Annotated in this window: 51 protein-coding genes (2 of these 51 cut by a window edge); 32 read left to right on the forward strand and 19 right to left on the reverse strand. The window is 64.6% G+C overall.

The window, feature by feature from the left end:
• On the reverse strand, positions 1–215 hold the start of the coding sequence (locus AWB78_RS22080) for an Hsp20/alpha crystallin family protein (protein WP_062608098.1). 217 nt of this gene lie to the left of the window's left edge; 215 of the gene's 432 nt are visible here — the first part of the coding sequence; its start codon is at positions 213–215; its stop codon lies off the left edge, out of view.
• A gap of 266 nt (positions 216–481) precedes the next feature.
• On the opposite strand from AWB78_RS22080, the gene AWB78_RS22085 reads away from it, so the two are divergent.
• From AWB78_RS22085 to AWB78_RS22095, 3 genes are all read left to right on the forward strand, one after another.
• Entirely contained in the window at positions 482–1,321 is an 840-nt protein-coding gene (locus AWB78_RS22085; protein ID WP_062608100.1) for a universal stress protein, read from the forward strand.
• Between the two features lie 71 nt (positions 1,322–1,392).
• On the forward strand, positions 1,393–2,751 hold the full coding sequence (locus AWB78_RS22090) for a PAS domain-containing sensor histidine kinase (RefSeq protein ID WP_082883391.1): 1,359 nt from the start codon (positions 1,393–1,395) through the stop codon (positions 2,749–2,751).
• Between the two features lie 251 nt (positions 2,752–3,002).
• Positions 3,003–3,293, forward strand: a complete 291-nt coding sequence (locus tag AWB78_RS22095) for a c-type cytochrome (RefSeq protein ID WP_062608174.1) — start codon at positions 3,003–3,005, stop codon at positions 3,291–3,293.
• Positions 3,294–3,319: 26 nt separating this feature from the next.
• Here AWB78_RS22095 and AWB78_RS22100 read toward each other — a convergent pair whose 3' ends face one another.
• Complete coding sequence (locus tag AWB78_RS22100) at positions 3,320–3,628, reverse strand: hypothetical protein (protein ID WP_062608107.1); 309 nt, start codon at positions 3,626–3,628, stop codon at positions 3,320–3,322.
• A 264-nt stretch (positions 3,629–3,892) separates the two neighbouring features.
• On the opposite strand from AWB78_RS22100, the gene AWB78_RS22105 reads away from it, so the two are divergent.
• From AWB78_RS22105 to phaZ, 3 genes are all read left to right on the forward strand, one after another.
• Positions 3,893–4,720, forward strand: a complete 828-nt coding sequence (locus AWB78_RS22105; RefSeq protein ID WP_062608109.1) for a universal stress protein — start codon at positions 3,893–3,895, stop codon at positions 4,718–4,720.
• Between the two features lie 452 nt (positions 4,721–5,172).
• Positions 5,173–5,703, forward strand: coding sequence for a hypothetical protein (locus tag AWB78_RS22110; RefSeq protein WP_157697593.1), 531 nt, complete (start codon positions 5,173–5,175; stop codon positions 5,701–5,703).
• Complete coding sequence (gene phaZ, locus AWB78_RS22115; RefSeq protein ID WP_062608112.1) at positions 5,652–6,875, forward strand: polyhydroxyalkanoate depolymerase; 1,224 nt, start codon at positions 5,652–5,654, stop codon at positions 6,873–6,875. Before AWB78_RS22110 ends, phaZ begins: the two co-directional genes overlap by 52 nt.
• 399 nt (positions 6,876–7,274) lie before the next feature.
• Here the strand turns inward: phaZ and AWB78_RS22120 are convergent, their stop codons facing one another.
• On the reverse strand, positions 7,275–8,324 hold the full coding sequence (locus AWB78_RS22120; RefSeq protein WP_062608114.1) for a YncE family protein: 1,050 nt from the start codon (positions 8,322–8,324) through the stop codon (positions 7,275–7,277).
• 78 nt (positions 8,325–8,402) lie between these two features.
• Here AWB78_RS22120 and AWB78_RS22125 point away from each other — a divergent pair, with 78 nt between their 5' ends.
• Complete coding sequence (locus AWB78_RS22125; protein WP_062608116.1) at positions 8,403–9,404, forward strand: Vgb family protein; 1,002 nt, start codon at positions 8,403–8,405, stop codon at positions 9,402–9,404.
• Between the two features lie 102 nt (positions 9,405–9,506).
• On the opposite strand, the gene AWB78_RS22130 is transcribed toward AWB78_RS22125, so the two are convergent.
• The 5 genes from AWB78_RS22130 to AWB78_RS22150 all read right to left on the reverse strand — a co-directional run bounded on the left by AWB78_RS22130 (position 9,507) and on the right by AWB78_RS22150 (position 13,190).
• A complete protein-coding gene (locus AWB78_RS22130) occupies positions 9,507–10,814 on the reverse strand; it encodes a chloride channel protein (protein WP_062608118.1) in 1,308 nt (435 codons plus the stop codon).
• An 85-nt stretch (positions 10,815–10,899) separates the two neighbouring features.
• A complete protein-coding gene (locus AWB78_RS22135) occupies positions 10,900–11,319 on the reverse strand; it encodes a MarR family winged helix-turn-helix transcriptional regulator (RefSeq protein WP_062608120.1) in 420 nt (139 codons plus the stop codon).
• Between the two features lie 136 nt (positions 11,320–11,455).
• On the reverse strand, positions 11,456–11,704 hold the full coding sequence (locus tag AWB78_RS22140) for a pentapeptide MXKDX repeat protein (protein ID WP_062608122.1): 249 nt from the start codon (positions 11,702–11,704) through the stop codon (positions 11,456–11,458).
• 66 nt (positions 11,705–11,770) lie between these two features.
• A complete protein-coding gene (locus AWB78_RS22145) occupies positions 11,771–12,547 on the reverse strand; it encodes a molybdopterin-dependent oxidoreductase (RefSeq protein WP_062608124.1) in 777 nt (258 codons plus the stop codon).
• 19 nt (positions 12,548–12,566) lie between these two features.
• The gene (locus AWB78_RS22150; RefSeq protein WP_062608125.1) at positions 12,567–13,190 is read right to left on the reverse strand and encodes a cytochrome b/b6 domain-containing protein; all 624 of its coding nucleotides are present in this window, start codon (positions 13,188–13,190) and stop codon (positions 12,567–12,569) included.
• 341 nt (positions 13,191–13,531) lie between these two features.
• Between AWB78_RS22150 and AWB78_RS22155 the strand changes: the two genes are divergently transcribed.
• Complete coding sequence (locus AWB78_RS22155) at positions 13,532–14,080, forward strand: sigma-70 family RNA polymerase sigma factor (protein WP_062608126.1); 549 nt, start codon at positions 13,532–13,534, stop codon at positions 14,078–14,080.
• The gene (locus AWB78_RS22160; protein WP_062608127.1) at positions 14,077–14,718 is read left to right on the forward strand and encodes a DUF1109 domain-containing protein; all 642 of its coding nucleotides are present in this window, start codon (positions 14,077–14,079) and stop codon (positions 14,716–14,718) included. The genes AWB78_RS22155 and AWB78_RS22160 overlap by 4 nt, the downstream gene beginning before the upstream one ends.
• A gap of 28 nt (positions 14,719–14,746) precedes the next feature.
• Here AWB78_RS22160 and AWB78_RS22165 read toward each other — a convergent pair whose 3' ends face one another.
• The 3 genes from AWB78_RS22165 to AWB78_RS22175 form a co-directional block, all read right to left on the reverse strand.
• Positions 14,747–15,148 (reverse strand): hypothetical protein, encoded by a 402-nt coding sequence (locus AWB78_RS22165; RefSeq protein ID WP_062608128.1) that lies wholly within the window; start codon positions 15,146–15,148, stop codon positions 14,747–14,749.
• Positions 15,149–15,168: 20 nt separating this feature from the next.
• Positions 15,169–18,471, reverse strand: a complete 3,303-nt coding sequence (locus AWB78_RS22170) for an adenylate/guanylate cyclase domain-containing protein (RefSeq protein WP_063959004.1) — start codon at positions 18,469–18,471, stop codon at positions 15,169–15,171.
• A 181-nt stretch (positions 18,472–18,652) separates the two neighbouring features.
• On the reverse strand, positions 18,653–18,907 hold the full coding sequence (locus tag AWB78_RS22175; RefSeq protein WP_062608129.1) for a hypothetical protein: 255 nt from the start codon (positions 18,905–18,907) through the stop codon (positions 18,653–18,655).
• A 117-nt stretch (positions 18,908–19,024) separates the two neighbouring features.
• Here AWB78_RS22175 and AWB78_RS22180 point away from each other — a divergent pair, with 117 nt between their 5' ends.
• The 12 genes from AWB78_RS22180 to AWB78_RS22235 all read left to right on the forward strand — a co-directional run bounded on the left by AWB78_RS22180 (position 19,025) and on the right by AWB78_RS22235 (position 36,444).
• Positions 19,025–19,264, forward strand: a complete 240-nt coding sequence (locus AWB78_RS22180) for a hypothetical protein (RefSeq protein ID WP_157697594.1) — start codon at positions 19,025–19,027, stop codon at positions 19,262–19,264.
• Positions 19,265–19,740: 476 nt separating this feature from the next.
• Positions 19,741–22,764: a CheR family methyltransferase gene (locus AWB78_RS22185; protein ID WP_062608131.1), complete on the forward strand. Its 3,024-nt coding sequence runs from the start codon at positions 19,741–19,743 to the stop codon at positions 22,762–22,764.
• 70 nt (positions 22,765–22,834) lie between these two features.
• A complete protein-coding gene (locus AWB78_RS22190; protein ID WP_082883392.1) occupies positions 22,835–26,194 on the forward strand; it encodes a response regulator in 3,360 nt (1,119 codons plus the stop codon).
• Positions 26,195–26,496: 302 nt separating this feature from the next.
• Complete coding sequence (locus AWB78_RS22195) at positions 26,497–28,881, forward strand: bifunctional salicylyl-CoA 5-hydroxylase/oxidoreductase (protein WP_062608133.1); 2,385 nt, start codon at positions 26,497–26,499, stop codon at positions 28,879–28,881.
• Positions 28,882–28,883: 2 nt separating this feature from the next.
• Entirely contained in the window at positions 28,884–29,645 is a 762-nt protein-coding gene (locus AWB78_RS22200; RefSeq protein WP_062608134.1) for an SDR family NAD(P)-dependent oxidoreductase, read from the forward strand.
• Positions 29,642–30,202, forward strand: coding sequence for a MarR family winged helix-turn-helix transcriptional regulator (locus AWB78_RS22205; protein WP_062608135.1), 561 nt, complete (start codon positions 29,642–29,644; stop codon positions 30,200–30,202). Before AWB78_RS22200 ends, AWB78_RS22205 begins: the two co-directional genes overlap by 4 nt.
• A gap of 11 nt (positions 30,203–30,213) precedes the next feature.
• Positions 30,214–31,065, forward strand: coding sequence for an enoyl-CoA hydratase family protein (locus AWB78_RS22210; protein WP_062608136.1), 852 nt, complete (start codon positions 30,214–30,216; stop codon positions 31,063–31,065).
• Complete coding sequence (locus AWB78_RS22215; RefSeq protein ID WP_062608137.1) at positions 31,066–32,247, forward strand: acyl-CoA dehydrogenase family protein; 1,182 nt, start codon at positions 31,066–31,068, stop codon at positions 32,245–32,247.
• Entirely contained in the window at positions 32,244–32,693 is a 450-nt protein-coding gene (locus AWB78_RS22220; RefSeq protein WP_062608138.1) for an acyl-CoA thioesterase, read from the forward strand. Before AWB78_RS22215 ends, AWB78_RS22220 begins: the two co-directional genes overlap by 4 nt.
• Positions 32,690–33,085, forward strand: coding sequence for a RidA family protein (locus AWB78_RS22225; RefSeq protein ID WP_062608139.1), 396 nt, complete (start codon positions 32,690–32,692; stop codon positions 33,083–33,085). The genes AWB78_RS22220 and AWB78_RS22225 overlap by 4 nt, the downstream gene beginning before the upstream one ends.
• A gap of 12 nt (positions 33,086–33,097) precedes the next feature.
• A complete protein-coding gene (locus tag AWB78_RS22230; protein ID WP_062608140.1) occupies positions 33,098–34,735 on the forward strand; it encodes an AMP-binding protein in 1,638 nt (545 codons plus the stop codon).
• 101 nt (positions 34,736–34,836) lie between these two features.
• A complete protein-coding gene (locus AWB78_RS22235) occupies positions 34,837–36,444 on the forward strand; it encodes an ABC transporter substrate-binding protein (RefSeq protein ID WP_062608141.1) in 1,608 nt (535 codons plus the stop codon).
• 12 nt (positions 36,445–36,456) lie between these two features.
• On the opposite strand, the gene AWB78_RS22240 is transcribed toward AWB78_RS22235, so the two are convergent.
• Entirely contained in the window at positions 36,457–36,726 is a 270-nt protein-coding gene (locus AWB78_RS22240; protein WP_074173513.1) for a hypothetical protein, read from the reverse strand.
• A gap of 10 nt (positions 36,727–36,736) precedes the next feature.
• Here AWB78_RS22240 and AWB78_RS46675 point away from each other — a divergent pair, with 10 nt between their 5' ends.
• Both AWB78_RS46675 and proP read left to right on the forward strand, forming a co-directional pair.
• Positions 36,737–37,033 (forward strand): hypothetical protein, encoded by a 297-nt coding sequence (locus AWB78_RS46675; RefSeq protein WP_198399319.1) that lies wholly within the window; start codon positions 36,737–36,739, stop codon positions 37,031–37,033.
• A gap of 135 nt (positions 37,034–37,168) precedes the next feature.
• Positions 37,169–38,647, forward strand: a complete 1,479-nt coding sequence (gene proP, locus AWB78_RS22245; RefSeq protein WP_062608143.1) for a glycine betaine/L-proline transporter ProP — start codon at positions 37,169–37,171, stop codon at positions 38,645–38,647.
• Between the two features lie 12 nt (positions 38,648–38,659).
• Here the strand turns inward: proP and AWB78_RS22250 are convergent, their stop codons facing one another.
• Positions 38,660–39,268, reverse strand: coding sequence for a DJ-1/PfpI family protein (locus AWB78_RS22250; protein ID WP_062608144.1), 609 nt, complete (start codon positions 39,266–39,268; stop codon positions 38,660–38,662).
• A gap of 108 nt (positions 39,269–39,376) precedes the next feature.
• Between AWB78_RS22250 and AWB78_RS22255 the strand changes: the two genes are divergently transcribed.
• Together AWB78_RS22255 and AWB78_RS22260 are read left to right on the forward strand one after the other, a co-directional pair.
• On the forward strand, positions 39,377–40,720 hold the full coding sequence (locus AWB78_RS22255) for an aminotransferase-like domain-containing protein (protein WP_062608145.1): 1,344 nt from the start codon (positions 39,377–39,379) through the stop codon (positions 40,718–40,720).
• A gap of 360 nt (positions 40,721–41,080) precedes the next feature.
• Positions 41,081–43,591: a hybrid sensor histidine kinase/response regulator gene (locus AWB78_RS22260; protein WP_062608146.1), complete on the forward strand. Its 2,511-nt coding sequence runs from the start codon at positions 41,081–41,083 to the stop codon at positions 43,589–43,591.
• Here the strand turns inward: AWB78_RS22260 and AWB78_RS22265 are convergent.
• Positions 43,533–45,467, reverse strand: a complete 1,935-nt coding sequence (locus tag AWB78_RS22265) for a CaiB/BaiF CoA-transferase family protein (RefSeq protein ID WP_062608147.1) — start codon at positions 45,465–45,467, stop codon at positions 43,533–43,535. The two genes, AWB78_RS22260 and AWB78_RS22265, sit on opposite strands and share 59 nt — an antisense overlap.
• A gap of 64 nt (positions 45,468–45,531) precedes the next feature.
• Between AWB78_RS22265 and AWB78_RS22270 the strand changes: the two genes are divergently transcribed.
• Positions 45,532–46,416, forward strand: coding sequence for a LysR substrate-binding domain-containing protein (locus tag AWB78_RS22270; RefSeq protein WP_062608148.1), 885 nt, complete (start codon positions 45,532–45,534; stop codon positions 46,414–46,416).
• 4 nt (positions 46,417–46,420) lie between these two features.
• On the opposite strand, the gene AWB78_RS22275 is transcribed toward AWB78_RS22270, so the two are convergent.
• Both AWB78_RS22275 and AWB78_RS22280 read right to left on the reverse strand, forming a co-directional pair.
• Positions 46,421–47,224, reverse strand: coding sequence for an enoyl-CoA hydratase/isomerase family protein (locus AWB78_RS22275; RefSeq protein WP_062608149.1), 804 nt, complete (start codon positions 47,222–47,224; stop codon positions 46,421–46,423).
• 15 nt (positions 47,225–47,239) lie between these two features.
• Entirely contained in the window at positions 47,240–47,995 is a 756-nt protein-coding gene (locus tag AWB78_RS22280) for an SDR family oxidoreductase (protein WP_062608150.1), read from the reverse strand.
• A gap of 193 nt (positions 47,996–48,188) precedes the next feature.
• Between AWB78_RS22280 and AWB78_RS22285 the strand changes: the two genes are divergently transcribed.
• Positions 48,189–49,490: an MFS transporter gene (locus AWB78_RS22285; RefSeq protein ID WP_062608151.1), complete on the forward strand. Its 1,302-nt coding sequence runs from the start codon at positions 48,189–48,191 to the stop codon at positions 49,488–49,490.
• A 33-nt stretch (positions 49,491–49,523) separates the two neighbouring features.
• Positions 49,524–50,696 (forward strand): thiolase family protein, encoded by a 1,173-nt coding sequence (locus AWB78_RS22290; protein ID WP_062608152.1) that lies wholly within the window; start codon positions 49,524–49,526, stop codon positions 50,694–50,696.
• Here AWB78_RS22290 and AWB78_RS22295 read toward each other — a convergent pair.
• A complete protein-coding gene (locus AWB78_RS22295) occupies positions 50,677–51,456 on the reverse strand; it encodes a DeoR/GlpR family DNA-binding transcription regulator (RefSeq protein ID WP_062608153.1) in 780 nt (259 codons plus the stop codon). The genes AWB78_RS22290 and AWB78_RS22295 overlap by 20 nt on opposite strands.
• A 261-nt stretch (positions 51,457–51,717) precedes the next feature.
• Between AWB78_RS22295 and AWB78_RS22300 the strand changes: the two genes are divergently transcribed.
• Genes AWB78_RS22300 through AWB78_RS22315 form a run of 4 tightly spaced genes read left to right on the forward strand, consistent with a single transcriptional unit; the run spans position 51,718 to position 56,432 of the window.
• Entirely contained in the window at positions 51,718–52,722 is a 1,005-nt protein-coding gene (locus AWB78_RS22300; protein WP_062608154.1) for a 2-keto-3-deoxygluconate permease, read from the forward strand.
• Positions 52,719–53,972 carry a four-carbon acid sugar kinase family protein gene (locus tag AWB78_RS22305; protein WP_062608155.1) on the forward strand — a complete coding sequence of 418 codons (1,254 nt, stop codon included), beginning with the start codon at positions 52,719–52,721 and terminating at the stop codon, positions 53,970–53,972. The genes AWB78_RS22300 and AWB78_RS22305 overlap by 4 nt, the downstream gene beginning before the upstream one ends.
• A 25-nt stretch (positions 53,973–53,997) precedes the next feature.
• Positions 53,998–54,999, forward strand: coding sequence for a 4-hydroxythreonine-4-phosphate dehydrogenase PdxA (gene pdxA, locus AWB78_RS22310; protein ID WP_062608156.1), 1,002 nt, complete (start codon positions 53,998–54,000; stop codon positions 54,997–54,999).
• 53 nt (positions 55,000–55,052) lie between these two features.
• A complete protein-coding gene (locus AWB78_RS22315) occupies positions 55,053–56,432 on the forward strand; it encodes a CoA transferase (protein WP_062608176.1) in 1,380 nt (459 codons plus the stop codon).
• A 38-nt stretch (positions 56,433–56,470) separates the two neighbouring features.
• On the opposite strand, the gene AWB78_RS22320 is transcribed toward AWB78_RS22315, so the two are convergent.
• On the reverse strand, positions 56,471–56,767 hold the full coding sequence (locus AWB78_RS22320; protein WP_062608177.1) for a hypothetical protein: 297 nt from the start codon (positions 56,765–56,767) through the stop codon (positions 56,471–56,473).
• A 208-nt stretch (positions 56,768–56,975) separates the two neighbouring features.
• On the reverse strand, positions 56,976–57,671 hold the final stretch of the coding sequence (locus AWB78_RS22325; RefSeq protein ID WP_062608157.1) for a cation acetate symporter. It continues 978 nt past the right edge of the window; only the last 696 of its 1,674 coding nucleotides appear in the window; the start codon falls outside the window, past its right edge — the gene reads right to left on this strand; the stop codon is at positions 56,976–56,978.

Consider the following 57,671-nt stretch of genomic DNA (forward strand, 5'->3'; position numbering starts at 1 on the left):
GTGTTGCGGTCGAGCTTGACGTCGATATCCTTCTTGTCGATGCCCGGCAACTCGGCCTTGACCTCATACGCAGCGTCGGTTTCGCTCACGTCGATCCTGACGTGCCCCAGAGGCGGCTCATCGGGCGACAGGCCGCGCAACGGGCGCAACAATCCCTGGAACATATCGGATACGGGGTCGATGGAAAAAGGATCGAAACGAGTCAGGTTGCTCATCGCGGTCTCCTTGAGAACACGGCTGAATAAATCACCGGTCGGCGTCTCTCGATCGGCTTGCATTTGGACTCCGCAGCGTTTTTCCGGAGTACGGGATCACTGTAAATTTCTCCCCCTGAAACGCGGTTGACATGAGTCAAGCCAATGCGCTTCGCGGGAGATGTATTCCCTTGATTTGGGTCAACGGCGACCCTGAAGGCGGCCTGCAGACTGGGTCCACGCAGTGATCCATCGTTTTTCGATGCAACCCGTCTCAGGAGTTCGCGATGAGCTACAAAAGCATCGTCGTCCATCTCGACGCAAGCGAGCGCGCCGTTTACCGGCTCGAAATCGCCCTCTTGCTCGCGAAACGCTTCAAAGCGCATCTCGACGCGGTGTACGCGGTGTTCACGCCCGAGCCGCGGGCTTTCGGCGTCATGGGCGGCGCAGCGGCGTGGTACGAAACGCATCAGGACCAGCGTCAGGAACGTAGCCGTTCGCTCGAAAGGCTCTTCCATGCAGGCGTGGCCCGCGCGGGACTCTCCGGCGACTGGATCGAAGCACCGGCACGCGCGCGTGAGAAAGTCGCGCGACGCGGACGGTGCGCGGATCTCATCATCGCGGGCCAGGACGATCCGAACGATCCTGAAACCTATATCGCCGATCATTTCGCGGAGTCGCTCGTCATGACGGCCGGACGCCCGCTGCTGCTGCTTCCGTATTCGGGCGTGTTCCCGAATGTGGGAAGCCATGTTCTCGTCGCCTGGGACGGCAGCCGGGAGGCGACGCGGGCGATGCACGATGCGTTGCCGTTCCTGAAGGAAGCGAGGCAGGTCACGCTCGTGACCATCGGTGTGATGAAAGGCGAGCAGCCCGGCGGCCGCATCCCCGGCGCGGATATCGCGTCGACGCTCGCAAGGCACGACGTCCGCGTGACCGTTCGAGAAACCGATAAGGCATCCGACTCATCGGTGGGCGACGCGTTGCTGTCCGAGGCGCGTAGCGTCGGCGCGAATCTCATCGTGATGGGAGGCTACGGCCATGCGCGCTGGCAGGAAGTGGTTCTCGGGGGCGCCACGCGAACCATGCTGCACGCGATGACGATGCCCGTCCTCATGTCGCATTGACAGCACCGCGTTCCGCTTCGACGAGTCCGCCATGTCCACCGACTGCCGATAGCCGTTCGTCCGAGGCCAACATGAGCAACGATGACGGCCGGCGTCCCGCGCTAGCGAACGGCTCGTCCGTTCCACGTGCACCGTCGCGCCATGCGATCGCGCAGGCGATCCTGGCGGGCGCCGCGCTGCTCGTCTTGTGGTGGATCGGCATTCGGTACCTGCTCTCGATCTGCCCGCCCGGCACCGCATCGACAGCCTGGTTGCTGGCGGGCGCCGCAACGTGCGCCCTGCTGCTCGCGATCCTTGTTTTTCTCGTGGCCTCACAACGCGCCAGACGGATGAGCGCCAGCCAGGCGACCATGAGCCGCGCGCGGCTCGATGGCATCATCCGGTCCACGACGGACGCCATCATCGCGATCGATTCGGCGCAGCGCATCCTCATGTTCAATCCGATGGCCGAGCAGGTTTTCCGATGCGCCGCGAGCGATGCCATCGGCGGTCCGCTGTCGCGCTTCATCCCCGAGCGTTACCGCGCGGCGCACGAAGATCAGATTCGGCACTTCGGTAAAACGGGGATATCGGATCGCCAGATGGGCCCGCAGCGCGTCTTGTATGGACTGCGCGCCGACGGCGAGGAGTTTCCCATCGAGGCATCGATATCGCAGGTCGACGATGACGGCGGCAAGCTGTTCACCGTGATCCTGCGCGACGTGACCGAGCGCGTGAAGGCCGACGCGGAGCTCAAGCAATCGCGCGAGGAATTGCGTGCGCTTTCCGTGAATCTGCAGCGCGTACGTGAGCAGGAGAAGAGCCGGGTCGCGCGCGAATTGCACGACGATGTCGGGCAGACGCTCAGCGCGCTCAAGATGAACGTATTCGCACTGCACGCCCAGCTCGGCACCCATACCTTGCTGCATGAAGACACCGTCACGCAGTTGCAGCGCATGGTTGGCCTGATCGATCGCAATATCGCCTCGCTCCGATCCATCGCGGCGCATCAGCGGCCCGTCATGCTCGACGATCTCGGATTGCCGGCGGCCATCGACTGGCTCGTCGAGGATTTCGTGCAACGCCATGGGATCGACGTGAGACATCGCCTCGATACCGGCGATCTCGGATTCAACCCGGAGGCGGCGACGGCGGTTTTCCGCATCGTCGAAGAAGCGCTGACGAATATCGTGCGCCATGCACATGCGAGCCGGGCCGATGTGTCGCTCAGCGCCGACGACGACAACTGCGTGCTGCGCGTCGGCGACAACGGCATAGGCGCCCCCGCCTTGCCGGCTGCCAGCAGCCAGTCCTTCGGTCTGCTCGGCGTGCGCGAACGGGCGAATGCGCTGGGCGGCCGCGTCTACATCGATTCGATGCCGGAGACCGGCTTCGTGCTGACAGTCGTCCTGCCGCGCGAGGCGGTGCGAGACAAGGCATCGCAAGCGTGAGCACGAAGGGCCGCAGGCAGGCCTCGAACGCGTTTGACGCTTCAGCCGCAATCGTGCGTACACCGCTTCGGTGTTGATTCAGATCAACGAGCAAGACGAACAGACTCGCATCATCACGATGTGCTAAATCCGGTCTATCCGTCATGTTCACTCGCCTTCCTCATGACTTGCGCCCGCGACGCGATGTCGTCCACGATGTGTTCCCTGTTCGCGCCCGGCATGCCGCACTGGCGGCGCTTCTCGCCTCGCTGATGCTTCCCGCCTCGCGATCGTTCGCCCAGTCCGAGCCGACCGCGCTCATCGATCAGCAGCATTGCATGTTCTGCCATACGAACGACGCGCCTTTCCTGGCTCCGTCGTTTCAGCAGATCGCCGACCGCTACCGCAGCGACCCCCAGGCGCAAGTCATGCTCGAACACAAGCTCCGCGCGGGCGGCCGGGCGCATTGGGGCGATATGGCCATGCCCATGCCCGCGGAGCGCGGCGGCCCGCTCTCGCCCGAAGACGCGCATACGCTCGTCGAATGGGTGCTGCGTCATTGAGGCCGCGCGGCGCATTGCGATGAAGCTCACGCCGGCCCGATGCGCCTTCGTCGAAGCAGACGCATGGCATTCTCGAATGCCTGATGAATGGCGATGGCCGGATCCGCGTCCGAGCCGCGTTCGATGGGAATGAGGTCGAACTCCCGCGTCACCAGATCGAGCCTGGCATCGTAGCGTCCATCCCCTGACGGGTCTCGATACGCTTCGATCGTCAGATGGCAGTTGACGATGTCTTGCGCGGCGCGTTCGAGCCGCACGAGCTCGACGCCGGCTTCGCGTTCGACATCGTTGGTGCCGACAAAGCCCAGATAGGCAATCTGCATTCCGAGGCCCATGACGTTTTATCTCCCGCCGATCTTTATCGTTGCCCGCTCGCCTTGTGGCCTGACGTCCGACGCGCACGTTGCGACGTCACATCATCCTCCGCTCTCGGCGCATTCCTGGATTGACTCACATCAAGCTGTGCACGATCGCGCTGCATCGCGTGGTGCCTGGTACGCAAAGCGCCGTGCCGTTGACCTGAGTCAAGCGGCTCGTCATGCCGCATCCGTAGACTCGGTGACTGCGGGGTTCGCATCGAGGCTGAAGGAGACGACTTCATGAACTGGAAAACCATTCTCGTCCATCTCGACAGCAGCCGGCGTTGCGAGACGCGCACGCAGTTCGCGCTGGATATCGCGCGTCGTTTCGATGCTCACGTCATCGGGCTTTATCTGGTTTGTCAGGACCTGGTCCATCACATGTTCGAGCCCGCCGAGACCTTGCAACGCAAGGCCTATGAAGCACAACGTCGAACCTCGCTCGACGAGGCACGCGCGGCCTTCGAGCACGCGACGCAGCTCGCGGGCGTCAACGCGGAATGGCGCGCGCCGACAGGCTCCGTGCTCGATGCGGCGACACTGCATGGACGTCATGCCGATGTGATCGTGCTCGGACAGGACGATCCCGACGATCCCGAGGCGTTCATTGCCCGGCACTTCGTCGAGGATGTCGTGATGGGTTCCGGGCGCCCTGTGCTGCTCGTGCCGCGCGCCGGCGACATCAAAAGCCTCGGCGAGAACGTGGTCATCGCGTGGGACGACAGTCGTGAAGCCGCGCGCGCGGTGGCCGATGCGCTGCCCGTCCTGCGTCGCGCGCGCTTCGTCGAGATCATGACCGTCGAGCGGCATCGGGACGAAGAAGCGCCCGCTGGAATCGAGATCTCCGCTTATCTGGAGCGGCAAGGCGTGCGCGCGAGCTTTTCATCGACGCCTCGCGTCCGTGGCGAAAACACGGGGCTCACGTTGATGGAAAGAGCGAACAGCATGCATGCCGATATGTTCATCGCGGGCGCTTATGCCCATTCGCGCGGGCTGGAGCGCGTGCTCGGCGGCGTCACGCGCACGCTCCTTGAAACATCCACGCTTCCGGTTCTGCTGTCGCATTGAATTCGACGAGTGCCCATAGTGCCGATGCCTGCCTAATCCGCGTTTTTCCAGATCGTGTATTGCACGAGCGCAATCGCGACGAGGATGACGACCAGCACCACGACACCCGCCAAACCGATAACCTTGGTCATCGCATCAGCTCACAAAGTATGGCTTCGAAGGCTCAGGTTACGACGTGCGATACCGTGGCTGATTGACCTGGATTAAAGCCGGCGCGGCTCGCACGAAAACACGAGCGGCGTCCCAAAGCACTGCATACATCGCGCCCTGTCGGCACGGCGCGCCCGTCCCTTTGCGGTGTCGAAATATTCGCTGGCGACCGCGCAAAAGAAGTGCGATGCTGACCGTCAGCCATGGCACTAGCGCGCTGAACCCGAGGCGCTGAAGGACGCAGCATGTTCGAATTTCGTGCAAAGCACGAACGGTCGCTCGAAGACGAGGTCGCGGAACTCGTGTCGACCGATCTCTTCATCGCGGCCGGCGACCGGCGGATCGCCCATTTGTCAGTGCTGGCAACTCGTCCAAACAGCGCGGATGGCCATGCCAGAACGCGGATACTGATCGAGACGATCAAGGAATCGGTGCATCGCCTGCGCGCTTTCCGTGCTGTCGTCGTCGGTGTCATTCTGACCTATGACACGAATCACAATCGCCCCGCGGGTTCGGCTATCGAGGATATCCACTCCATTTTTCGCGCGAATAGCGTCGAGGGCGAAATGGCCCGCGCCATCGACGCGGAAATGTGCATGCTCGTGAAGCAACACGGCGCGCCAGCCGGGCGCGACGGCCTCGAAGACAGAATGAATCGCTATCGGGAGATCGAAGCGCTTCAGGGCGCCTTGCGGTGGCTCGGCGTCGGTCGGCACGCGATGCTTCCCTACATCGAAGGCCCCGTCGGCGACTCACAGGGCTCTACCGAGGAGCCCGTTCCATGTCCTGCCGCTGGCCCGACGCATGGCAAGGCTTTGCGCCGCCCATCGTGAACTTCTATCCGTGGCTCGCCAGTGCCGCACGCGCACACACCGCGCCGCCGCCGTTCGCCATCGGTTGTATCGAGGATGGCAACGGGACATGTCCGGTCGAAGAGTGCGTCGTCGACCATGTGCCGTTCTGTTCGCTGCGGCGTTTCGCGCGCGCCTGGCCCGCGCGGAAGGACAAGGACGGCAGCGCGGCGCGCGAAGCGGTCTTCGTGTGCGCGCCCCTCGCCGGGCATCACGCGGTGATGATGCGGGAATCGGTCGAATCGCTGCTGCAGCACGCGGACGTCTATATCACCGACTGGATCGACGCACGCGACATCTCGCCCGAAGCGGGTCCGCTGAGCCTCGAAGACTATGTGCTCACGCTTGAGCGCTTCGTGCGACGCGCTCAGCGGGAAGCGGGGGCGTTGCACCTGCTCGCCGTGTGTCAGGCGGCGCCGCCGGCCCTCGCGGCCGCTGCGTTGCGCGCCGACGCGGGCGACGAGCCGCTTGCGAGTCTGACGCTGATCGGCGGACCCATCGACGCACGTCTGAATCCGACCGCACTCGAGCGATTCGCACAGAGCCACGAGCGAGCGTGGTTTCGCGCATGGGTCATCGATACGGTTCCCGCGCCCTATGTCGGCGCGACACGACCGGTCTATCCCGGCTACCTGCAACAGGCGGCGATATTGACGGGGCATCCCGAGCGGCAATTCGCGCTCGCCATGCGCTACTGGATGAGCGCCGTTCGAGCCTCTGGTGAGCCGCTCGCGCAGGCGCAGCGTGCGTTCGACGAGTACGCGGCGGTGCTCGACATGCCCGAGGCGTATTTTCTCGACACCATCGAGGTGGTCTTTCAGGAGGCCCTTCTTGCACGCGGACTTTGGCGCATCGGGGAGCGGCCGGTTCGACCCGCAGCGCTGTCCGGTATCCCGCTCTGCACGATCGAAGGCGGCCGTGACGACATCACCGGCGCTGGACAGACTCACGCCGCGCATGCGCTTTGCGCGAACACCGGCGCGCCGCGAAGCCGCCTGACCATCGACGACTGCAACCACTACGACCTCTTCACCGGGCCGCGCTGGCGTGACATCGTTCAGCCGGCTCTACGCGATTTCTGGCGCTCGCTCGACACGCGCTGTCATGCGCACCACCCGGAACGAATCAGTCAGTCTCGTCGGAGCCATCGCTGAAGCGGGAAAGCAGCCGCTCCAGCCGCTCCCGCTGCCGTGGAATCAATCCCGGCGTCGCTCGGACTTCGATGACTCGAGCGCGCCAATAGGTCCGCGCAAACATCGAATCGGCGCCCTCACCTGCGAGGACGCGCTCAAGATGGTCGATCTCGTTATCGACACTTCTGGGCGCGCAAATGCTTCCGCGTCCCAATTTCGGGGACGAAGTTCTCTTCATTTTCTCTCAGGTTCATTGTGTCGACGAAGCGGCCACGCCGGCCTTCGCCGTACCTTTAAAGGTATGTTCTAAATGTGTAGAAAGCCTACATCAAAAGGAACGCGCGGTTGGAGAGGGTAAATGCGGATTTTGCGGAGCCTCGCTTATCCGGCACAACTCGCCGATCATTTCCGCGCGCGCGTTCAATGTGGCCGCTGCGTCATCACGCGCAACATCGGATGTCCGTCGACGCTTGCCAGCGGAAAGTACGACCGGCGCGTCGCCGCATCGACGTACACGACGTGAGCGTTCGGACCCAGATGCCCCTCGCCCGACTTCGTGACGCGTGCCCCGTCGATCCGGAACATCGACACGACACCCGCTTCGCCGGCGACGTACACCGTGTTCGCGGACGCGTCGAACGCAAGCACGTCCGGATCCCGTCCCACGTCGAACGACTGGGTTACGCGCATCGTACGCATATCGAGTATCAGCAACCGGCTGTTTCCTTCACACGCAATGAAGGCGAGACGAGCTTGCGGCGCGATGAGCAAGCCGTGGTTGCCCTTCGCGCCGGGCAAGTCGGTCCGCGCGACGATCGCGTCTGACGCCGGATCGATTTCCACCAACTGCCGGCGCGTCTGCACGTTGACGAAGATATGCCGCGACACCGGATCGTATTGCGTGTTGCCCGCCTCGCCGCCGAGCGCGATCGTCCTGACGCGCCGATTCGTCGAAACATCGATGACGGTCTCGGTTCTTCCGGTCTCATCGGAGACGTACAGCTTGTGTGCTTCGGGCGCATAGGCCATGCCGTCCGGATAGACGCCGCCGGGCATGCGCGCGACGATCTTCAGCGTCTTCTCGTCGAACGCGACGATCTCGTTCGTCCCGGTCGCCGATGCGAACACGCGCGACAGTTCCGGGACCACCAGCACGCCATGCACGGCATCGACATGGGGTATCGTATCGACGACACGCGCGTGTTGCGTATCGAAGACGACGATCTCGCCATCGCCCAGATGCGCGATGAACAGCAGATGGCGTTCGGGATCGCCACTTTCATAGTCGAAACGCGATGCGCGCCCAGGCAATGGAACATCCGTCACGTGTCGAAGCGGAAGATGCGTCACATCGGGTTCGTCCGCCGCAGAGGAGATGCGCGGCGTCAGTTGAGCCATGAATGCAGCAGCGAGCAGCAGTGCGCCACCGAGCCGCGAGGCCGAGCGCCGGCCATGTCGTAACGTGTCCATGTGCTTCCTCCGTCGACACGGATCGGGCAACACGCAGCGAGCGGTATCGCCGGCACATGCTGTGCCATAGGGGCGAACATGATTTTCATCGCAAGGTGCTTCCGCTATTGTGCGCCGGTTCTTGTCGGGGCCGTGATCGCGATGAGTCCGGCGCAGGCGCAGCCTCCATCGTTCGATTCATTCGCCGTTCCTTCCGGCAGCGCACCGCACGACGTCGCGCCGTCGCCGGACGGCACGGTGTGGTACACCGCGCAGGCACAGGGCGCGGTCGGGCGGCTTGACCCGCGCAACGGCAAGATCGATCGCGTCGCGCTCGGCGACGGCTCGGCACCGCACGGCGTCATCGTCGGTCAGGATGGGGCGGCATGGATCACCGACGGCGGACTGAACGCGATCGTGCGCGTCGATTCGCAGACACTCGCGGTCAGGCGCTTTCCCTTGCCCAAGGACCGGCGCAACGCGAATCTGAACACGGCGGTCTTCGATAAGCGAGGCCATCTCTGGTTCACAGGGCAAAGCGGCATCTACGGCGAACTCGATCCGGCAAGCGGCCACATGCGCGTATTCGATGCGCCGCGTGGTCCCGGCGCGTACGGCATTTGTGTAACGCCCGACGGCAGCGTGTATTTCGCGTCCCTGGCGGGCAGCTATCTCGGCCGCATCGATCCGGTGAGCGGCGCGGCGGAGGTCATCGAGCCGCCGACGCCGGAGCAGGGCGCGCGGCGAGTGTGGTCCGATTCGAAAGGACGCGTCTGGATCAGCGAGTGGAATGCGGGAAAGGTCGGCATGTTCGACCCCGCAACGCATCGATGGCGGGAATGGCGGCTGCCCGGCCCGAATCCGCATGCGTACGCGATCTTCGTCGATGACAAGGACATCGTCTGGCTCAGTGAATGGAGCGCGAACGCGCTGGTGCGCTTCGACCCGCGAACCGAACGATTCGACACGCTTGCGCTGCCACGGCCGCACGCGAACGTGCGTCAGATGATGGGGCGCCCCGGCGAGGTCTGGCTGTCCGAGTCCGGCACCGATCATCTGTCGCGGTATCCATCGGACAAAGCGCGTTCCGGCAGCGAATGACCGCTCGATCCACGACAGCTTCCGTGTCGCTCCGGTTTGCCCGTCGATGATGAGGCTGGCCATCGATCCGAAAGCTCTCTCCCGCCGTTGGCAGGGACGGCGTCACTTGCTCATATATTTCTGTGCGAGCGCCTCATACAGCGGCGGCGCAAACAGCTTCGACACCTGACTTGAGATCAGTGCGGTAGCCATCAGTGACAGCACGAGCGCGTGTCCGTTGATCATCTCGATGACGATCACGAATGCCGTGATCGGACTTTGCGTGACGGCGGCGAGATAGCCGACCATGCCGAGCGCAATCAGCATCGGCAATTCCATGCCGCCGAAGACGAGATGAAGCGCGTTGCCGATGCCCGCGCCGATGGCGAGCGACGGAGCGAAGAGTCCGCCCGGCGCGCCGGGAAGATACGAGCCGACCATCGATGCCATTTTCAGCAGCGGGTAGCTCGCGCCGAGCTGGGAGTTGCCTTCGAGCATGCCGCGCGCTTCCGCATAGCCGCTGCCGAAGGTGTGACCGCCGGCGGCGACACCCACCACGGCGATGAACAGACCGCACGCCGCTCCGAATGCCACCGGATGAGACACACGCCAGTCGATCAGCCGCGCCGGCATCCAGCGCTGCGTGTTCAGCAGGAGCCAGCAGAAGATGCCGCCCGCGATACCCGTCAACGCACCGAGCAGGACGACGGCGAGCGCGAGCGAATCAGGGAAATGTCCGCTCAGATCGATCGTGCCGAAGTAGGTGTAATTGCCTTGCAGCGCGAGCGAGACGATACCGGCGAAGATGATCGCGGTGATCAGCACGCCGCTCGTGCGCTGCTCGAAGCTGCGCGTAAGTTCTTCGATGGCGAAGACCACGCCCGCGAGCGGCGCGTTGAACGCAGCCGATAGGCCGGCCGCCGCGCCCGCGAGCGCCAGATTGCGTTCGAGCGCGCCCGCGCGCATGCTGCGCAGCCGCGCGGGATAAAAGCGGCGCAGGCTGAACATGAGCGCCGCGCCCACGTGAATGGTCGGCCCTTCCCGGCCGATGGTGAAGCCCCCGAGAATCGACAGGAACGACAACGCGATCTTGCCGATGAGAATGCGGATGGTCAGCAGCCGCGGTCCCAGCTCGCGCCCGTCGTGCAACATGGCGATGACTTGCGGAATGCCGCTGCCTTCGGCGCCCGCGAAGAAGCGGCGCGTCGCCCAGACGCAGAACGCGGCGATGGCAGGCGTGATCAGCAACGGCAGCCACCAGTAGGTGGCCGTGATGCGCAGAAAGGTGTCGTATCCGAAGTCGATCAACCGCGCGTACATGACCGCGACGAGCCCGGTCGCGACCGCGCCGAGCCAGAACACGCCATAGTGCAGCCACAGGCGCCTGCCGCGCAGGATCGTGCGTCGGTCGATGAATCCAGGAATGCGCATCGGAAAAGGTCGAAAAAATTTAAGGCACATTGTGACATAAATTTTCAATCGCGCTCCGCCGTGCGCGGCAAGAAGAACCCGCTGCTCAGTCTTCTTTTGCGCCGAACACCCAGCCGAACGAGCCGTAATGAGCCTTGTGTTCGGCCGCGAGCTTGAGGAGACATCGCTCGCCTTTTGCCGTCAGATGAACCTGCACCTGCCTGCGATCGGTCTTGTCCGTTTTGCGTCTGACGAGCCCCGATGCCTCGCAACGCGACACCAGCGCGGCCGTGCCATTGGGCGCGGCCTGCAAGCGCTCCGCGAGTTCGCCGACCGTGGCCCACTCCCGCCCGGGGAAACCGCGCACGTGCAGAAGCAATTGATACTGGAGCGTCGTGATTCCGGCTGCATTGGAGATTTCCTCCGATACGCGCAGGAACTTGCGCAGCTCGTAGCGGAAGACGGACATGGTCTTCAAGTCCTGCTTGTCCGGGAGGCTGACTTTCTTTTCGCTGTTCGACGACATTGACGATTCCGACTCGACGTAGGTATGACGATCCGCGTCCGATCATACCTAGTTTAGTGCGCGAGGCCGGATGCGCATCGTCGGTCGAAAGGAAAGCCGGGCGCGTGCTTCGCCCTGCCCCGGCTCCCCGCCGACGTCACTGGGACATCGCGCCCGATGCCGGATGATCCATGCCCATCGCATCGTGCTTCTTCATCTTGTCGCTCTTGCCCGTCGAGTCGTGCGACATGGCGCCCTTGCTCATCGAATCGTGTGACATGCTGTTCTTCTTCATCGTGTCGTGCGACATCGCGTCGTTCGACATTGCGCCGCTCGCCTGCGCGAAGACGCTCGTCGCGCTCATCGCAAGCGCTGCTGCGAGTACTGCCGTCATCAATCGTTTCATGGCTAATCTCCTTGGTGAGTCAAACATGGCGTCCGGACGATCCGGAACCGGTGGATGGCGCGGCGCTCAGGAGCCGCCGAACCAGTTGTATCCCTGGTCGACCCAATAGCCGCCCGGATACGTATTGGTCACGAAAATCTCGACGATGTGCTTCGGGTTCTTGTAGCCGAGCTTGGTCGGCATGCGCAGCTTCATCGGATAACCGTATTTCGCGGGCAGGCGCTGGCCGTCGTACTCGAAGGTCAGCAGCGTCTGCGGATGCAGCGCCGTCGGCATGTCGATGCTTTCGTAGTAATCGTCGGCGCAGCGGAAACCGACGTACTTCGCCGTCGTATCCGCGCCCACGCGCCGCAGAAATTCGGCGAACGGCGTGCCGCCCCAGCGGCCGATCGCGCTCCAGCCTTCGACGCAGATATGCCGGGTGATCTGCTCCGCGTGCGGCAGCGCGTACAGTTGCGGCAACGTCCACACGCGCTGTCCCGTCACGAGCCCGCTCACTTTCAGGCGATAGTCGTCGCCGTTCACTTCGGGTACGTCGTCGATTCCATAGAACGCGTTGAACGGAAACGGCCGCGTGATCTGCGCCTCGGTGTAGGTGGGCGCGAGGCGCTGCGGATCGAACAGAAGCGCCTGGGCACGATCGTTCAGACGCGACACCGCGGCGAGGAATGTGCCGATCGAGTCTTCGCCGGTGATCGAGCAGCCGGCAAGGAGCGAAAGGCCACCCAGTGTCAGCATGCGTTTGCCGAACAGGCGGCGTGAGGGCATGTCCAGTTCGCGGCGCGCATCGGCCAGCACGGATGCACGATCGACCCTGATGATTCGCTTGTCTTCGGTTTTCATGATGTATTCCTTGACCGGATCAACGGCCGCGCAGCATCGTCAACAGCGAGCGCGGCACGAGCGCGACCATCGCCACATGCACGACAACGAACGCGGCCATCACCGCCATCGCGCAGAAATGCACGATGCGCGCGTTGTCGTAGCCGCCCATCAGTTCACGCAACAGCGGGAATTGCACCGACTTCCAGATCGCGAGCCCCGAGAGCACGAGCACGATCAGATCGACGACGATCACGAGATAGGCGAGCTTCTGCACCGCGTTGTACTGCCGCAGATCGGCGTGCGAGAGCTTGCCGCGCAATGCGGCGATGAGATCGCGCAACACCGCGCGCGGCGACAACGGAAAGAACTTCGAGATGAGACGGCCGCTCGCGATGTTCAGCGCGAGATAGACGATGCCGTTGAACACCAGCAGCCACATGGCCGCGAAGTGCCACTGCAACGCACCGCCGAGCCAGCCGCCGAGCGTGATCGACGGCGGAATGACGATCTGCCGGAACACTGGTGACGCGTCATAGATGCGCCAGCCGGAAAACATCATGATCAGCGCGGCGAATGCGTTGAGCCAGTGCGTGATGCGCAGCCAGAGCGGATGAACCGGTGCTTCGCGCGTCTGTGCAAGTGGTGCTTTCATCGTTTCCATGTCGGTCACCCTGATGCCGGGTCTCGGGTTCGTTGAGTGTTAATTCGCCGCGAACGCATCGCCGGTTACAGCGGTTTCGTCGAACGAGCGTCTTCGTGCGATGAGTTCGCCGGGCGCCCCGGAAAAGTTACAGACCGCGTTGTAACCAGAGACGGCGAAACAGCGAAATAACCAGGAACAGCAGATGGATCGCGACCATGGATCAGGAAGGCGCTATTGCAGCGCATCACGGCTTCGGCTACGCTGAATCGATCGACGTAACCAGCGGCGGTCCCTTCGCCTCTGTCTCCGCGGGCGCCCGCCCCGCTTCTTCGTCCCGCAGCATCGGACCTACAGGAACCATGTCGCAAGATGCGGAAAGCCGGCTGAAGACGTTGTTCATCGGCGGCCTCGATGGCGATCAGCACGCGTATCGCAGCTTTCTGCAGGCACTCACGCGGCATCTGCGCGGCTACCTGCGTAAGCGCATCGCGCATCGTCCGGAAGACGTCGAAGACCTGGTCCAGGAGATCCTGCTGGCGGTTCATAACGCGCGCCACACGTATCGGCCGGATGAGCCGTTGACGGCGTGGCTGCACGCGATCGCCCGCTACAAGCTGATGGATTTTTTCCGTGCTCATGCGCGCCGTGAGTCGCTGAACGTTCCGCTCGACGATCACGAGGATCTGCTCGCCGCCACCGATGACGAACCCGCTCAGGCGCGCCATGACGTCGGCAAGCTGCTCGAGCATTTGCCGGACAAACAACGCTTGCCCATCGTTCACATGAAACTCGAAGGTCTTTCGGTAACCGAAACCGCGCGAATCACGGGTCTTTCGGAATCGGCCGTGAAGGTGGGCGTGCATCGCGGTCTCAAGGCCCTTGCCGCCAAAATCCGGGGACTACGATGAAAACCGATGAACTGATCACGCTCCTTTCGAATCAGATCACGCGGGTCGACCGCGCGGCCGTGTCCCGCCGCTTCATTCAGGCACTGCTGCTCGGGGCGGCGGGCTCGCTCGTTCTGATGGGCATCGTGTTCGGCGTGCGCCACGATCTCGCCAGCGTCGCACGCACGGGCATCTTCTGGGCGAAGCTGGCGTTTCCGCTGGCGATCGCCGTCGGCGCGATGCTCACCATCAGTCGCATCGGCCGGCCCGGCGCGCGCATCGGATATTCGTGGATGATCGTGGCGCTGCCCTTCGCGGCAGTCTGGATCGCCGGCTGGATGCTTCTCGACGGAGTCGATTCCACTGCACGCTGGGCGCTCGTGCTGGGGCAGACGTGGCGCACGTGCCCGTTCAACATCCTGCTTCTCTCGGTGCCCACGTTCCCTGCGGCGATCTGGGCCATGCGCTCGCTCGCGCCGACACGGCTGCGGCTCGCGGGCGCGGTCGCCGGACTATTGGCGAGTTCGACGGCGACGATCGTCTATTGCCTGCATTGCCCCGAAATGAGCCCCGCGTTCTGGGGCGTGTGGTACGCCATCGGCATGTCGATGCCGGCGCTCATCGGTGCATGGCTCGGCCCGCGGCTTTTGCGCTGGTAACCGCATTTGCCGTATCGGTGGCGGCGGGCTATCCGAACACCCGTGTCCATGCCGCGCGTATGCGACGCGCGCGGTCTTCCAGAAGAAAGGACGCCGCGAGCGCCAGAAGCCCTGAAACCGCGCCTGTCAGGATGTGTTCGACGTAAGGCAAACGGTAGTGGCTCGAATGCGCATAGGTATCGCCGATGGCCGTGAGCACGGCTACGAGCGCGGCATTGCCGTAACGGTTGCCATAGAGCTTTGCTGCGGGCGTGAAGGTCAGCAGCACCGCGAGCAGTCCGGTGAGAAGCCCCGTCCTGAACGCTACCGCCCAGTGAGCAAGGCTCGCGATATTGCTCCAGCTCCCCGGCATGCACGTCATGCACGCGCCGGTCGGTTGCCAGAAACGTTGAATGAACAGTCTGAACCGGCGCATCCACTCGCTTGACATGATCGACGTCCTCACCGGTTTCAATGATGATTCGACTGGCTCGAAAGCGCGCCTTCGATCGCTTCGAGTGCGTGAAGGAAACCCGCACGCGTCCCCTCTTGCTGAAGCCGCCGGAGCTCGCTCGTCGATGCCGCATCCCGATTGCCGCTGCCATATGCGACCAGAGCGTGTGCGCGCGCCACATGAAACGCGGAAAAGGGCGATGGCTCACGGCGTGCATACGCTTCGAGCGCCGCGGCATGATGCGCGGCTGCATCCCAGCGTTTCCTGTCGATGCATGCGTCTATCGCGTCACGCCGGAAGAGAAAGTGGTTGTGACTGACCGCGCCGGCGGCGAGCACGGCTTCTCCCTCCGCGAGCGCGCTCTCGAAGACTGAGATGTCGTCCGTCGCACGCGCAAGGACGCCGAGATACGCCGCGCCGAGGTAGGTCATGCCCGTGTCCCGGCTGACGGACAACGCCTCTCCGATATCGTCGAGCGCCTCGCGCCGACGCCCGGCGACGCGATTCGATTCCGCCCGCAACGCGAGCGCTTCGCCTTCGAACCGCTTCGACTTCAGCTCACGCGCACACTGCAGCGCCGGCGCGACGTGCTCCCAGGCACGATCCCATTGCGCGAGACCGTGCAGGCAGTGCCAGGCCGCGTGATGCGCAACCGCGAGCGCCCGCAGATTCCCGGCCTTTTCCGCTGCGGCCACGCTGGCGAGCGCGATATTGAGCCCGGTCCTCGCGTCGCCCGCAAACCACGCCGTGACGGCGCGCATCGGAAGATTGGCGACCTCGATCCGTCCGAAACCGTTGCGCCGGCAGAGTTCGATGCAGCGGCTGAAGGCGTCGTGCGCGCTGATCATCCGGCCGCGCATGTACTCCGCATCTCCGAGGCCGCCGAGCGCCGCCGCCTCCTGTTCCGAATCGCCCGACGCCTGTGCGAGCGCGAGGCTTAGTCCGTGCTCGCGCGCGCAGCCGTCGATCTCGCCGCGCGGAAAGCACAGATTGCCGCGCAGGAAATGAATACGCGCCTCTTCGCGCTGCAGGCCTTCGGCGGCGGCGGCCGTGGCGGCTCGGTCGAGATCGGCCCATGCGCCGTCGAGATCATCCAGGACTCGCTTCACGGTGGCGCGCCCGATCCATGCGCGGCAACGCTCCGCGTCGGTCGTGGCGAACCGCAGGGCCGATTCGAACGCCGCGAGCGCCGACGTCATGTCGCCGGTGTCGTGCAGGATAGTGCCGCGCAGGCATTCGAGCGCGACGCGCTCGCCATGCGCCTGCGCGAGTTCGAGCCCTCGTCCGATGAGCTGGAGCGCGGATTCATAGCGATATGCGGATGCCTGCGATCGCGCCGCGTCGCAATAGGCGAGCGCGGCTTCGCGGTCCGCCGCCCGATCCAGATGCTCGGCCCGCAGGACGGGATCACGATCACGCTCGCCGTACCACTGCGCGGCGCGACGATGCAACGCACGGCACCGGCTCTTGAGCAGCCCGTCATAGATGGCATCACGAATGAGTGCGTGGTGGAAGATGAATCCCGCGCCTTGCCGTCGCAGCAGGTGGCCCGCGACAAGGGGTTCCAGCGCAGCGCCCGCGCCGGTTCCATCGACGAGATAATCGACCGCCTCTTCTTCGAAAATCTGGCCGAGCACCGAGGCGGCCTGCAGCATGGCTTTTTCGGCGGAGTCGAGCCGGTCCAGCCGCGCCTGCACCAGACTTCGCACGGAGCCCGGCACGCCGGTCTCCGCGCCGGTCCCGGCACTATCGAGCAGTTGCTCGAGAAAGAGTGGGTTGCCGGCCGCACGCGCCACGCAGCGTTCCGCCAGATCTGCCTGTGCATTGGGAAACGATTCGGCCATGACGCGTGCCTCGCCGGCGCTCAGCGGACCCAGATCGACGAGCGAATAAGGTGCACCGTCCGCCGCGTGCCACGAATCATCGAGCGCTTCGCCGGAAGGTCGCGCCGTCATGACCAGCACGGCGGGACACGCCCCCGCCGTTGTCGAAAGCACCTCGAGATCCCGTAACGTCGAGCCATCCGACCAGTGAATATCCTCGACGGACAGGAGTCGCGGCTGCCGGCGACTCGCGCGCTGCACGAGCCGTGTCACGACGTTCTGGCGGCCGCGAATGCGCATCGTGTTGTCCATTGCCTCGTAGACCGCCCGGTCCTCGAACGTCATCGGAAGATCGATGAGGTCGTCCAGAAAGAGTGCATCGCCGGCGTCGATCAGGCCATCGTTGAACGCGCGGTCGACGTCAGCCACACGGGTGTCGCCGTCATTCGAATCGCCGGGTGCCAACAGGCCGCGCACGAGAGACTGGATCGCGCCCCGTCCGGTCGCCGCGCCGAAGTCGAGCACGAAGCCGCCATGGCAAGCGAACCCCGAGTCCCGTGCTTCGCGTTCGAATTCCTCGAGCAGGCGCGTCTTGCCGATCCCGGCCTCACCGCGTATCAAAACCGTGCGACCGCCGCCCGTCGCGCGGCACGCTCGAAGCACGGTTCGAAACGCCCGCAACTGGTCGCTCCGGCCAACGATCGGCCGGGCGAAAGTCGAGCGTCGAAGCCCGGCAACACGCCATGCCGAAACCGGATCTGCGAAGCCCTTGACGGATACCGTACCGCGTTCGACGCAGTCGAGCCGGTTCGCCAGAGCGCGCCGTACCGCATCCGATACCAGAATCTCTCCGCGCCCGGCCGCGTCGGTGAGACGCGAGGCCAGGTTGACGGTCTCGCCCGTTACGGTGTATTCCCGGTGCATCGCACTACCCGTGCCGCTTGCGACGACCTCGCCGCTGGCAATGCCGATATGCACGAAGACCGGGCGTGCGAGGACGCGTGACAGGCCGGGCATGGCGTCGCTGATGGCACGCGCTGCCCGCACGGCACGCTCGACGTCGTTTCCATGTGCGACGGGCGCGCCGAACAGCGCCATGACGGAGTCACCGACATGCTTGTCGACGTGGCCGCCGTGTTGCCCGATGATTCGATCGACCTGCTCGAAATATCGTTCGAGCACAGCGAGCACTTCTTCCGCGTCGATGTTCCGGCTCATATCTGTGAAGTCACACAGATCGGCGAAGAGTACGGCGACCTGCCGTCGTTCTCCTTGCGCGTCGCTCAGATTCACTGCCGAAGGCGTGGGAACGATGCCCCGCCGGAGTGCCGCCAGCGCATCGAGCAACTTGCGCCGATGGCCGACCGAAGTGACACCGAGTTCCTTCAGATCATCTGCGCAAAGCTTGCACAGCACGTCACCATCGATGGCGTTCTCGCGAAACGCTTGTTCATACCGTTCCATTCCGAGGCTGCGCAACCAGGCGGCGACGTCCACGATCTCTCCCGGGCGGAAGATATCCAAACCACTCAAAAGATAGCATGCGGCCGGAATCGTGCAGCGTTTAACGCAGATCGTCTGGGCCCTCGACCCGGTTGATTTCGACATCGGCGCGGCAGTGTCGACTCACGCCCGACCCACTGCGTCCCGGTCTGGGGACAAAGCGACCCTTGCCCGATCATTGCCTGCTCGTTTCGTCCCGCTTCTTTATCAACTCTATGTCCCAGAGTGCGTCATCCCGAAGCGCGTACAGCGCATTTAAGGACTCTTGATAGTCGTTGATCGATTTCAAGGCATTCGCGTGCGCGGGTCCGTCCTTGTCCGCCGGAAGCCGCTCCATCAAGAAACGAAGGCGTGTCAGCGCCTGTTCAATGGCGGCTATCGAGGTTTCGAGGCTCCCTAAACGCTCCTGTGCTTCCTTCAAAGTTCGCATAAGCGCCTCTTTAATCGAAAAGGGATTTCGGAGAGGGATACGTCTTATGTAGTCTCTTACTGTCGGGTTGTGGTTCCTCGATTGCTTCCTTGATTCATGAGGCTACTCAAGGGAGAAATGATGGACCTCGAAACCGAAGAAACACAACTGCGTCAGGCTGACGAGCATCTCGCGCTTGCGGAGCGCCAGATACAGCACCAGGAACTTATCGTTCAGGATCTGGAGAAAGACGGTCACGATACTTCCCTGGCCCTCAAGCTGCTGCGCACCATGCGCGATACTCGAAACGTGATGCAGAGCAATAAGGCCTGCATAGTTGCAAGCATCGGCCGCATCAATGGCATCAGGGCGCGCTGATGGGGTACTAGTCGTATGCATGTACGAGATAAAGGAGTGTTATGGAGTTCGACCATCGGATAGAAGATTTACGCAACGGACACGACTGGTGGCATTCGCTTTCCAAGGATGATCAGATGGCATGGCTTGCCCGGGTACACAGCGTCCGCCCAAAGCACGCATGGGATGCTTTCAAGCGATCCCTGATGATCGTCGGGTCAGATCGATTTTAAATCCGGGCGGGCGCATTGTTCGCGCGGTACTTTCAAGCTTTGTATGCCTGAGATCGATCGAACTGCGCGCAGGTTATCGGTGCGTCGATCAATCAACGCGACCTGAATCCGGACCGAAGAAGGTGTAGTCTTTCAGCATGAGCGTTCGGCGCTCTGCTTCGTACAGGGCGCAAAAGTAAGGCATCGAAGCTGACACCCGCGGCATCGCACTGCGAGGGTTATCAGGGCCATCAAACCAGGCTCAGGTCTTCGAAAGGGCTGCTTATGACGAAGCATCCGGTGCAGCATGCGGCGGGCTCTGAGTTCTGTGTGGTAGGCGTTGGCGCATCGGCTGGCGGCATCTCGGAACTGCAGGCGCTTTTTGGTTCCGTACCGGCTGAATCCGGACTGACGCTGGTGCTCGTGCAGCATCTGGCGCCCGGACAACATGACCGGCTGCTGGACCTTCTCTCGCAGTGGTCCGCGCTGCCGGCGAGTCGCGCCTGCGACGGGGAATGTCTTCGCCCGGGCCATCTCTATGTGGCCAGCGCCGATGAAGTGCTCACGGTGGAAGGCGGCGTCTTCCGCTCGGCGAACGCCCAGGGCGGGCATCGCGGTCCCGGAATCGACAACATCGACGCGTTTCTCGAAAGCCTTGCCCGGGACTACGGGCCGAGTGCGATTGCCGTCATCCTGTCGGGCATGGGACACGACGGTGCCGCGGGCGCATCGAGCGTTCTGCAGCAAGGCGGAATGGTGATCGTTCAGGATCCGCTTACCGCGATGCATGACAGCATGCCGCGCGCCGTTCTCGAGCGCAGCGCCGCTCACTATGTCCTTCCGGTCGGCGAAATCGGGCCGCAACTGCTGCAGTGCGCTTCGCCGGGATACGAGCGGCCCATCAAAACGGTCGATCCGACAGACGCGACATTCGACACCCTCGACGGAATCGTCGGGCTGATCCGCTGCCACGAAGGGATCGATCTGGGCGGCTACAAGTCCTCGCCGCTGCTCTGGCGTATCCGCAAACGCATGAACGAGCGGCGCGTGACCGTGCTGCGCGACTACGAATCCCTGTTGCGCGACGATCCTGCGGAACTGCACACCCTGATGCGCCGTTTGCCGATCCATGCCACCGGGTTCTTTCGCGATCCTGACGCCTGGGAGGCGCTGAAACACGACGTCATCCTGCCGCTCATGGATAGCGGCAAGCGCAAGCCTTTGCGCGCATGGACCACGGCGTGCGCGACAGGCGAGGAGGCTTACTCCCTCGCGATGCTGCTGACGGAAGCCATGGCAATCGGAGAAGAAAGTCCGGGCTTTCAGGTCTTCGCGACCGATGCATCGCCGGAAATCGTCGCGCGCGCAAGCCAGGGGATTTTTTCCCACCACGCCATGCAGCACATCTCCGAAGCGCGCAGGTCAGCGTTCTTTTACGGAGCGGATGGCCTCTTTCGCGTCAAGCGCGGCCTGCGCGAGCGAATGGTGTTCGCACCGCACGATCTCCTCGCCGATCCGCCCCTGCCCGATATCGATCTCGTCACGTGCCGCAACCTGCTCATCTATCTGAAGAGCGAAGCGATCGACCGCGTTCTTGCCTTGCTGCATGCCGCGCTGCGCATCGGCGGCTATCTTTTTCTTGGCGTCAGCGAAGTCCTGCCCGCCCATCAGCAGGGCTTCGAAGTCGTCTCGAAACGCCTCGGACTCTACCGGAAGACCGGTCCCGCGCCCGGCGTCGATATCCGCTTCACGACGCGGCCCGAGGCGTTCGTCGAGCGTAACGCTGCAACCGCCATCGCGCATCGCACGGCGATCGAGCGCTTCGACCTGCCGTCAGTGCTGATCGACCATGAATTCCGCGTTCTGCAGTTCTACGGAGACACCAGCGATTATCTGCGTCAGCCCGCAGGCAGGCCCACCGACAATCTGCTCGAACTGCTGGAACGCCACGTCGTCGCCGAAATAAAAGCGGCGGTGGCCGAGGCCATCGCCGGCAGCCGATCCGTGACCCTCCAGAACATTCCCGATCGCGCGAGGGGCCAGTATTCGTCGAGTTTCCGAGTGACGCCGATGCGAACCGCCAACGGCGCCGCCGAGCCCCGCCTGCTGGTGTCCTTCGTGCCTGCCGGGGTCGATCTGGCGAACCAGGACTACCCTGACGATGCGCTGTCGTACCGTCGCGCCGGCCGCGTTCGAGAAGCCGAGGCACAGAGCAACGCGATGCGTGTGTCGTATGCGGAACTCGACGCTTCGCGCGAAGAACTCCAGGTACTCAACGAAGAGCTCCATGTATCGAACGAGCAGCTCAAGGAAAAAGTCGCCGAGCTCGAAATGCAGAGTCGCGTGCTGAGCGCCGGCGCGGTGATGACGCTCTTCCTCGACGACGAACTGAGCATCCAGTGGTTCACGCCTGCGATCACCGCGCTGCTGCCGCTCACGCCCGCCGATGTCGGCCGCCGCGTCACCGATCTGAATGCCCGATTCGACGACCCGGCATTCCTCGACGACGTGCGTCGCGTCCTGGGTGCCCACGAGCCGCGCGAAGCCGAGATCAGCAGCCATGATGCCCGGTGGTATCTGCGGCGGATTCGCCCGTATCTCACGTCGACACAAACCGTCGCGGGCGTGGCGATCACGTTCACGGACATCACCGGGCGCAGGCGCGCGGAGCAGGCGCTGCACGAGAGCGCCGGGCGCAGCGCCTTCCTCGTCCGGCTCGCCGATGCGTTCCGGCCGCTCTCCGTCTCCGGCGACATGCAGAACACCGCGGCGCGCGTGCTGCGCGAGCAGTTGAATGCGTCCCGTGTCATCTGGATCGAGGGCGACGCCGGCGGAGCGCCGAGGATCGTGGCCATCGACTGTGCAGCGGACGCAATCGATCCCGATCAGCGCTATGTGATCGGAGGCGACGCGGACCCGATGCCGGGCGAGTTGCTTTCGGCCCGGAAAAGCTGGAGCGACGGCAATCTGGGCATCGGCGCATGGGCCAACGTACCCCTGATGTACGCTGGACGCGTGACGGGCACGCTCATCGTGCATCTGCGCGCGGCCCATCCGTGGTCGGAGGAAGAACTGACCTTCCTGGAACTCGTCGCCGAGCGGGCGTGGGCCGCCGTCGAACGCGCGCGGGCGGAAGAAGAGGTTCGTGCGCGCAATGCCGAACTCGAACGCTTCGGTGCGGTGACGGTGGGCCGTGAACTGAGAATGATCGAACTGAAGGAACAGGTCAACGCACTGCGGCGTCGGCTGGGCGAAGCGCCCGACTTTCCTTTGGACTTCGGCCCCGCAGCAGGGTCCGAAGGTCACTGATGCGCGTCGTCGCGATGTCGAAGGAAGGCAAGCCGCCGCACCGCCGGCTTCGCGGGCCACGCACGTACGAATGCAACACACGAACCTGACGACCATGGCCATCACACATTACGTCCAGGCGCCCGATTGGCTCACCGGCAGCGGTGAGCTGGTCGAAATGATTCGCGACAGGGACTGGTCGCAGACGCCGCTCGGTCCGATCGAGCAGTGGCCGCAGAGCCTGCGGACTGCGGTGAGCCTCTGCCTCGCCTCCAATTTCCCGATCAATATCATCTGGGGTGCGGAGCATACACAGATTTATAACGACAGTTACCGCCTCTGTTGCGGCGACGCGCATCCGGTTGCGCTGGGCCAGAACTATCGGCTGACGTGGGCGAGTGCCTGGCCTGCGATCGGGGAATCGTTCGAACGGTCGCTCAACGGCGAGACGATGTATCTCGAGAATCAGCGCATGTTCCTGAGGCGCCTGGGCGGCTCGCTAGAAGAGACATTCTTCACGTTCTCCCACTCGCCGATTCGGGCCGAGCACGGCGGCATCGGCGGTCTGTTTCATCCGGTAACCGAAACCACGGCGACGATGCTCGCCGAGCGCCGGACGCGTGCCCTTCGCGATCTCGCGGCCATCGCCGCGACCCGCGACGAAGCCGAGGTCGCACGCAGGACGCTGAAGGTGTTGGCGCAATTCGAATTCGACCTGCCGTTCGTCCTGTATTACCTGTTCGATGCGAGCACCGCGTCATACAGGCTGGCCGGTGCACATGGCATCGCTCAGGGGACACCCGCTACACCGCTCGTCTTCGAGCCGCACGCTACCGGTCCCTGGCCCTTCGCGGATGCCCTGACCGGGTTGCGTGTCGTCGAAGTGGAGGGCGTCAGCGACATTCTGAAGGGCGAGCCCTGCGGCCCCTACGAGGAAGCACCGCATCGCGCGCTCGTGATTCCGGTTGTCGTGCCTTCGGCGGCACAGGTGCCCGCGTTGATCGTCGCAGCCGCGTCGCCCCGGTTGCGCTTCGACGACGCTTACCGGAGCTTCTTCCGGCTGCTCGGCGTCACCGTTTCCAGCGCGGTTGCCACCGTGCGTGCCCGCGAGGACGAACACCGTCGTGCGGAAGCATTGGCGGAGATCGATCGCGCCAAGACCCTTTTCTTCGCCAATGTCAGCCATGAGTTCCGCACGCCGCTGACCTTGATGCTCGGTCCGCTCGAAACGGTGCTCAGCGCCCCGGAGCCGCTGGCGCCATTGCAGCGGGACGATATCGAGACTGCGCATCGCAACGCGCTGCGGCTGCTCAAGCTCGTCAACACGCTGCTCGACTTCTCGCGCATCGAGTCGGGGCGTGCGCAGCCGTCCTTCGAACCGGTCAACGTCGCGAGTTTCAGCGCCGAGCTCGCGAGCAACTTTCGCTCGGCGATCGAGCGCGCGGGGATGCGGCTCGTGATCGATTGCCCGCCGCTTGCGGAGCCGGTGTGGATCGATCGGGACATGTGGGAAAAGATCGTGCTCAACCTGCTGTCGAACGCATTCAAGTTCACCTTCGATGGCGAGATCGCGGTGCGCGTCGCCCGCGACGCCGGCGACAGCCTCGTCCTGACCGTCAGTGACACCGGCACGGGCATTCGCGCCGCCGACCTGCCGCACCTTTTCGAGCGCTTTCACCGCATCCGTGGAGCGCCCGCCCGCTCTCACGAAGGCTCCGGAATCGGACTGGCGCTCGTCATGGAACTGGTGAAGCTGCATGGCGGAACCATCGACGTGAAAAGCGAGGTCGATCGGGGCACGAAGTTCGAGGTTCGCATTCCCGTCGTCACCAGGGAGAGGATCGCGCATCCCCCGCTGACGGCGCCTCCCCGCGAGACCACCTCCATTGGCGCCGGCCCTTTTGTGGAAGAGGCGTTGCGCTGGCTGCCGGACAGCACGCCTCCGGTCGATTCCGTCGCGCGCGATGCCGACGACCCGGGACAGCATCGTCCCGGACGCATCATCGAACTTGAACCGGGTGCCGGACGGCGCGCGACGATCCTGGTCGCCGACGACAATGCCGACATGCGCGACTACGTGAGGCGTCTTCTCGCCGACGAGTACGACGTCGAAAGCGTGCCCGACGGTACATCGGCGCTGCGCTTCGCGCGTGCTCATCCGCCCGATCTCGCGCTCGTCGACGTCATGATGCCGGGCATGGATGGTCTCGAACTGCTGCGAGCGATGCGAGCCGATCCGCGAACGCGACACATCCCGATGATCCTGCTGTCGGCGCGCGCCGGCGAGGAGTCGAAAATCGAAGGGCTCGATGCCGGCGCCGACGACTATCTGGTGAAGCCGTTCGCGGCGCGGGAACTGCGAGCGCGCGTCCAGGCTCACGCACACCTTGCCGGCGAACGCCGCCGCGCGACGGACGAACTCAACGCGCGCTTCGGCGACCTTCAGCGCACGAATTCGAACATCAGCGAAGCGCGGCGCGCGACGCTCAACGTGCTGGAAGACGCGGTCGAAGCCCGCAATCGCGCGGAGCAGCTATACGGCGAACTGCGTGAGCAGACTCATTGGATCAACGGTCAACGCGAGGCGCTGGAGGCCGCCGTGAATGGCGAACCGCTCGCGACGTCTCTGGGCATTCTCATCCGCGTCGTCACCGCTTCGCTTGGACAAGGCGCGCGCGCAGCCTTCTATCTCGCCGACGAGGCCGGGAAGGTCTTGCATCACATCGTCGGCATGGGCGCCGAGTACGCCGCGGCAGTCGACGGCTTCGCGATCGGACCGGAATCGCTCGCGTGCGGTCTGGCCACGCACACCGGCGAAGCCATCATCACCGTCGATGTGCAGGAGGACCCGCGCTGGGCGCCCTGGCGATGGCTCGCCGAGCGCTTCGGCTATCGCGGCTGCTGGAGCTTTCCGCTCAACACGGCAGCGGGGAAATTCATCGGCACGATGGCGCTGTATCACGCTCAGCCTCGTGACGTGACCAGTCGCAACTGGCAACTGGCCGCATTGCTGACGAGTACCGCGTCGATCGTGATAGCGCGTCACACGGAAGCCGAGACGCGAAAGTTAGCCGAGATGGCGCTTCGCCGCAGCGAGCAGCAGTTGCGCGCCTATCTGGCTGGAAGTTTCGACGTCGTCTACCGCATGAGCGCCGACTGGCGCGTGATGTGGCATCTCGAAGGGAAGGCCCTGATCGCCGACACCGCCGAACCCAACGATAAATGGCTCGATCAATATATCCATCCCGACGACCGGCGAGTCGTGCTGGAGACGATCGATCGCGCCATACGGACGCGATCCGTGTTCCAGCTGGAGCATCGCGTGATTCGCACCGACGGCACGCTCGGACGGGTTCTCTCCCGCGCGACGCCGGTGCTCGACGAGCATGGCGACATCGCCGAATGGATCGGGACCGCCACCGAAGTCGATCCGATCGGACATGCGAAATAGCGCTGCAGCGCGTTCGAGGCGATGTGGTGGCCGAGATACGCGCACGATGCGCTTCGTCTATCGGCGTCGATGCCTTACAGCACGCGATACTTGTTCCACGCTTCGCGCATCGTGCCGCCTGCATGCAGCAGATCGCGCGCGCCGTCCTCCTTCTCGATCGTCACGCGACGTTTGAGGCGCGACGCACTTCATGTCCAGAATCAGCATCGCGGCCACCGCCGACGAATCTCATCAATTTACTTGACATCTAAACTATCAAAACCTAAATTATCGTTCAGAGAGACATCGGTCGGAGAGCAAGCATGCGCATCGTCTGCATCGGCGGGGGCCCGGCGGGCCTGTATTTCGGTCTTTTGATGAAGCACCGCCACCCCGCTTACGACATCACCGTGGTGGAACGTAACCGCCCCTACGACACATTCGGATGGGGCGTGGTCTTCTCCGATCAGACCCTCGGCAATCTGCGCGCGGCCGACCCGCAAAGCGCCGGCGCCATTCTCGACGCCTTCAATCACTGGGACGACATCGAAGTCCATATCGACGGCCGCACGATCCGTTCGTCGGGCCACGGCTTCTGCGGCATCGGCCGCAAACGTCTGCTGAATATCCTGCAGGCGCGCTGTGAAGAGCTCGGCGTAAAGCTCGTCTTCGAAACGCAGGTCACGAACGACGACGCCTACGACGCCGACCTCATCATCGCGAGCGACGGCTTGAACAGCGCGATCCGTCAGAAATACGCGTCGACGTATCAGCCCGATATCGATATGCGCGATTGCCGCTTCGTGTGGCTCGGCACGAACAAGTGTTTCGACGCCTTCACGTTCGCCTTCGAAAAGACCGAATGGGGCTGGTTTCAGGCGCACGCCTATCGCTTCGATGAAAACACGTCGACGTTCATCGTCGAGGCACCCGAGCGCGTGTGGCGCGCGGCGGGCCTCGCGGACATGAGCAAGGAAGACGGCATCGCTTTCTGCGAAAAGCTCTTCGCGAAGTATCTCGACGGCCACGCGCTGATCTCGAACGCCACGCATCTGCGCGGCTCGGCGCAATGGATTCGCTTTCCTCGCGTCGTGAATCGCGAATGGGTGCATTGGCGCGACGATGCGAACGGCAAGCGCACGCCCGTCGTCCTGATGGGCGATGCGGCGCATACCGCGCACTTCTCGATCGGCTCCGGCACGAAGCTCGCGCTCGAAGATGCCATCGAGCTCGCCAACAGCATCGACACCGCATTCGCGAAGCAGGACGGCGATCTCGAAGGCGCGCTCGAACACTACACGCAGGTGCGCAGCGTCGATGTGCTGCGCATTCAGAACGCCGCGCGCAATTCGACGGAATGGTTCGAGCACGTGGACCGTTACGCGTCGTTCGAGCCCGAGCAGTTCGCGTATTCGTTGCTCACGCGCTCGCAGCGCATCTCGCATGAAAACCTGCGCGAACGCGATGCGCGCTATCTCGCCTCGTTCGAAGACTGGCTCGCCGCGCGCGCGGGCATCGAACGCAATGCGCAGCAACGTTCCGTTCCGCCGATGTTCACGCCCTTCAAACTGCGCGGCGTCACGTTGAAGAATCGCGTGGTGGTGTCGCCGATGGCGCAGTATTCCGCCGTCGATGGCATCGCGGGCGACTATCACCTGATGCATCTCGGCGCGCGTGCGATGGGCGGCGCCGCGCTCGTAATGACCGAGATGACGTGCGTATCGCCCGAAGCGCGCATCACGCCGGGATGTCCGGGCATGTATGCGCCGGCGCATCTCGCCGCGTGGAAACGCATCGTCGATTTCGTGCATGCGCAATCGGATGCGAAGATCGGCATGCAGCTCGGCCACGCGGGCGCGAAGGCATCGACGCGCGTGAGCTGGGAAGGCATCGATCAGCCGCTTCCCGAAGGCAACTGGCCGCTCGTTTCCGCATCGCCGCAACAGTATTTGCAGGGCGTGAGTCAATGGTCGCGCGAAGCCTCGCATGAAGACTTGCGCGAGATCGAAGCGCAATTCGTACGCGCCACCGAAATGGCCGCGCAAGCGGGCTTCGACTGGCTCGAACTGCACTGCGCACACGGCTATTTCCTGTCGAGCTTTCTCTCGCCGTTGACGAATCATCGCACCGACGAATACGGCGGCTCGCTCGACAATCGCCTGCGCTATCCGCTCGAAGTCTTCAAGGCGATGCGCGCGGTCTGGCCGCAAGACAAGCCCATGTCCGTTCGCATCTCCGCGCACGATTGGGTCGATGGCGGCACGACGCCCGATGACGCCGTCGACATCGCGCGCGCGTTCAAGGCAGCGGGCGCGGACATGATCGATGTCTCGTCGGGGCAAGTGAGCAAGCAGGAAAAGCCCGTGTTCGGCCGCATGTTCCAGACGCCGTTCGCCGATCGTATCCGCAACGAAGCGGGCATCGCGACGATCGCGGTCGGTGCGATATCGGAAGCGGATCATGTCAACAGCATCATCGCGGCGGGACGCGCGGATCTATGCGCGGTGGCGCGTCCGCATCTCGCGAATCCGTCGTGGACCTTGAACGAGGCGGCGAAGATCGGCTACTTCGATGTCGCGTGGCCGAGGCAATACGTCGCCGCCAAGTCGCAACTCGAACGCAATCTGGAACGCGAGCGCGCGATGGCCGCCGACAATGCGCGCCTCACGCCGCAAGAACGCGCGCAACGCGCCGAAGGAACGGTCTGATCATGACAGCTCTCGTCGATAAACATGCGGTCGTCACAGGCGGCGGCAGCGGCATCGGCGCATCGTGCGCGGAGGCGCTCGCGCGTGCCGGTGCGCGCATCACGTTGATGGGCCGCGATATCGCGCGTCTCGAAGCGCAGCGCGATGCGATGCGTTCGTATGGCGACGTCGCGTGCATCAGTGTCGACGTCACGAATGAAACCGCCGTGAAAGAAGCGTTCATGCGCGCAGGCCCCGTCGATGTGCTCGTGAACAACGCGGGCCACGCGCAAGCCGCGCCCTTCACGCATACCGATGCCGCGCTCTGGCAACGCATGCTCGATGTGAATCTCACCGGCGTGTTTCTCTGCACGCGCGCCGTATTGCCCGCGATGCTCGAACGCGGCTATGGCCGCATCGTGAACGTCGCGAGCACGGCGGGGCAGATCGGTTACGCGTATGTCGCCGCCTATTGCGCGGCGAAGCATGGCGTGATCGGTCTCACGCGCGCGCTCGCCGCCGAAGTCGCGGCCAAAGGCATCACCGTCAACGCGGTCTGTCCCGGCTATACCGAAACGGAATTGTTGCGCGCATCGCTCGATCAGATCATCGCGAAGACCTCGCGCAGCGAACAGGATGCGCGCGAGGCACTCGTCCGAAACAACCCGCAACGCCGCTTCGTGCAGCCGGAAGAAGTCGCCAACGCCGTGCTATGGCTCTGCGCGCCCGGCTCCGAAGCGATGAACGGCCAATCCATTTCCGTATCAGGTGGAGAAGTAACGTGACCCACGCCGCACGCAACAAGAAAACGACGACCGCAGCGGAGCCGAAAGCGCCGCGCAAGGGCATCGAGAAGCCCGCGGAGAACGTCGTCGATCTGGAGATGAGCACGGGCGCCGACAGCCATATGGGCTTGCGGCTGTGGCTGCGCATGCTGACCACGACGAACCTCGTGCAAGCCGAATTGCGCAAACGCCTGCGCACCGTGTTCGATACCACGCTGCCGCGCTTCGACCTGATGGCGCAACTCGAACGTCATCCGGAAGGCCTGAAGATGACCGAGCTGTCGCGCCGCATGATGGTCACGGGCGGCAACGTAACCGGCATCACCGATCAACTGGAAAAGGAAGGCCTGGTGTCGCGCTATACCGATCCGAACGATCGCCGCTCGACCAGCGTGCGCCTCACGCCGCAAGGCCGCGCCGCGTTCGACAAGATGGCGACCGCGCATGAGCAATGGGTCGTCGAGATGTTCGGCGGTCTCGAACTGAACGAGAAATCGCAGACGCATCAGCGGCTCGGCAAGCTCAAGCAGCATCTGATGAAGACGTTGAAGGACTGAAGGAGACCACGATGACCTCATCCGCCGCCGACGCGCTTCTCGCCGGCAACCGCACGACGCTCGCGGACTATCGCGCGAAGCATTTTGGCTGGTCCGTGACGAATCACGTCGCGACCATCGTGCTGAATCGTCCCGAGCGCAAGAACCCGCTCACTTTCGAATCGTATGCGGAGTTGCGCGACCTGTTCCGCCAGCTCGCCTATGCAACCGATGTAAAAGCCGTCGTGATTCACGGCGCGGGCGATAACTTCTGTTCCGGCGGCGACGTGCATGAAATCATCGCGCCGCTCATCGATCTGCCGATGCCCGAGCTGCTGCTCTTCACACGCATGACCGGCGATCTCGTCAAGGCGATGCGCCATTGCCCGCAACCGGTCATCGCCGCCGTCGATGGCGTGTGCGCCGGCGCCGGCGCGATTCTCGCGATGGCCTCCGATATGCGCCTCGGCACCGCGCGCAGCAAGCTCGCGTTCCTGTTCGCGCGTGTCGGTCTCGCGGGCTGCGACATGGGCGCGTGCTCGATCCTGCCGCGCATCATCGGTCAGGGGCGCGCATCGGAACTGCTGTTCACGGGCCGCGCCGCGACCGGCGACGAAGCTCACGCGTGGGGCTTCTATAACCGTCTCTGCGCGCCGGAGACGCTGCTCGACGAAGCCGCGAAGCTCGCATCGGAACTCGTCGCGGGACCGACCTTCGCGCACGGCATCACGAAGAAAATGCTGCATCAGGAATGGAGCATGAGCATCGACGAAGCGATCGAATCCGAAGCGCAGGCGCAGGCCATCTGCATGAGCACGCGCGATTTCGAGCGCGCGTACCGTGCATTCGCCGCGAAGACGCGCCCCGTGTTCGAAGGAGACTGAATGAACGCCGATCTTCACAGCGCGCTCGCGTGGCCCTTCTTCGACGAGCGTCATCGCGAACTCGCACGCAATGTCGATGCATGGGCTGCCGCGCATCTGAAGCATGTCGATCACGCCGATACCGACGCGACCTGCAAGCGCCTCGTGCGCATGCTCGGCGATGCGGGATGGCTCAGGCATTGCATCGGCGGCACGCAGTACGGCGCATCGAATGACACGATCGATACGCGCGCCGTGTGTCTTCTGCGCGAAACGCTGGCGAAGCATGACGGCCTCGCCGATTTCGCCTTCGCGATGCAAGGGCTCGGCTCCGGCGCGATCTCGCTCGCGGGCACGGACGAACAGAAATCGCGCTATCTGCCGCGCGTCGCAAGCGGCTCGGCATTGGCGGCGTTCGCGTTATCGGAACCCGAAGCAGGTTCGGACGTCGCGGCCATGTCGCTCGATGCGCGCGTCGAAGGCGACGCCTACGTGCTAAATGGTGATAAGACCTGGATCTCGAACGGCGGCATCGCGGACTTCTACGTCGTGTTCGCGCGCACCGGCGAAGCACCCGGCTCGCGCGGCATCAGCGCGTTCATCGTCGATGCGGATACGCCGGGCTTGCAGATCGCCGAACGCATCGACGTGATCGCGCCGCATCCGCTCGCGCGCCTGCACTTCGACAACGCGCGCGTGCCGCGCAGCCAGATGCTCGGCGTGCCCGGCGAAGGCTTCAAGATCGCGATGCGCACGCTCGATATCTTTCGCACGTCCGTTGCGGCCGCGTCGCTCGGTTTTGCGCGCCGCGCGATGCAGGAAGGACTCGATCGCGCCGCATCGCGCAAGATGTTCGGCCAGACGCTCGGCGATTTTCAACTGACACAGGCGAAGCTCGCGCAGATGGCGTTGACCATCGACACGAGCGCGCTGCTCGTCTATCGCGCCGCATGGCTGCGCGATCAGGGCGAAAGCGTCACGCGCGAAGCCGCGATGGCGAAGTGGCATGCGAGCGAAGGCGCGCAGCAGGTCATCGATGCGGCCGTGCAGTTGTGGGGCGGACTCGGCGTGAAGAGCGGCACGGCGGTGGAATCGCTGTATCGCGAGATTCGCGCGCTGCGCATTTACGAAGGCGCGACGGAAGTGCAGCAGTTGATCGTCGGACGGGACTTGTTGAAAGCGCATGGAGAAGCCCAGCGATGACGCCAACCTTCGATATGCCGATGCGCATCCGCTTCGCGCACTGCGATCCGGCGGGCATCGTCTACTTTCCGCAATACCTCGTGATGACGAACGCGCTCGTCGAGGACTGGTTCAACGACGCGCTCGGCATCGACTACGCAGAGATGATCGCCGAGCGCCGCGTCGGGCTGCCCATCGTCAAGCTGAATTGCGAGTTCTCGCGGCCCAGCCGCATGGGCGAAACGGTGACGCTTTCGCTTGCCGTCGATTCGATCGGACAACGCTCGATCCGCATCGATATCGTCTGTCATTGCGATGGCGAAGTGCGCTTTCACGCGAAACAGGTTCTGGTGACGACATCGCTCGACGATGGCCGCTCGATCGACATCCCCGGCGATATCGCCCGCGCCATCGAGCAGTTCGCGCCGGGCACGAGCCGCGCATTGCAAGAGGAGACACGCTCATGAAAAAGACGCTTCTGCCTTCGGGCTGGGTCAAGCCGCGCGGCTACGCGAACGGCGTCGCGGTGCGCGGCACGCAGGTGTATATCGCCGGGCAGATCGGCTGGGACGAACAGGCGCGCTTCGTCAGCGAGGAATTCGGCGCACAGGCTGCGCGGGCATTGCGCAATGTCGTCGACGTGCTGCGCGAAGCGGGCGGCAAGCCCGAGCATCTCGTGCGGATGACGTGGTACGTGACCGACAAGCGCGCGTATCTCGCGGCAGCCAAGGAAATCGGCGCGGCGTTTCGCGAGCTGATCGGTGATTACGACATCGCGATGAGCGCCGTGCAAGTGGTCGCGCTCATCGAAGACGAAGCACTGGTGGAAATCGAAGCCACGGCTGTCATCCCCGACTAAGCGGAGAGCACGATGGAACGGTCAGCACACGTCGATACATTCGCGCGCGATCATCTGCCGCCACAGGATCAATGGCCGGTGTTCCTGCTCGACAACGCGGATGTCGCCTACCCAGCGCGCATGAATTGCGCGACGGAACTTCTGGATCGCGCGATCGAAGCCGGTCACGGCGACCGTCCCGCGATCTGGTCCGATGTGAACGGCGCGCCGCATGCAACGAGTTATCGCGAGTTGCGCGCGCTCGTGAATCGCAGCGCGCATGTGCTCGTCGATGAAATGGGCTTGCGTCCGGGCAATCGCATTCTGCTGCGCGGCCCGAATACCCTGCAGATGGCCGTCGCGTTCTTTGCGGCGTTGAAGGCGGGGCTCGTGGTCGTGCCGACCATGCCGCTGCTGCGCGCGAAGGAGCTGAAGCAGATCATCGACAAGGCGCACATCTGCGCGGCGCTATGCGATGTGCGCCTCACCGAAGAGCTCGCACGCTGTCGCGAGCAAGGCGGCGAGTTCCATTGCGAAACGCTCGCGCAAATCCTCAGGTTTCACGACGATGCGCCGGGCTCGCTCGAATCGCTCGCGTCGTCGAAGCCCGATCGTTTCGACGCATGCGATACCGCCGCCGACGACGTGTGCCTCATCGCGTTCACGAGCGGCACGACGGGCGCGCCTAAAGGCTGCATGCATTTTCATCGCGACGTGATTGCGATGTGCGATCTCTTCCCGCGCCACATCCTGAAGCCCGCGTCCGACGATGTGTTCTGCGGCACGCCGCCGCTCGCGTTCACGTTCGGCCTCGGCGGCCTGCTGTGCTTTCCGCTGCGCGCGGGCGCATCGACGGTGCTGCTCGAAAAGCTCACGCCCGAGACGCTTTTGCAGACCGTCGAACGCTTTCGCGCGACGATCATGTTCACCGCGCCGACGTTCTATCGGCAGATGGCGCCGCTCGTCGAGCGCTTCGATATCGCGAGCCTGAAGAAGACCGTATCGGCGGGCGAGGCCTTGCCCGATTCCACGCGCGCATTGTGGCGCGATGCGAGCGGCATCGAGATGATCGACGGCATCGGCGGCACGGAGATGATCCATATCTTCATCTCGTCGGCGGGCGATGACGTGCGCGAGCATGCGATCGGCCGCGCGGTGCCGGGTTACATCGTGCAGGCCGTCGACGATGCGATGCAGCCCGTGCCGCCCGGCACGATCGGCAAGCTCGCGGTGCGCGGCCCGACGGGCTGCCGCTATCTCGCCGACGAACGTCAGTCGAAGTTCGTGCGCGACGGCTGGAATCTGCCGGGCGATTCCGTCGTCATCGATGAAGACGGCTACGTGTTCTATCAGGCGCGCGCCGACGACATGATCGTATCGGCGGGCTACAACATCTCCGGGCCCGAAGTGGAAAGCGTGCTGATGCAGCATGAAGCGGTCGCGGAATGCGGCGTGATCGGCGTGCCCGATGAAACGCGCGGGCAGATCGTGAAGGCGTTCGTCGTGCTCAATCCGGGCTTCGATCGCGACGATGCGCTCATCGCCGAATTGCAGGAATTCGTGAAGCGCAACGTCGCGCCTTACAAGTATCCGCGTGTCGTCGTGTTCCTCGATGCGCTGCCGCGCACCGAAACAGGCAAGCTCAAGCGCTTCGCATTGCGCGCGATGTAGCGCGATCCGGCGCGATCGCGAAACAAAAACGTTTGCTTGGTAGAGTATGGCTCACGCCCGCCGCGAGGCGGCTTGCCCACTCTTCCGAGCAAACAAGAAAAATGCTTCCGACGCAACGCTTCCTTGCCGTTTCGATCTTTGCCGCATTAGCAATGAGTTCGCAAGCCGCACCGGCGGCGAGCAAGACGCTCGTGTTCTGTTCCGAAGGCAGTCCCGCCGGCTTCGACTCCGCGCAATACACGACCAGCACCGATTTCGACGCGGGCGCGCACGCCGTCTACGATCAGCTCGTCGAGTTTAGGCGCGGCACGCTCGATCTCGTGCCGGGTCTCGCTGAGAAGTGGGACGAGTCGCCGGATGCGAAGACCTTCACGTTTCATCTGCGGCGCGGCGTGAAGTTTCAGCAAACCGCGTGGTTCAAGCCGACGCGCGACTTCAACGCGGACGATGTCGTGTTCACGTTCAGGCGCATGACCGATCCGAACGAGCCGTTTCAGAAGGCGCATCCCGTCAGCTTTCCGTACCTGACCGATCTCGGCTACGACAAGAACATCGCATCCGTCGACAAACTCGACGACTACACCGTGCGCTTCACGCTCAAGACGCCGGATGTCGTGTTCGTGCGCAACATCGCAATGGAGTTCGCGTCGATCGTTTCGGCCGAGTATGCCGCGCAGTTGCTCAAGCAGGGCAAGCCCGAAGATCTCAATCAAAAGCCCGTGGGCACGGGCGCATTCGTGTTCCGCGACTATCAGAAGGATGCGACGATCCGCTACGACGCGAACCCGGCATACTGGAACCGCAAGGACGTGCATATCGACAAGCTCGTCTTCTCGATTACGCCCGACGCAGCGGTGCGCCAGCAGAAGCTGTCGAGCGGCGAATGCCAGGTGACGTCGTTTCCGCGGCCCGCCGATATCGCCGCGTCGAAGAACGATCCGAAGCTCACGGTGCTGTCGGGTGTGGGCTTCAACGTCGCGTATGTGGGCTACAACACGACGCACAAGCCGCTCGACAATGTGAACGTGCGCCGCGCGCTCGACATGGCCATCGACAAGCAGGCGATCATCCGCACGGTGTACGAAGGCGCGGCCGCCGTCGCGACGAACCCGATGCCGCCATCGCAATGGTCGTATAACAAGGCGCTCAAAGATGCGCCGCACGACCCCGCGAAGGCGCGCGCACTGCTCAAGGAAGCGGGCTTCCCGAACGGCTTCACCATCACGCTATGGGCCATGCCCGTGCAGCGCGGCTATAACCCGAACGCCCGGCTGATGGCGCAACTGATTCAATCCGACTGGGCGAAGATCGGCGTGAAGGCGAACATCGTCACCTACGAATGGGCCGAGTACAACAAGCGCGCGAAGACCAACGGCGAGCACGATGCGATTCTCTACGGCTGGCTCGGCGATAACGGCGATCCCGACAACTGGCTCGGCACGACGCTCGGTTGCGATGCGGTTCACGGCAGCAACATGGCGAAGTGGTGCAACCGGCAGTTCGACGATCTGCTCGCGAAAGCGCGCCTCGTCACCGATCAGACCGCGCGCACGAAGCTCTATGAGGAAGCGCAAGTGGTCTTCAAGGATCAGGTGCCGTACACGCCGCTCGCGCACGCGAACATCTTCCAGCCCATTTCGAAGCGCGTGCACGGTTATCTGATCAGCCCGCTCGGCGGGCACCGCTTCGACGGCATCACGCTCGACTGATCGCCTGCACGATCAGCCGCCGCGATACCACGCGTCGATACTGTCGCGCTGCTGCTCGCGCTTGCCCGATTGCGTCTTGTAGGCGTCGCCGCCGCCGACATCGGGCGTATCGTGCCTGACCTCCTTCGCGCTCGTCGCATGAACGGCGTGCGTGGCGTGCGATACCGGCGCGACCTTGCCCTGGCAATGCATGTCCGCCGTGGCGCAATCGGCGGCGAAAGCGGAAGCGGCCGGCAATACGGCGCTCGCGAACAAAATGAGGGCGAAGGCTTTCGCTTTCATGGCGACTCCAGTGAACGTGTCGATAAAAAAAGAGGCGCGATCAATCAACACGTTCGCCGGACTCGAACATCGCGTTGAAGGCTTCATCGCGCCCGCTTCGACACGTGCATGGCCCATGCCAATCGCGATGGGCGCGTCGCTCCAATGCGCTGAAAGCCTTGATGGCAAAGGGAAGGAGCGTGAGGCGCGGGCATCGGCGCAGAGGGCCGTTGTCGGGGCGCGGCCAACGCTTCGCCGCGCCGTGTGCGTCGTAATCCGACAGCACGAACGGGCGATTGTCGTTTTCTGCCGATTTCCGGACGCGTGAGCGAAGGCACGCACGCGTCGCGGTCCGCACACTCTATCGACCCATCATGCCGAGGGCCGCGCGCCTCATCGGCGACCTTCTGCCCGAACACATCGCCGTCCCGCGTGTTCGCCTTGAAAATCAGGAGTGAGACAATTGACCCCCTCGCACGAGCGCAATGCCGGAATCAAACCTTCGCCGCCCCTCACACTGGGCGATATCACCATCGTCGATCATGCGCTGCTGAAGCGTGCCGTGGGCGCGATGGCGCTCGGCAACGCCATGGAATGGTTCGACTTCGGCGTCTATAGCTATATCGCCGTCGTATTGGGCAAAGTATTTTTTCCGTCGAGCAGTCCTTCCGCGCAACTGATCGCGACCTTCGGCACGTTCGCCGCCGCCTTTCTCGTGCGGCCCATCGGCGGGATGGTGTTCGGCCCGCTCGGCGACAGGATCGGCCGCCAGCGCGTGCTCGCCATGACGATGATCATGATGGCCGTCGGCACCTTCTGTATCGGCCTGATTCCGAGCTACGGCTCGATCGGCATCTACGCGCCCGTGCTGCTGCTCGTCGCGCGTCTGGTGCAGGGCTTCTCCACGGGCGGCGAGTATGGCGGCGCAGCCACGTTCATCGCCGAGTTCTCGACCGATTCGCGGCGCGGCTTTTACGGCAGCTTTCTCGAAGTGGGCACGCTCGCGGGTTATATCCTCGGCGCGGGCACGGTCGCGCTGCTAACCGCGCTGCTCTCGCATGACGCGCTGCTTTCGTGGGGATGGCGCGTACCGTTCATGATCGCGGGTCCGCTCGGGCTCGTCGGCCTGTACATCCGCATGAAGCTCGAAGAGACGCCGGCCTTCAAGAAGGAAGCGGAGACGCGCGAAGCGCATGAACGGTCGCGTCCGAAGCAAACGTTCACGCAACTGATCTCGCAGCAGTTCAAGCCGATGATGCAGTGCGTGGGCCTCGTGCTGATCTTCAACGTCACCGATTACATGGCGTTGTCGTACCTGCCGAGCTTTCTGTCGGCGACGCTGCATTTCGACGAGACGCACGGCCTCTTTCTCGTGCTGCTCGTCATGGTGCTGATGATCCCGATGACGCTCTTCGCGGGCCATCTCTCCGATCTGATCGGCCGCAAGCCCGTGATGATGTTCGGCTGCATCGGTCTGCTCGTGTTGTCGATTCCGGCGCTGCTGCTCGTCCGCACGGGCGCGCTGCTGCCGGTGTTTCTCGGCTTGCTGATCCTCGGCGCGCTGCTTTCGACGTTCACGGGCGTGATGCCTTCAGCGCTGCCCGCGCTCTTTCCGACGCGCATTCGTTACGGCGCGCTCGCTATCGGCTTCAACGTCTCGGTGTCGCTCTTCGGCGGCACGACGCCGCTCGTCACCGCATGGCTCGTCGATGCGACCGGCAATCTCATGATGCCCGCGTACTATCTGATGGCGGCTTCGGTGATCGGCGTGGTGTCGGTGTTCGCGTTGCGCGAAACGGCGCGACAGCCCTTGCTCGGCTCCGGGCCGTGCGTCGCGACGAAGGCGGAAGCGCTCTTCCTCGTGAGCAAGAAGCTGAAGGTCGTTCATTCGGGCAAGAGCAAGAGCAGGCAGGAGGCGGCGCCGAAGAGGAAGCGCGCATGAACGCGCGCGCCCTCAGACGCTGACTTCGACGAACGGCGCGATGTTCCGCATCGCGCGTTCCACATACGCCTCCTTCTCTCCGACCGGCGCGACATAGTGCATCGCACTGCGCGCCGCGTCGATGCCTTCGAGCCGCGCGATCACCCACGCTGCCAGATACTGCGACGCGAGGCATCCGCCCGCCGTGGCCACATTGCCGTTCGCGACGAACGGTTGATCGAGCGTGCGCACGCCCGCTTCCTCCACCCACGGCTTCGTCGTGAGGTCCGTGCAGGCGGGCACGTCCTGCAGCAGGCCGAGCTTCGCGAGAATCAGCGTGCCCGAGCATTGCGCGGCGAGCAACTGGCGCGCGGGATCGAGCCGGATGCGCGCCATCAACGCGGCATCGGCGACGACCTCGCGCGTGAGCATGCCGCTGCCGACGATCACGGCATCGGCGCGCGCGGCGTCTTCGAGCGTCGCCTGCGCTTTCAGCACGACGCCGTTCATCGAACGCACTTCATCCGAAGGACACGCGATCGATACCTTCCAGTCCGGCTTCTTCACGCGATTGAGAATGCCGAGCGCGATGAGCGAGTCGAGCTCGTTGAAGCCTTCGAACGTCAGAATGGCGATGTGCATGATGTCTCCTTGTCAGCGCATGGATTGCATGAGCGCATGCTAAGGGCAAAAGCAAATACAATCAAAAAATTGTCATGGATACACGCGATACCTCCGATAAGCCCGCTCATGCCGAAACCGCCTCGCTACAAGCAGATCGTCGACAGATTCGCGGATGACATCCGCTCGGGCCGGCTGAAGCCGGGCGCGCGCCTGCCGACGCATCGGGAACTGGCCGCGCGCGAGGGTCTCGGCATCGTGACCGCGACGCGCGTCTACGCGGAACTGAACGCGATGGGCCTCGTCAGCGGCGAAACGGGGCGCGGCACGTTCGTCAAGGAGACGGTACTGCCGCGCGATCTGGGCATCGATCAGGTGGCGCTCGCCGCCGACATGGTCGATCTCAACTTCAACTATCCTGCGTTGCCCGGGCAGGCGGAACTCCTGCGCAATGCGTTGCGGCAGTTGTCATCGGCTGGCGATCTGGAAGCGCTGCTGCGCTATCAGCCGCACGGCGGACGCACGCGCGACCGGGCGACCGTCGCGCGTCATCTGGCACGCCGTGGGCTCGATGTGAGCGCGGATCGCGTGATGCTCGTCGATGGCGCCCAGCACGGTCTCGCCACGACCGTGATGGCGCTGCTGAAACCCGGCGATGTCGTCGCCGTGGACGCGCTGACCTATCCCGGCTTCAAGTTGCTGGCCGAGGCGCATCGGCTCGAACTCGCGCCTTTGCCCGCTTCGGGCGCGGGCCCCGATCCCGACGCACTCGATGCGCTGTGCAAGCGCCGCCGCGTGCGCGCCCTCTATACGATGCCGACGCTCCACAATCCGCTCGGCTGGGTGATGACGGCGACGCGGCGCAGGCAACTGGTGTCGATCGCGCGGCGGCACGGCCTCGTCATCATCGAGGATGCCGCTTATGCCTTCCTCGCCGACGACGCGCCGCCGCCGCTTGCCGCGCTAGCGCCGGAGCTGACGGTGTACGTGTCCGGATTTTCGAAGAACGTGGCGACGGGCTTGCGTGTCGGTTATGTGGCCGCGCCGCTCGAATGGGTGCGCAAGATCGAACGCGCGATCAGAGTGACGACCTGGAACACGCCCGGCGTGATGACGGCGATCGCGTGCGGCTGGCTTGATGACGGCACCGTCGAGAGGCTCGAAGCGCAGAAGCGCGCGGACGCGTCCATGCGGCAGGTCATCGCCACGCGAGCGTTGGGGCGTCTGAAGCGGATCGCGCATCCGTCTTCGTACTTCGTGTGGCTGCCGATGCCCGAGGAAGTGCGCGCGGACCGGATCGCGGCGGCGTTGATGGAACAACGGATTTCGGTGTCGACGGCCGAACCGTTCTGCACGACGGCGCAGGTGCCGCATGCGCTGCGGCTCGCGTTGGGATCGGTGGAGCCGGAGATGCTGGGCGAGGCGCTGGAGCGCGTCAGCGAAGTGATCGGGCAGTTCGCTTATTCGATGTAGCTTATTCCCGAATAAGCGCTGCCTATTATTTGGGCGCAATCAGACCAGCGGCCCGGCATCGCTAAAACGATTATCAGCGACGAATTTACCGAAGCAGAAGTCACTTCGCGTGGCAATCCATACTGAACCCGATTGAAGCGGCATTATCTGACACGCTTTGCGAATAGCGAAACGTGCAAATCGGGCAATAATCCCTGACGCCCGACCCGCCGATCGCATCCGCTAAACAGGCACGCCGCACCCTTCTTTTCGGCAAACGATTGCGGCCATATTTGTGTTTCAATTGAGGCGATTATCCATCTACACACTCGCGATGCTTCCGCGATTCAAGATCGCGATCCATCGACTGGAAAATGGTCTATGCGGACTCGATACGAGGCGTCGACACCTGAAAATAAAATCAAGGCGGAACAGAAACGCCAGGCGAATTTCCAGAAATGGTTCGTCACGTTCGCCAGCCTCGCGCATTCGCGCCTGCCGCTTTCCGCCTATCTGCAGAAAGTCACCGACACGCTGAGAGAAGTCGCGGACGTCGGGTCCGCCGTGGTCGAATGGATCGAGGGCGACACACTGATCTATCGCGCGGCGAGCGGCGCGGCGTCGGCGCACATCGGCACGCGGCTGCCCACGTCCGGCAGCCTTTCGGGGCTTTGCATCACGCGTCAGCAGGCGCTCATCTGCCGCAACGCGGCCACCGATCATCGCGTGGACCGCGCCGCGTGCGAAGCGGTCGGCGCCGTATCGATGGTCGTCGCGCCGGTCGTCTACGAAGGCCGCTCGGTCGCGGTGCTGAAGCTCATCTCCGGCGAGGTCGATCGCTTCGCGCAATCGGACATCAGCATTCTCGATGCGTTTTGCGCGTGCATCGCGGAGACCATCGCGCGCGAGGACATCGCGCAGGAAAATCGCCAGCTCGTGAAGCAGAACGCGAGCGTCGCGGCGGATCTGTCCGTCGAGTCGTCGCTGCGCACCGAGTACGAGAAAAGGCTCGCCGATGCCATGCGCCGCCGACAGACCGTGCTCGACAACGCGCACGTCGCGTTCGTGTCGATGGACGAAGCGGGCATGGTCGTCGACTGGAACGAAGCCGCGGCACTGCTGTTCGGCTGGAAGGCGCAGGAAGTGGCAGGCAGGGAGCTCGCGTCGTTCATCGTGCCCGAGCGCCTGCGCGACATGCATCGCAAGGGGCTCACGCGTTATCTCGCGACGGGCGAGGCGCGCATGATCAACAAGCGCGTCGAGTTGCCCGCGCTGCGCCGCGACGGCAGCGAGTTCGCCGCCGAGCTGACGATCAGCGAAGTGTGGTACGAAGGCCAGCGCCAGTTCGCGTGCTTCGTGCACGACATCACCGACCGCCTCGTCGCGACCGAGGCGAACGAGCGCCTGCGTCTGCTCATCAACTCGGTGAGCGACTACGCGATCTGCATGCTCGACGAGGACGGCTACGTGCGCTCGTGGAACGACGGCGCGCGCGCCATCTACGGCTTCACCGCGGATGAAGCCATCGGCCGGCACTTCGCCCTGTTCTACACGTCCGACGAGCAGGGCCGCGACCGCCCCGGCGACGATCTCGCGCTCGCCGCGAAGCGCGGCCGCGTCGAGCACGAGGACTGGCACGTGCGCAAGGACGGGTCGGAGTTCTGGGCGCACGTGATCCTGAGCGCATTGCCGAACGCCAACGGCGGCGAACAGGGCTTCGTCAAGATCACGCGCGACATGACCGCGCGGCGGCGTCTGGAGGAACTGGAAGCGTCGAGCCGGCGCATGAACGAGTTTCTCGCGCTGCTCGGCCACGAACTGCGCAATCCGCTCGCGCCCATTCGCAACGCGGTGAGCATCCTGAAGCTGAAAGCATCCGACGACGCCGACGTGATCCGCAGCCGTCAGATCGTCGACCGGCAGCTCGCGCATCTCACCCAGCTCGTCGACGATCTGCTCGAAGCCGGGCGCGTGAGCTCGGGCAAGATCCGCCTGACGACCGATATCGTCGATATCGCCGATGTCGTGCATCTGAGCGTCGAGGCGAGCCAGCCGTTGTGCGACGAGCGCGGGCAGCGCATCGTCGTGCAGGACAGCGGCCAGCCGCTCTTCGTCAACGGCGATTCCACGCGGCTCGTTCAGGCGCTCAACAACCTGCTCAACAACGCGTCGAAGTTCAGCCCGCACGGAGCGACGATCACGCTCGAAACCGGGCCGCGCGGCGGCTCGGCGATGGTGCGCGTGATCGACGAAGGCCGCGGCATTTCCGCCGATGCGCTCGGCATCGTGTTCGATCTCTTCGTGCAGGAGCATCCGCCGGGCGCGCATCCCGACGAGAGCGGGCTCGGCATCGGCCTGACGCTCGTGCGCGCGATCGCGGAGCTGCACGGCGGGCATGTCGAGGCGAAGAGCGGCGGCGCGGGACAGGGCAGCGCGTTTTCGCTCTGGCTGCCGCTTGCGGAGCCGCCCGTGCGCGGCGCATCGGCGGGCGCGCCGCCGTCCGTCGCCGCGAGCCGTCAGCTCGACGTGCTCGTCGTCGACGACAACCGCGACTCCGCCGACAGCATGACGCTGCTCGTCGATATGCTCGGCCACCAGGCGCGCGCCGCCTACGACGGCCCCGGCGCGCTCGATTCGTTCGACGCATCGCGGCCGCAGGTCGTGCTGCTCGATCTGTCGATGCCCGGCATGACGGGCTTCGACGTGATCCGGCGCATGCGCGACGGCGGCTCGACGCGCGGCGGCCAGCGCGTGATCGTCGCGGCGATGACCGGCCTCGGCTCCGACGAGGACATCGCGCGCACACGCGCCGCCGGATTCGACGCTCATCTCGTCAAGCCGGTCGATCTTCCGGAACTGGAGCGGGTGCTGGCGCTGGCGGGGCGCGCCTGACGGCTCGCGGCGCGCCCGGCACGGCGCGCACGCGCGCGGGCGTCTTCGTCAACCGGTAAGGCAGCTTCAGCACCGGCCAGAACACGCCGTTCGCATCGCGCGCGGCGCTCAGGATATCGGCGAGAAAATCGCCGTCTTCGAGCAGCTCGTCGACGCGCATCACCGGCACTGCATGCTCCATGAGTCTTGCCGCCACGGCTTTCGGCTGCGTGATGCAGCGCGCGCGTTGCGCATCGGACACGTCGCCTTCCGTCCAGATGTGGCCGTCGAGGCAGGCCAGCGCCTGTCCGCGCGATTCGGCCTTGCCCGCCGCGAACAGCGCGCACCACGCGGCGACATCCTGCATCGAGATTTCGATGAACGCGCCCGCGTCTCTCGTCGACGATGCCAGCCGCGCGACGATCGCGAACAGCGCGGCCTGGCCGCCGAGAATATCCGCGCCCGATGCGCCGATCTTGACCGGCGCGCCTTCGCTCCGCGTGAGATCCATGAGGCCGCCCATCGCCTGGATGACGGTATCGAACGCGGGCCGCGACGGATACGCCGATGCGATGCCGAAACCCGATATCGAGCAATAGACGAGGCGCGGATTGATCGCGCCGAGCGTTTCGCGCGTGAAACCGAGCTTCGCGAGCGCGCCGGGGCGCAGGTTTTCGACGAGCACGTCGGCGTCTTCGAGCAGCGTGCGCAAGTACGCGCGATCGTCTTCCTGCTTGAGATCGAGCGCGATCGTCTCCTTGTCGGTGTTGTTGAGCGCGAAGAAGTAGCTCGTGCCGCCCTGCCCCGGCGCCCACGAACGCGCGACTTCGCCCTCGGGCGGCTCGATCTTCACGACTTGCGCGCCGAGCGCCGCGAGATGCTTGCCGACGAGCGGCGCCGTCGTGTACTGGCCTATTTCGATCACCTTCACGCCCGCGAGCGGCGCGGCGTCGATGCTTTCACGCGTTTCCGGCTTCAAGACGGCGACCGCTTCGCTCAACGCGGACATTGCGAAGACCGAAACCCGCCGATACGTATCGGCACCGATGCCGTCTGCTTCGATGGCGCGCGCCGCTTCCGGATGACGCATGCGGAAGTTCGGCTCGCGGTGCAACTCCCCGATGCCGACGATCGGCCCCGCCGCCACGCCGATACGCTCGCAGATGCGCGTGCAGTCGCCGGTGGAAAGCGTCGTCGTCCAGGTTTCCATGAGCGCGTCGAGTGCATCGGCTTGACGCACGCGATCCGCGAGCGTCGCGAAACGCGCGTCGTCGAGTTGCGGCACGCGCGCTTCCTGTCTGAGCTTGCGCCATTGTTCTTCCGTGCTCGTGCAGATGAGAATCCAGCCGTCGCGCGTGCGGTATGCGTTCCACGGCGCGCACGCCGGATGACGATTGCCCACGCGTCCCGCCGTGCGGCGCGCAAACGCCGCGGGCAGGAACGTCGTGAGCGCGCTCGCCGCGCAGCCCATCAGCGTGACGTCGATGTTCTGCGCGATGCCGCGCCTGCGCTTCACGCGCACCGCCGATGCGATGGCCGACGCCGCATACAGGGCCGCCGATATCTCCGTCAGCGCAATGCCGATGCACGCCGGCGCACCGTGCGCGAAGCCCGTCGTGTCCATGAGGCCGCTCATCGCCTGAACCTGCGCGTCGGTGAAGGGCTGGCCGGCGCGCGAGTCTTGCGGGCCTGTCGCGGTGATATCGCACACGATGTGCGTGCCCGATGCCTTCCAATCAGCCACATCGTCCACATCCGATGAAATCACGATCACGTCGTAATCCATCGAATCCGTCGCTGCGAAATCCACCGCAGCGCCCGCGCGTTCGAGCAATGTCGCGCACAGCTTCACCGCATCGCGCGCACCGCACGCCAACACTCGCAAACCTTCCAACATGATCGTCTCCTTCTCCGTATCTCCACGGCTGGCGCGCTCACGCCCGCGTTGCTACCATCATTCGATGCGAACCCTTCCGTCACTCAACGCGCTGCGCGCCTTCGAGGTCTGCGGCCGTCTGCTCAGCATCCAGCTCGCCGCCGATGAGCTGAATGTGACGCCCGCCGCCGTCAGCCGACAGATCAAGCTGCTCGAAGACCAGCTCGGCGTGCTGCTCTTCGAGCGCGGCCATCGCGCGATCACGCTGACGCCGATGGGCTCGCGCTATCTCTCCGACGTGATCCGCAGTTTCGACACCTTGCGCACCGCGACCGTCAATCTCACCGAAGCGCGCAAGCGGCGCACGCTCAAGATCCGCGCCTACACCACGTTTTCGATGAACTGGCTGCTGCCGCGTCTCTCGACGTTTCATCGCGACCATCCGGATATCGAAGTGAGCCTGACCACATCGCTGCAACCGGTCGACTTCAATACCGAAGACGTCGATGGCGCCATTCGTCTCTCGCACGCGCCGTCATCGGATCTCGGCTTCGACCGCCTCGTGCCGAACGAGCTCGTGCCGGTATGCAGTCCCGAGTTCCTGCGCGCGCATCCCGATCTCAACGACGCGACGCCCGAAGCCCTGCGCAACGTGCCGCTTCTGCATTCGCTCGCGCGCCGCGAAGACTGGGCGAAGTGGCTCGATGCAGCCGGCATTCACGGCGTGAATCCGCTCGGCGGCCTCTCCTACGAAAGCTCGATCCTCGCGTACTTCGCCGCGACGCAAGGGCACGGCATCGCGATGGCGCAGCGCGTCCTCGTCGCGGATCAGTTGCGCGCGGGCACGCTCGTCATGCCGTTTTCCTTCGTGCTCGATCTCGGCGCGTTCACGTACTACCTGATCTATCCGCCCGCGCATCTGTCGAATGCCGAGTTCGCCGCGTTTCGCACTTGGCTGCTTTCGGCGTGATGCATCAACGTCCGCGATAGACCGGCTTGCGCTTCTCCGCGAACGCCTTGCGCCCTTCCACGCGATCTTCCGATTCGCGCATCGCGCCCCACGCGAGTTCCGTGAATTCGAGCGCCTGAGCGAGCGGCACGTTCGCGCTCGTCTCGATCACCTTCTTGATCATCTGCACCGCGAGCGGCCCGTTCGATGCGATCGTGCGCGCGAGCTGCATCGCATCGTCCATCAGGGCTTCGGGTTCCGCGAGATCCGATACGAGCCCGATCCGATGCGCGTAGTCCGCATCGATCCTGCAGCCGGTGAGAAGCATCTTCATCGCGATGGCGGAAGGCACCGCGCGCTGCAACGCCTGAATGCCGCACACGGCGGGAATGCTCGCGACGACCGCTTCCGGCAGACCGAACACCGCGTGCTTCGATGCGATGCGCAAGTCGCATTGCAGCGCGAGTTCCAGCCCGCCGCCGAGGCAATAGCCATTGATCGCGCCGATGACCGGCTTGAAGATGCGCAACGAGCTCAGTTCCATCAAACGCACGTAGATGCCTTCCGCGCCCGCGCGATCGATCGACTTCACGAACGACGATCCGAACGATGTCGACGGCGGCAATGTGCGCTTCAGATCCGCGCCGACGCAGAACGATTTCGCGCCCGCACCGGTGATGACGATCACGCGCACGCCGTCATCGTCGCGGGCATCGGCGAGACGCGCGCGCAGTTCGACGAGCGTATCGATATCGAGCGCATTGAGCGCTTCAGGCCGATCGAGCGTCACGACGGCGACGTGATCGGACACGCTGTAGCGAATGGTCATGATGTCCTCCGCCCGTCAAACGCTCGGCGACGCGAGCGAGCGCCCGCCGCACACATAGAGCGTCTGCCCCGTGATGTACGACGCCTCGCGCCGCGCGAAGAAGCGCACCGCTTCCGCGATATCCTCCGGCGTACCGATGCGCTGTACCGGCACCGACTTCTTCAGCTTCTCCTGAAGCTCGCCATCGAACGCCTGAAAGAGCGGGGTGTCGACGATGCCGGGCGCGACCGCGTTCACCGTCACGCCGTCCTTCGCCCATTCGAGCGCGAGACTGCGCGTGAGACTCACGACGCCGCCCTTCGCCGCCGAATAGTTCGCCTGCCCCGCGCCGCCGAGCCATGCGCGCGACGAGATATTCACGATGCGTCCATGCTTCGCCGCGCTCATGTGCGCGAGCACGGCGCGGCAGCATAGAAACTGCGACTTGAGATTCACATCGATGACGGCATCCCAGTCGTCGTCGCTCATGCGCGTGATGCGCTTGTCGCGCACGATGCCCGCGTTGTTCACGAGCACATCGATGCGCTGGAAGCGCTCCATCACCGTTTCCACGGCGCGATTCACCGATGCGCTGTCCGTCACATCGACCGCCAGTGCGATCACGTCCGCGCCGTCCGCTGCGAGCCGGGTCGCGGCTTCGTCGAGCGCGGCGCGATCGAGATCGAAGAGCGCGATGCGTTTGCCATCGCGCGCCAGTGTTTGCGCGATGCCGAAGCCGATGCCTTTCGCGCCGCCCGTCACGATCGCGACTTCCTTTGATGAAGCATTCATTGCTGTCTCCTTGAACGAATGCCCCGATGCTAGGCCGCCTCATCGCGTGTGCTCAAACGACATTTTTTGCGCGGTCGATTGAGTTTTCGTTCGATTGAGAAGAAGTCAATCGACAAAGCAAAAAATGTCGTTTGAGCGGGCGGAAAGCCAAACCTACGATGCGTCCATCACATACTCACACGGAGACGACATCATGGACACCACGCTTCCGAACGTAGCCGAGCCGGGCGCGACGCCGCTCACTCGCGCACAGAGAAAGGCGATCGTCGCGGCGACGCTCGGCACCATCGTCGAGTTCACGGACTGGATCATCTATGCGACGTTCGCGTCGCTGTTCTCGCGGCAGTTCTTTCCCGCGAACAACGCGAGCATCGCGCTGCTCGCGACCTTCGCGGTATTCGCGGTCGGCTTCGTGATGCGGCCTATCGGCGGCGCGCTGCTCGGCGCCTATGCCGATCGCCACGGGCGCAAGAACGGCCTCGCGCTATCGGTTGCGCTGATGGCGGGCAGCTCGCTCGTGATCGCGGCGTGTCCGGGCTATACGTCGATCGGCGTCGCGGCGCCGCTCGTGCTCGTCGCCGCGCGGCTCGTGCAGGGCTTCGCGGCGGGCGGCGAGTTCGGCTCGGCATCGACGTTCCTGATGGAATCGGCGTCGCCATCGCGCCGCGGCTTCGCGGGGTCGTGGCAGCACTTCGCCGTGAACGCAGGCGTGCTCGTGGCGGCCTCGATCGGCGCACTGCTCACGTCGATGATCGATGCGCCCGCGATGGCCGCGTGGGGCTGGCGCATCGCGTTCGCCATCGCGGGGCTGATGGGCTTCGTCGCGCTGTGGTTCCGGCTCGCGGTCTCCGAAACCGATGCGTTCAGGAAAAATGTGTCGGCGCGCCAGCACACGCGGCATCCGTTCGTCACGATCGTGCGTGAGCATCGGCGCGCGGCGCTGCGCGTGATCGGCATCGCGATGGCGGGCAATCTCTGCAACTACCTCTGGCTCGTGCTCTTCCCGACGCTCGCCCATATGCGCGGCCTGCCGCTGCGCGAGGCGTTCAGCGCGAGCGTCGTGTCGATCGTCGTTTCGCTCGTGGCGATTCCGCTGCTCGGCATCCTGTCGGACCGCATCGGACGCAAGCCCGTGCTGCTCGCGTTCGCCGCCGGCTCCGCGCTCTTCGCGTATCCCGCGCTGCACTTTCTGAACAGCGACTACTGGACCGCGACGGTCATCGTGACCATCGGCATGCTGCTCTCGTCCGGCTTCGCCGCGACCTGCGCCACCGTGATGGCCGAGCAGTTCCCCGCGCATGTGCGAGCGACGGGCGTCGCGCTGCCCTATGCCGTATCGGCGGCGCTCTTCGGCGGCACGCTGCCGACCATCGTCACCGCGATGAACAACGCCGGTCTCTCGCAATACCTGTGGATCTACGTGGCCGCCGTGTGCGCGGCGGGCTGCATCGTCTATGCGCGCATGCCGGAAACGCGCGGCAAGACGCTCGATTAAGGCTTTCTTTCAATCAATGCAATGGAGACAACCATGCGCAAAGTGGTGATCGGTGGCGTCGGCATGACGCCCTTCGGCAAGTTTCTCGAACGCAATCTCAAGTCGCTCGCGGAGGAAGCGGTGTCGCTCGCGTTGAAGGACGCGCACGTCACGGTGAACGATGTCGATCGCGTGTTCTTCGGCAATGCGGCGGCGGGCGTCGTGACCGGCCAGGAGATGATTCGCGCGCAGTCGTCGCTGCGCAATACCGGCCTCGACGGCAAGCCGATGTTCAATGTCGAGAACGCCTGCGCATCCGGCAGCTCGGCGCTGAATCTCGCGTGGCTCGCGGTGGCGTCGGGGCAGGCGGAGACGGCGCTGGTCGTCGGCGTCGAGAAGCTGTCGCACGAGGACAAGTCGGTTTCGTTCGGCGCGTTCGCCAAAGCCGTCGATCTCGAAGAGCCGCTGCCCGAGGGCGTGACCACGGGAACCGGCTCGCTCTTCATGGACCTGTACGCGGCGAAGGCGCGCAAGTGGATGGACAAGACCGGCGCCGATGCGAGCGATTTCGCGCGCGTCGTCGTGAAGAGCCGTCATGCTGGCTCGCTCAATCCGCACGCGCAGTTCCGCAAGGAGACGAGCGTCGAGGAAGTGCTGACGAGCCGCATGGTCAGCGATCCGCTCACGCTCTTCATGTGCTCGTCGATCGGCGATGGCGGCGCGGCCCTCTTCATCTGCTCGGAGGAATTCGCGGCGAAGCACGACATCCGCCCGGTGTACATCCGCGCGAGCTCGATCGTCTCGGCGAAAGCCGATGGCACGGGCGAGCTCGTCGCCGTGCGCGCGGCGCGCGAAGCGTATGAGGAAGCGGGCATCGGACCGGAGGATGTGCATGTCGTCGAATTGCACGATGCATCCGCGCCCGCCGAGCTCATCCACTACGAGAACCTCGGCCTGTGCGCGCCCGGCGATGCGCCGAAGCTGATCCGTTCCGGCGATACGGACATCGGCGGGAGGATTTCGGTGAACCCGAGCGGCGGCTTGCTCTCGCGCGGGCATCCGGTCGGCGCGACGGGCGTCGCGCAGCTCGTCGAACTGACGCAGCAGTTGCGCGGCAAGGCGGGCGCGCGGCAGCGTCCCGGCGCGAAGGTCGCGCTCGCGGAGAACAACGGCGGTCAGCTCGCGGGCGATTCCGCCGTCGCGCTGGTCACGATTCTTTCGACGTAAGCCCGGCGGTTTCCACCGTCACATTCCCCCGCTCCTCGAAGCGCGCGAGCACCGGCGCTTCGGCCAACGCATCGGTGAGGAGCGTCCAGTCGCGCTCCAGCGGCGTCCAGTGCTGCTGGCTCGCGCGCTCCAGCTTGTTCGACGTCACCAGCACGAACACGCCCGCCGCCTGCCGGGCGATGCATTCCTTCAGGAACGCCTGCTCCGCCGTCGCTTCGCACAGCCCGCGTCCCGCGACGACACCGTCCGCGCCGAGAAACGCCTTGTCGAAGGTGACGCGCGAGAGCGCCACCTGCGCGAAGGGCCCGAGCGTGCTCATGCTCGACGGCCGCACGTCGCCGCCGATCAGCGTCACGCGCACGTCCGCCGCGGCGAGCGCGCTCACCGCGAGCAGATTGTTCGTCACGACGTGAATCTCCGTGCGTCCGGCGAGGCAGCGCGCGAGCGCGGCATTCGTCGTGCCGCCGTCGAGGAAGATGGTGTCGCCATCCTGCACGTGCCGCGCCGCCGCGCGCGCGATCGCTTCCTTCTGCTCCCGAAAACTCTCGCGCCGGATATCGAGCGATTCCTCCGGCTCGTGCATGCCCACCGACGCCGCGCCGCCATACGTGCGGACGATGCGGCGCTCTTCCGCGAGCGCCCGCAGGTCGCGGCGCACCGTCGCTTCCGACATGCCGAAGTGATCGCACAGCGCGGCGACATCGTTCATGCCTGACAACACGGCCTTGAGCATGGCCTCACGGCGTTTCTCGACTTTCATTGTCTTCCCTGAGTTCTGACGATTTCCGGCGCGCGCACAGTGTAACGAAGACCCCAGGCGCGCCGAATGCGCGTCACATCTGTCCGTCCGACACATATTTTGACTGATTCGATCATTCGCGCAAGCAAATCTCGCCGCACCGATCACTGTAAACACCAATACCGCGCGAATTGCGCAAAACCGAGGGAAAGACTACACTTCGCGTTGATTGATTCGATCATTTTGTGACTGAATCGAACAGAAACCACTCTGGAGACACGTATGGCTCAAATTCACATCAAGCGCGCCGTCGAGCGCGTGCCCGGCGGGATGATGATCGTCCCGCTGCTGATCGGCTCGCTGATCGCGACCTTCATGCCCGGCATGCCGAAGTTCTTCGGCTCGTTCACGAACGCGCTCTTCACCGGTGCGCTGCCGATCCTCGCGGTGTTCTATGTCTGCATGGGCGCGAGCATCGACGTAAAGGCAACGCCCTATCTCCTCAAGAAAGGCGGCGCGCTGTTCGTGACGAAGGTCGGCACGGCGATCATCGCGGGCGTCGTGCTCGGGCATTTCCTCGGCGAGCAGCCGATCACGTCGGGTCTCTTCGCCGGCATTTCGACGCTGGCCGTCGTCGCCGCGATGAACGACACCAACGGCGGGCTCTACATGGCGCTGATGGGCCAGTACGGCCGCTCGGAAGACGTCGGCGCGTACACGATCATGTCGCTCGAATCCGGCCCGTTCCTGACCATGGTCACGCTCGGCGTCGCGGGCCTCTCCGCGTTTCCGTGGCCGACGCTCGTCGGCAGCATCCTGCCGCTCGCGGTCGGCATGCTGCTCGGCAATCTCGATCGCGAGATGCGCGACTTCCTCGCCCGCGCGGTGCCGGTCATGATCCCGTTCTTCGCGCTGGCGCTCGGCGCGGGCCTCGATCTGCACAAGGTCTGGCAAGCCGGTCTGCTCGGCATCGGCCTGGGCTTCGCGGTCGTCATCGTGACGGGTATTCCGCTCTACTTCGCGGATCGTCTGACGGGCGGCACGGGCGTCGCGGGCGCGGCGGCGGCGAATACCGCGGGCAACGCGGCGGCCGTTCCCGCGCTGATCGCGGCGGCCAATCCGGTCTATGAAGAAGCGGCGAAGACGGCGACGCTGCTCGTCGCGGCATGCGTGGTCGTGACGGCCATCGTGTCGCCGATCCTGACGGCGGCCATCGCCAAGCGCGTGAGCGCGCGAAGCGAAGCGCGCGCATCGTCCGCGTCGAAGGCGCGCGGGGCCACGCAATGAAGAGCTTGCTGATCGTCGCCGACGATCTCTCGGGCGCCGCCGACTGCGCGATCGCGTTCGCGGCGGCGGGCCGCAAGACGGTGGTGTCGCTCGACGCGGCTGCATCGGACACGGGCGCGGCGGTCATCGCCGCCGACACCGACACGCGCCGCCTCACGCCCGCCGAAGCCGCGAAGCGCACGGCGAGCGCGTGGCAGACGCTGCGCGCGCCGGGACGGCGTCTGTACAAGAAGATCGATTCGACCTTGCGCGGCAACTGGACCGCCGAGGTCGCGGCGCTGACCAAGATCGCCGGCCCGGCGATCGTCACACCCGCGTTTCCCGCGACGGGCCGCACCGTGCGCGACGGCCGCGTGATCGTGCGCGGCGTGCCGCTCGAAGACACCGAAACGTGGCAGCTCGAGAACGCCGGGCAGAACGCCGGATTGCGCGCGATGCTGGACATGGTCGGCCTGCGCGTCGCGCATGTGCCGCTCGATGCGTTCCGCGCCGCGCCGCAAGACGTCGCCGTGATGGTCGCGTCGGCGGCGGCATCGGCGAATGGCATCGACGCGATCATCGTCGATGCCGAAACCAGCGACGATCTCGCATCGCTTGCGCGCGTCACGGCAGCCGTCGACGAGCAGTTTTTCTGGGTCGGCTCGGGCGGTCTCGCGCGTGAGCTGGCCGCGCTGCCCGATCTCTTCGATGCCAGCGCGTCTATGCCTGCGACGCGCGCCATCGAGCCGGCGCAAGGGCCGATCCTCGCGCTGGTCGGCAGTCTGTCCGCGATCTCCGAGCGGCAGTGCGCGTTGCTGTGCGCCGAAGCGGGCGTCTGCGAAACGATCGTGCCGCCGGCCGTGTTGCGCGGCGGCGCGCATCATCCGGAATGGCAGGCGTGGAACGAGCGCATCGGCGCAAAGGTGCGCGGCAATGAAGACGCGATCGTGCGCATCGGCCGCGACGACGCGTTCGATCCCGCCGAAGGCGCGCTCTTGTCGAATGCGCTCGCGGCGCTCGTCGCGCCTCATTTCGACAAGCTCGGCGGACTGATCGCGACCGGCGGCGAAACCGCCCGCGCGATCCTCGCCGCGGCGAACATCGGCAGCCTCGAACTCGTGCGCGAGATCGAAGCGGGCGTCGCGCTCGGACGGCCATCGGCGGGCAATGGCCCTTCGATCGTCACGAAAGCCGGCGCGTTCGGCAGCGAGCACGCGCTGCTCGGCGCCTACCTGCATTTGCGCGGGGCGGATCTTTCCGTCCCGCGTTGAGACAAGACATCACCTGACGAACATCATGAGCAACTATCTTCCCGTAATCGGCATCACGATGGGCGACGCGACCGGCGTGGGCCCGGAAATCGTCGTCAAGAGCCTCGCGCACGATGCCGTCTATCAGCAGTGCCGTCCGTTCGTGATCGGCGATGCGCGCCGTCTCGAGCGCGCGAACGAGATCGTCGGCGGCAAGGCGACGGTGCGCCGCATCGAGGATGCGAGCGAGGCGCGTTATGAGCCGGGCGTGATCGACTGCATCGACCTCGGCCTGATTCCCGACGACCTGCCCTTCGGCGAGCTGTCCGCGATCGCGGGCGATGCGGCGTATCGGTACATCGCACGCGCGGTCGAGCTGGCGCAGGCGAATCAGATCGACGCGATCTGCACCGCGCCGCTCAACAAGGAAGCGCTGCACGCGGGCGGCCACAAGTTCCCGGGCCACACGGAGATGCTCGCGCATCTGACGGGCGTCGACGAAGTGTCGATGATGCTGGTCGCGCCGCAATTGCGCGTGATTCACGTGACGACGCACATCGGCATCATCGACGCGATCCGCAAGATCGAGCCGGGTCTCGTGCAGCGCACGATCGAGCGTGGCAACGCGACGCTCGTGAAGGCGGGCATCGCGAAGCCGCGCATCGGCGTGTGCGGGATCAATCCGCATGCGGGCGAAAACGGGTTGTTCGGTTATGGCGAGGAAGAAGAGAAGATCATCCCCGCCGTGAAGATCTTGCAGGAACGTGGTCTCGACGTGACCGGCCCGCTGCCCGCCGATACGCTGTTCTATCGCGCGGGGCGCGGCGACTTCGATCTCGTCGTCGCGATGTATCACGATCAGGGACATGGTCCCGTGAAGGTGCTCGGTCTCGAAGCGGGCGTGAACGTGACGGTCGGTCTCGATGTGATCCGCACCTCGGTCGATCACGGCACGGCGTTCGATATCGCGGGCAAGGGCATCGCCGATGAACGCAGCATGCTCGAAGCGCTGCGTCAGGGCACGGAACTGGCGACGCGGCGTCACTGACGCGGTTGGCGCGATAATGGGTGCTTCATACGAAGCACGCGCGCCGATCGATCATGACCTCCTCTCCCGATACGCTGCACCGTCTATGGCGCATCGCCGGCTTGCCCGACGATGCGCTTTCTTTCATCGACCTTCCCGGTCGCGATCCCGTTTTTCCTTCCACGTTTGCTGTCGGCACGGCGGCGCAGGCGAGCATCGGCGCGGCAGCGCTGGCCGCGTGCGAGCTTGCCCATGCGCGCGGCGTCGAAAGGCAGCGCGTGTCCGTCGATATGACGCACGCGGCGGTCGAATGCACGGGCGCGTTTACCGTCGATGGCAAGGAGCCGGAGACGTGGGGGCGCTTCTCCGGCCTCTATCGATGCGCCGATGGTTACGTGCGCATTCACGCGAACTTCGAACACCATCAGGATGGCGCGCTGCGTCTGCTCGGGCTCGATCCGCGCACCGCGACGCGCGAGGAAGCGGAGCGTGCGTTGCTGTCGTGGCGCGCGTGCGATTACGAGAACGCCGCGGCCGAGCGCGGGCTCGTCGTCACGATGCTGCGCACGTTCGACGAATGGGATGCGACGGCGCAAGCGCAGGCCATCGCCGCGCAGCCCTTGATGACGATCACGCGCATCGGCGATGCGCCGCCTCGCGCACTGCCCGCCTTGTCCGCCGATGCGCGTCCGCTCGACGGTCTGCGCGTGCTCGATTTCACGCGCATTCTCGCGGGGCCGGTCGGCGGCCGGGCGCTCGCCGCGTTCGGTGCGGACGTGATGCTCGTGAACGGGCCGCATCTGCCGAATATTCCCGCGATCGCGGATACGAGCCGCGGCAAGCGTTCGGCGTTGCTCGATCTCCGGTCAGCCGATGATCGCGACACGCTCTGGACGCTGATCGACGAGGCGCATGTGTTTGCGCAGGGGTATCGGCCGGGCGGGATGGCTTCGCTGGGGTTCGGGCCGGAAGCGCTGGCTGAGCGCCGGCCGGGCATCGTCTATACCTCGCTGAGCGCGTATGGCACCGAAGGACCGTGGTCGTCACGGCGCGGGTTCGATTCGCTCGTGCAGACCGCGATGGGATTCAACGCGGCGGAAGGCGAAGCCGAAGGCAAAGGCAAGCCGCGCCCATTGCCGATGCAGATGCTCGATATGGCGAGCGGATTTCTGATGGCGTTCGGCGCGGCTGCGGCGCTGTGGAAACAGCAGCGCGAAGGCGGAAGCTGGCACGTGCAGGTTTCGCTCGCGCAGACGGGACACTGGTTGCGAGGGCTCGGGCGCGTCGATGGCGGGCTGAAGATCGCGAAGCCGGATATCGCGCCGTATGTCGGGCGCTATGAATCGGGATTCGGCGAGTTGATCGCGGTGCGGCCGAGCGCGCGGATGGAGCGGACGGAAACGGGATATGCGCGGAATTCGATGCCGCCGGGGACATCGGAAGCGAAGTGGTGAAAAGCGGCGCACGCTGCGCATGCGCCGCACTCCCGGCATCAGGACCGGTTCACGTGGGCGATGACCGGCCCGGCCATCACCTCCGGCGCAGCCGCGCCAATTTCGCCCGCGTTTGTCGCGATCCACTCCTTGGCCCGTTGCACGCTTTCATCGACACCGGCGGCGTCCCGGCACACGGTCACGGAGTATCCTCCGTCGCCGCTTCGCACGAGCGTGTACGACACCAGGCCTTTGACACCGCCTATCAGTTCTTCGACGTCCGCCTTGCGCTTCTCAAGCAGGTCAAACAGTTCCTTTGCGCCTTTTCCGGAATATCTTCTTAGAACGGTTTGCATGATTGGCTCCTCCGAATCCGTGAGACGAATCCAAAATCGACCGTGCGCGCAACGATCGACAACAATGCCTGCCGTCTCATGACTGCTCAGAAGGATTGGGACAGCGGCAAGGTCTATCGTCGCCGCAGTTACCAAGTGTAGTTGCCATCCCGTCGATGTAAACCGGGCGTAAATGACGCGCGCGCTACAACGCGCGCGTTATCGCCGCTCAGTGCTTGCTCGTCGCGCGAGCCGCCCCGATGCCGGTCATCGAACGAATGAACTGCCCCACGTAAAGCTGCTGCTCGCGCTTGCCCCGCGCCGACGCATCGAGCACCGAGAACAGCCACGCCGATGCGAATGCCAGCGTCATCGAGAACAGCGCGGGATTCGCATACGGGAAGAGCGCGTGATCGTGCTTGAGGATCTGCACCCAGACCGTCGGTCCGAGCACGAGCAGCACGATCGCCGACAAGAGCCCGGTGAGACTGCCTGCCACCGCGCCGCGCGTCGTGAGTCCCTTCCAGAACATCGACAGGAACAGAACCGGGAAGTTGGCCGACGCGGCAATCGCCAGCACGAGACCGGACAGGAAGGCGATGTTCTGATTCTCGAAGATGAGGCCGAGCAGAATCGCCAGCACACCGATGGCAAGCGTCGCGATCTTCGATACGCGAATCTCCTGCGCTTCCGTCACCGCGCCCTTGCGGAACGCATTCGCGTAAAGGTCATGCGAAACGGCCGACGCACCCGAAAGCGCGAGCCCGGCCACGACCGCGAGCACCGTCGCGAACGCCACCGCCGAGATGAAGCCGAGGAACAGGTTGCCGCCCACCGCGCCCGCCAGATGCACGGCCACCATGTTGCTGCCGCCGATGATCTTGCCGGCCGCATCGTGGAAGTCGCCGTTGGTGCCGACGATGAC

The organism is Caballeronia calidae (assembly GCF_900044055.2).
Lineage (GTDB): Bacteria > Pseudomonadota > Gammaproteobacteria > Burkholderiales > Burkholderiaceae > Caballeronia > Caballeronia calidae.

What these genes read in the sequence shown, in the direction of transcription:
- AWB78_RS22185 (WP_062608131.1), top strand. Translation starts at nt 19,741, where the DNA reads ATGACGAAGCATCCGGTGCAGCATGCGGCGGGCTCTGAGTTCTGTGTG.
- AWB78_RS22140 (WP_062608122.1), bottom strand. Translation starts at nt 11,704, where the DNA reads ATGAAACGATTGATGACGGCAGTACTCGCAGCAGCGCTTGCGATGAGC.
- AWB78_RS22120 (WP_062608114.1), bottom strand. Translation starts at nt 8,324, where the DNA reads ATGGACACGTTACGACATGGCCGGCGCTCGGCCTCGCGGCTCGGTGGC.
- AWB78_RS22265 (WP_062608147.1), bottom strand. Translation starts at nt 45,467, where the DNA reads ATGTTGGAAGGTTTGCGAGTGTTGGCGTGCGGTGCGCGCGATGCGGTG.
- AWB78_RS22230 (WP_062608140.1), top strand. Translation starts at nt 33,098, where the DNA reads ATGGAACGGTCAGCACACGTCGATACATTCGCGCGCGATCATCTGCCG.
- AWB78_RS22090 (WP_082883391.1), top strand. Translation starts at nt 1,393, where the DNA reads ATGAGCAACGATGACGGCCGGCGTCCCGCGCTAGCGAACGGCTCGTCC.
- AWB78_RS22295 (WP_062608153.1), bottom strand. Translation starts at nt 51,456, where the DNA reads ATGAAAGTCGAGAAACGCCGTGAGGCCATGCTCAAGGCCGTGTTGTCA.
- AWB78_RS22165 (WP_062608128.1), bottom strand. Translation starts at nt 15,148, where the DNA reads ATGTCAAGCGAGTGGATGCGCCGGTTCAGACTGTTCATTCAACGTTTC.
- AWB78_RS22130 (WP_062608118.1), bottom strand. Translation starts at nt 10,814, where the DNA reads ATGCGCATTCCTGGATTCATCGACCGACGCACGATCCTGCGCGGCAGG.
- AWB78_RS22125 (WP_062608116.1), top strand. Translation starts at nt 8,403, where the DNA reads ATGATTTTCATCGCAAGGTGCTTCCGCTATTGTGCGCCGGTTCTTGTC.
- AWB78_RS22280 (WP_062608150.1), bottom strand. Translation starts at nt 47,995, where the DNA reads ATGAATGCTTCATCAAAGGAAGTCGCGATCGTGACGGGCGGCGCGAAA.
- AWB78_RS22300 (WP_062608154.1), top strand. Translation starts at nt 51,718, where the DNA reads ATGGCTCAAATTCACATCAAGCGCGCCGTCGAGCGCGTGCCCGGCGGG.
- AWB78_RS22275 (WP_062608149.1), bottom strand. Translation starts at nt 47,224, where the DNA reads ATGACCATTCGCTACAGCGTGTCCGATCACGTCGCCGTCGTGACGCTC.
- AWB78_RS22095 (WP_062608174.1), top strand. Translation starts at nt 3,003, where the DNA reads ATGCTTCCCGCCTCGCGATCGTTCGCCCAGTCCGAGCCGACCGCGCTC.
- AWB78_RS22225 (WP_062608139.1), top strand. Translation starts at nt 32,690, where the DNA reads ATGAAAAAGACGCTTCTGCCTTCGGGCTGGGTCAAGCCGCGCGGCTAC.
- AWB78_RS22260 (WP_062608146.1), top strand. Translation starts at nt 41,081, where the DNA reads ATGCGGACTCGATACGAGGCGTCGACACCTGAAAATAAAATCAAGGCG.
- AWB78_RS22100 (WP_062608107.1), bottom strand. Translation starts at nt 3,628, where the DNA reads ATGGGCCTCGGAATGCAGATTGCCTATCTGGGCTTTGTCGGCACCAAC.
- AWB78_RS22145 (WP_062608124.1), bottom strand. Translation starts at nt 12,547, where the DNA reads ATGAAAACCGAAGACAAGCGAATCATCAGGGTCGATCGTGCATCCGTG.
- AWB78_RS22220 (WP_062608138.1), top strand. Translation starts at nt 32,244, where the DNA reads ATGACGCCAACCTTCGATATGCCGATGCGCATCCGCTTCGCGCACTGC.
- pdxA (WP_062608156.1), top strand. Translation starts at nt 53,998, where the DNA reads ATGAGCAACTATCTTCCCGTAATCGGCATCACGATGGGCGACGCGACC.
- AWB78_RS22200 (WP_062608134.1), top strand. Translation starts at nt 28,884, where the DNA reads ATGACAGCTCTCGTCGATAAACATGCGGTCGTCACAGGCGGCGGCAGC.
- AWB78_RS22175 (WP_062608129.1), bottom strand. Translation starts at nt 18,907, where the DNA reads ATGCGAACTTTGAAGGAAGCACAGGAGCGTTTAGGGAGCCTCGAAACC.
- AWB78_RS22105 (WP_062608109.1), top strand. Translation starts at nt 3,893, where the DNA reads ATGAACTGGAAAACCATTCTCGTCCATCTCGACAGCAGCCGGCGTTGC.
- AWB78_RS22135 (WP_062608120.1), bottom strand. Translation starts at nt 11,319, where the DNA reads ATGTCGTCGAACAGCGAAAAGAAAGTCAGCCTCCCGGACAAGCAGGAC.
- AWB78_RS22270 (WP_062608148.1), top strand. Translation starts at nt 45,532, where the DNA reads ATGCGAACCCTTCCGTCACTCAACGCGCTGCGCGCCTTCGAGGTCTGC.
- AWB78_RS22290 (WP_062608152.1), top strand. Translation starts at nt 49,524, where the DNA reads ATGCGCAAAGTGGTGATCGGTGGCGTCGGCATGACGCCCTTCGGCAAG.
- AWB78_RS22190 (WP_082883392.1), top strand. Translation starts at nt 22,835, where the DNA reads ATGCAACACACGAACCTGACGACCATGGCCATCACACATTACGTCCAG.
- AWB78_RS22305 (WP_062608155.1), top strand. Translation starts at nt 52,719, where the DNA reads ATGAAGAGCTTGCTGATCGTCGCCGACGATCTCTCGGGCGCCGCCGAC.
- AWB78_RS22255 (WP_062608145.1), top strand. Translation starts at nt 39,377, where the DNA reads ATGCCGAAACCGCCTCGCTACAAGCAGATCGTCGACAGATTCGCGGAT.
- AWB78_RS22180 (WP_157697594.1), top strand. Translation starts at nt 19,025, where the DNA reads ATGATGGACCTCGAAACCGAAGAAACACAACTGCGTCAGGCTGACGAG.
- AWB78_RS22320 (WP_062608177.1), bottom strand. Translation starts at nt 56,767, where the DNA reads ATGCAAACCGTTCTAAGAAGATATTCCGGAAAAGGCGCAAAGGAACTG.
- AWB78_RS22250 (WP_062608144.1), bottom strand. Translation starts at nt 39,268, where the DNA reads ATGCACATCGCCATTCTGACGTTCGAAGGCTTCAACGAGCTCGACTCG.
- AWB78_RS22235 (WP_062608141.1), top strand. Translation starts at nt 34,837, where the DNA reads ATGCTTCCGACGCAACGCTTCCTTGCCGTTTCGATCTTTGCCGCATTA.
- AWB78_RS22315 (WP_062608176.1), top strand. Translation starts at nt 55,053, where the DNA reads ATGACCTCCTCTCCCGATACGCTGCACCGTCTATGGCGCATCGCCGGC.
- AWB78_RS22285 (WP_062608151.1), top strand. Translation starts at nt 48,189, where the DNA reads ATGGACACCACGCTTCCGAACGTAGCCGAGCCGGGCGCGACGCCGCTC.
- AWB78_RS22210 (WP_062608136.1), top strand. Translation starts at nt 30,214, where the DNA reads ATGACCTCATCCGCCGCCGACGCGCTTCTCGCCGGCAACCGCACGACG.
- AWB78_RS22155 (WP_062608126.1), top strand. Translation starts at nt 13,532, where the DNA reads ATGTCGCAAGATGCGGAAAGCCGGCTGAAGACGTTGTTCATCGGCGGC.
- AWB78_RS22195 (WP_062608133.1), top strand. Translation starts at nt 26,497, where the DNA reads ATGCGCATCGTCTGCATCGGCGGGGGCCCGGCGGGCCTGTATTTCGGT.
- phaZ (WP_062608112.1), top strand. Translation starts at nt 5,652, where the DNA reads ATGTCCTGCCGCTGGCCCGACGCATGGCAAGGCTTTGCGCCGCCCATC.
- AWB78_RS22215 (WP_062608137.1), top strand. Translation starts at nt 31,066, where the DNA reads ATGAACGCCGATCTTCACAGCGCGCTCGCGTGGCCCTTCTTCGACGAG.
- AWB78_RS22240 (WP_074173513.1), bottom strand. Translation starts at nt 36,726, where the DNA reads ATGAAAGCGAAAGCCTTCGCCCTCATTTTGTTCGCGAGCGCCGTATTG.
- AWB78_RS22085 (WP_062608100.1), top strand. Translation starts at nt 482, where the DNA reads ATGAGCTACAAAAGCATCGTCGTCCATCTCGACGCAAGCGAGCGCGCC.
- AWB78_RS22160 (WP_062608127.1), top strand. Translation starts at nt 14,077, where the DNA reads ATGAAAACCGATGAACTGATCACGCTCCTTTCGAATCAGATCACGCGG.
- AWB78_RS22150 (WP_062608125.1), bottom strand. Translation starts at nt 13,190, where the DNA reads ATGGAAACGATGAAAGCACCACTTGCACAGACGCGCGAAGCACCGGTT.